We start from the raw sequence: 57,671 nt of genomic DNA on the forward strand, positions 1-57,671 counted from the left end.
GTCCGCAAGGTGTTCAGGGTGAAACTGGAGCTCAAGGTCCACAAGGAATTCAAGGAGAAAAAGGTGACCAGGGAGATCAAGGTCCGACTGGTGCAACCGGAGCTCAGGGTCCACAAGGAGAAGTAGGTCCACAAGGTCCTGCTGGTCCAACTGGTCCAACTGGTGCCGCGGGTGCGAATGGACTTGACGGAGCGACCGGTCCACAAGGTCCTAAAGGTGATCCGGGAGACCCGGCAACCGACGATCAAACATTATCTACAGACGGAACTGCTGGTAATCTTTCCATCTCTGGAGGGAATTCAGTTACACTTAATGTGAATGATGGAGATTCGGTAATCGGAAATGAGACAGTAACCGGAATGGTATTAAATGCTTCGACAGGTGTGTTAACACTTTCTGAAGGCGGTAATACAGATAAGACCGTTGATTTGAGCGGACTAAACACAGATGATCAAATTGCTTCTGAAGTAGATCTTGACGCAGAATTAGATGTGGATGGAGATGGGGTAAATGAGACCACCGTGCAGGAAGCGATTCAGGATGTAGTCAAAGTTACAGCAACTGCCGGAAGAATATTCTATCCACCATCAATTGCGATAAATGCGGCTACTACCGGTACCGGAAGAACACTGAATCTGTATACACAATATACCGCTGAATTCGGAAGCCCGATGGCAAGCAGTGCCGGAGCTCCGGGTGCGATACCAGTGTATGCTGCAAACGAATTATACTACTATGTGACCAATTATGATACTGACGTGTTCGCCAATGTATCCATTTCTGCAACCGGAGTAATGACCTATGATGTGATTGCTACTCCCAGAAATTACAATGCGATCATCAACGTAGTGTTCGTCGTAAAATAATTTTAAAGAAACATTGACTTGAAAGTCTTAAGATCACATATAAACCTTTTACTGACATTCGGACTCGTACTTTTTAGTGCGGGTCTGCATGCACAGTTTATTCTAACCGCTCCGGGAGATAGTGATGAAACAAACTATCGTTGGTATAATGCGGTGGAGCCCGATAATTTACTGGGGTCTGAACGAACTTTTGAGGTGAATGTTCCGGGTGTGTATTTTGCTACCTATGATGGAACATTATGTGGAAAAAATGCCACAAGCTATTTTATTGTAACCTTTTGTGGTAAACCGAATAATGAAGTGACACTCGATATTTCTTCCAGTGTGCCTTCAGGAGCAACAGTTAGCTGGACTCCGGCGGTGACCGGTGATAAACTTCGGCCGACTGTAACTGCTGATGGTAGTGTAACGAAATATACCCCTTATGTACATATCTTAGGGAATAAAAAAAAGTTGCCAAGCTTTACGGTGGTTTGCTTACAAGGACCATTTATGTTGGTAGATGACCTGGTAAGTATCGATCAGGATGAGCCGGTGGTCATACGAATGCTCGACAATGATGTAGATATTCCATCTATTGGGGTGATTAGTTATACGGATCCTTTACATGGTCTTGTTTCTCTTGATGATCATGGAACCCCATCGGATCCGCGTGACGATACTTTTGAGTACCTACCAGAACCTGGTTTTAGCGGAGAAGATACCTATACCTATACCTTGACACTTATTAACAGCGACGGTTCCACTATGACCGATACTGCTACTATCAAGGTGATGGTAAATAATATAAATGATCTGCCTATAGCAACTAACGATGTGTTAAGTGTTTACGAAGATAGTTCAGGCGGATCTGCAAATCAGATCAATGTAGCTCTAAACGATGACATTGGGTATGATGGGGGAGATGATGATAATTACGATTTGTTTACTCCTCCAAACAATGGAGTGGTGACAGAAATAAGTGATGGGGTATTCGAATATATTCCTAACCCGAATTTTAACGGAATGGATAGTTTCGTCTATTCACTGACTGATGTCGATGGTTCGCAAACCACAGCGGTAGTTACGGTTCATGTACTACCGGTTAATGACGATCCGGTTGCGGTGGATGACCATGAAGATATTACTTCAGGAACGTCATTTATTATTGTAGTGTTGGATAATGATTATGATATCGATGGTGATCTCTTAACCGTTGCAAGTTTTGATGGTGTTGATAAGGCAGAGGTTGTTTTAAATGACGATGGAACGTTTACTTATACTCCAAAACCCGGATTTACAGGTATGGATACCTTTACCTACACGATCAGTGATGGAAATGGTGGATCTTCGACGGCTACCGTTACGATCAATGTTCTTTCTGAAAATACAGTAACACTGGCTTTTGATGATGAATTTGAAATGGAGGAAGATTCAGAAGCGGTTCTCGACATATTGCAAAATGATGCAATAAATGCAGGGGCTACGGTGATTATTACCAATGTGCAGACGCCGATCAATGGAGAAGTAATCCTGAACGCAGATAATACGTTACGTTTTATTCCTGAACATGATTTTGTAGGTGTAAATCAATTTGAATACACCATTTCGGTTACTGATACCGATGGAATCGTTTACAGTGGTACAGCTACGGTGACCATAAAAGTTACTCCGGTGCAGGATATTGTCAATGATACTGCGAATGTCGATTCGTCAAATCCGGAATCCATTGTAATCAGCGTATTTGACAATGATACTTTCCATGATGATACTATCGTGACCATTATCAGTATTTCTACACCGATCCATGGCACGGCAACACTTAACCCGGATGGCACGGTAAGTTATTTAGTGGAGCAATCTTTTGAAGGTCTTGATGTGTTCACTTATACTGTTGCCGTTGTGCATTCTGATGGGAGCACTAATAACGAAACCGGAAATATTACCATAACCGCGATCAGAAGTACATCATTACCGGCACCATCTCCTGAGGAGGAAGAGGAAGAACTGTTGCTGGTACATCAATTGGTGACTCCAAACGGAGACGGACAGAATGATTGGCTACAAATAGATGGTATTGAATTGTATCCTGATAATTCAGTGCAAATATTTAACCGTTGGGGTGTCAGAGTGTTTGAGACATCCGGATACGGACAAGGAAGAAATTATTTCTATGGTATCTCTGAAGGTAGATTGACAATAAGTCAACAAAGTAAATTACCATCAGGAACCTACTATTACATCATCAATTTTAAAGATGAGAATGGATATAAGCATAATAAATCAGGCTATTTCTACATAAATAATTGATCAAATGAAGAAGGGAGCTTTGAAAATATTTAAACTTTCGTTACAGATCTGGCTGGGACTATTTGCATTGATCGTAAATGCACAGCAGGATTCTCAGTATACACAGTATATGTTCAATACGATGAGTGTGAATCCTGCTTATGCAGGAAGCAGAGGGATGTTCAGTTTTACCGGAATGTACAGAAATCAGTGGCTCGGACTGGACGGGGCACCGGAAACTCAAACCCTCAATTTCCATACGCCGGTTAGAAACAGCAAGTTTGGAGTAGGGGTTTCCGTCATTAATGATAAGATAGGTAATGGTGTTAATCAGGAAACGAATTTTGATATCGTAGCTTCCTACACGGTTGAAACCTCCTACCAGGGGAAGTTATCTTTTGGATTGAAAGCAGGTGCAAATCTACTGAATATTGATTTCACTAAATTAAATCAATATGATGATGTAGAGTTTACTGAAGATGAGAACATTGATAATAAGATATCTCCAAATATCGGAGCTGGTGTTTACTATCACACCGATAGTTGGTATGTGGGATTATCAGTGCCAAATTTAATTCAGACTCAGCATTTCCAGGAGTCAGCAAATGGCAATACATCCAGTTCAACCTATGTGGCTAAAGATCGCATCAATTACTATTTGATAGGGGGGTATGTTTTCGACCTGAATTATATGTGGCAATTCAAACCGACCGTTTTGACTAAGGTCGTTGCAGGAGCGCCGATGCAGTTCGATCTTTCGGCAAACTTTCTGTATGATGAAACCGTGACCATGGGAATCGGTTATCGCTTCGATGCTGCGATTACTGCTATGTTAGGATTTCAATTGAACAGATCGCTTAATGTTGGCCTGGCCTATGATCGGGAGATCACGGAACTTGGAGGCACCCAATTCAATAGTGGAACTATGGAATTCTTTCTCCGATTTGAACTTTTCAGAAATTACAGAAGAATCACAACCCCTCGATTCTTTTAAATGTTCATTAGCGATCATAAATTGTAAGTTTCCTTTTTAGATCACATTAGATTCTCCGTTTTCTATTGTCCTATGCTCTTTATTTTAATTTGTAAGTGCTATTTTTACCCCTATGAACGAAGAAGTAGTAATACTGGTAAACGAAAAGGACGAACCGATAGGAACCATGGAGAAGATAGAAGCCCATGAAAAGGCTTTACTGCATCGTGCCTTCTCTGTATTTGTCTTCAATGATAAAGGAGAAACCATGATCCAGCAACGAGCTTTGAGTAAATATCATTCACCTGGATTATGGACAAATACCTGCTGTAGTCATCAGAGAACCGGAGAGACCAATATTCAAGCCGGAAAGCGGAGGTTGATGGAAGAGATGGGTTTTGAAACAGAGTTGAAGGAGGTTTTTTCTTTTATATATAAAGCCGCCTTTGATAATGGTTTGACAGAACACGAATTCGATCACGTAATGGTGGGGCAGTTCAATGACCTTCCGGACATCAATCCTGATGAAGTAGCAGACTGGAAGTGGATGACACTGGAAGATATAAGGGAAGATATGAATTTCCATCCGGAGAATTATACAGCCTGGTTCCGAATCATTTTTGATAAATTCTATAAGTATATCCACAAACAATCTTAGCCATGAAACTTAAAGTAAGCAGAAGAGGTCATTTCAATGCAGCACATCGATTGTATAGAAAGGACTGGGATCATGAAAGGAATCAGGAGGTTTTTGGTAAGTGTAATAATCCTAATTATCATGGTCATAATTACGAAGTGATCGTAAGTGTATTTGGAGTTATCGATCCGGATACCGGATTTGTGATGGATATGAAGATTCTTAAAGATTTGTTGAGAGATGAGGTTGAAGAGTATCTGGATCATAAAAATCTCAATCTTGATATTGAGGAATTCAAGGATACAAATCCTACTGCAGAATATATAGCAGTTGTAATCTGGAATCGCCTGCGTCCTCATATTGATAAAAACCTGGCTCTTGAGGTTCAGCTGTTCGAAACACCAAGAAATTTTGTAACCTATTCTGGGGATTAAAACAATACAGTTATTTAAATGACAGAATTATATCCATTAAGATTTAAGCCGATTTTTAAAGATTATCTCTGGGGAGGTACTAAGTTGAGATCGGTTCTAAACAAAGATTTTGAAACAGATACTGCTGCTGAAAGCTGGGAAGTTTCTGCAGTTGAAGGAAATGTTTCTGTAGTGATGAATGGTCCTCTGGCCGGAAAAGAATTACAGGAATTGATCGATACTTACCAATCCGAATTGTTAGGGGAGGCAGTATTTAACAGGTTTGGTAATATGTTTCCTATTCTGATAAAGTTTATTGATGCTAATAAAGACCTTTCCGTTCAATTACACCCCAATGATTCCCTTGCGCGTGAAAGACATGATTCGTTCGGTAAAACGGAGATGTGGGTTGTTATGGAGGCTGATGAAGGGTCGGAATTGATCGTTGGATTCAATAAAGATCTTAGCAGGGAGGAATATACCGAAGCTTTAGAGAGTGGTAAACTGATGGATATCCTTAATCGTGAAAAAGTAGGATCCGGGGATACGTATTTTATAAAGGCAGGGAAGGTGCATGCGATAGGGGCAGGCATTTTACTGGCAGAGATTCAGCAAACCTCTAATATTACCTATCGAATCTATGATTATGACAGAAAGGACAAGGACGGAAATACCCGTGAATTACATACCGAACTTTCTGTTGAGGCGATCGACTATAAGAAGAAAGATGATTATAAGGTTCGCTATGAAGAAGAATATAATGTATCTAACCCTATGGTGAAGTGTGATTATTTCAACACTAATTTCCTCAATATATACGGTACACATACAGCGCAATTGGTCAACAGAGATTCCTTTACGATCTATATGTGTATCGAAGGTCAGGTACAGCTAACAGTGAACGGTAATTCGGAATCATTGACCATTGGTGAAACTATTTTGATCCCGGCGAATATCAATACGGTGAACTTTAGTGCCGCGAATGCAAAAATTTTAGAGGTACATCTCTAGAATTAAATTAATTTTGCAATATAAAAACACACGAATATGGGAAGTATACGAGATCTCAAAAAAGATATCAATTTTGTACTGGGAGACATCATCGAAGCGGTTTATCTGTGGGAACTGAGCACTGGACAAAAACAAACGAAAGAAGGTAATGCAATTATCGATGAAGCTATCGATACATTTGATGAACTAATCGCAAAGGTTAATGATCGTTCTGTGGAGAACAGACAATCTCATTTGAAGGAGGTAAATAAGGAGCTAGAGACCAAAGCAACTGCTTTGATCGAAAAAGTTAACAGCCTTTAAATTTTTATAAAAATTTATTTGGAAATTATTCCGACAAATTTATCTTTGCGGTCGAATTAAAAAGTTCGACGCCGATGTAGCTCAGCTGGCTAGAGCAGCTGATTTGTAATCAGCAGGTCGTGGGTTCGAGTCCCTCTATCGGCTCCTAATAAAAAAGGTCTTTCAAATGAAAGACCTTTTTTAATTTATGTAGGCAGAGGTTTGTTTATTCAGCGTTCTCTGCGGTATCTTTGGAATTTTCTCCTTCTTTGATCTTTTCGATATATTTCTTTAGCGCTGTACCGTATTTAGACTTAGCAACTGGTTCAGAAAGCATGTTGTTGATCGAGTCGAGATATTTAACCGTAAGGTTCGGTGCTTCGGTCAATACCAGATACGGCGTAACATAACTGTCTGAATTATTAAAGATGTAATTAACAGTATAAAGGAAAGAGCGTTGTTGATTTCTGTTTAGTTCTGTGATCAGTGAATCTGCGATCTCCGCGTCACCATTCTTTTCTGCTTCGAACTTAGATTTGATAAGTTCAAGGTTTTTATTGGAGAACTTAGAGCGCATTTTTCTATATTCATAAAGTTTATTATTCGTTGCTGAACCTTCCACAATCGCTTCCGGAGCAAAATAATCACGAGAAGTTTTAATAGTGATCGTTCCTTCTTCTCCGAAGAAATCAAGTCGGTCGTTTAATTGGTTTCCATCATTTTTATCGAGATACAGGTAAAAAATCTCCGGTCCTTCGATATCTGTTGAAAAAGTAAACTCAGGATTACCATTTATTTGAAGGGAATCGATGGTAATAAGTGTGGTATCTTTAACTCTCTGAAAGTAGAGTGTACCTTTTTTAAGTCCTTCAATTTTTCCATTTACAACCATATTCTTGCTTTCTTTAGCACAAGAGAATAGGGTAAGAGCAGTCAGCATTGCAATAAATCTTCTTCGCATTATTCTAATAATTTGATCGGCAAATATGCATATTTATGTTCTATTATACTAAATTTTTGAGGCTATTTCGAGTAGATATGCACAAAACAAAGCCCCGTAAGTACCCACTGCGTAACCGAAAACGGCTAATAGGACACCAACTGTAGCAAGGGAAGGATGGAAGGCTGCTGCGACAACAGGTGCAGATGCGGCACCTCCTACATTCGCCTGACTTCCCACTGCAAGGAAGAAATAGGGGGCCTTGATCAATTTGGCAACCCCGATGAGTAATAAGGCATGTATAGTGATCCATATAAGTCCAACAACCAGTAATCCTGGATTGTCAAGAATTTTACTTAGGTCCATTTTCATTCCAATGGTCGCAACGAGAATATAAATGCATATTGAGCCCAGCTTACTCGCTCCGGCACCTTCATAATTTCGAGCCTTGGTAAAGGAAAGAACTATGCCTATAACGGTTGCAATTGTGATCATCCAGAAGAACTGTGACCCGAAGGATGACAATGCATTGGTCTGATCCTGTATTGCGGCAACATTCTTCATAAGAAAATCTGAAATATTGTTGGCACCCCAATGAGCAAGTCCAACTGCGGCAAATGCCAAGGAAAGCATGACCATGTAATCTTGGAGACTTGGGTTTCGGGTTACTTTTTCAGTAAATGTCAATACTTTCTTCTTTAGGGTTTCTATCGCTGAACTGTCAGCTTGTAACCATTTGTCGATTCGGTCATTTTTGCCGATACCGATAAGAATCACAGCCATCCAGATATTGGCAACCACAATATCAACCAAAACCATTCCTCCATATTTTTCGGGATTGAATTTAAAGATCTCGAGCATTGCTGCCTGATTAGCACCCCCTCCGATCCAGCTACCTGCTATGGTTGCCAGACCACGCCACACAGCATCAAATTCAACGCCTCCAACGGTATCCGGTGAAATGGCAGATACGATCAATACTGCAATAGGACCACCGACAATGATACCCAGGGTTCCTGTGAGGAACATGATTAAAGCCTTTGGCCCCAAATTAAATACCGCTTTGAGGTCCATGCTAAGCGTCATCAGCACCAGAGATGCAGGAAGAAGATAGCGGCTGGAGACAAAATAAAGATTTGAAATTTCATCCGATATCACATTTAACGAGGTCAGAATAGCTGGTAGCATGTAACACATTAACAGTGCCGGTACAACTTTATAGAATTTACTCCAAAAACCTGATTTTTGTCCAGATGTTATGAAGACAAATCCAAGACAGAGCATTATCAGTCCGAATACGATAGTATCGTCAGTAATAAGGGGTCCTTCGTTCATAGTAAAGTTTTCAATTTGCGGCAAAATACGAAATCCAAATAAAAAAGCCACCTCGTAAATTGATTAAGAGGTGGCTTTATGATTGTTATCCGATTTTTACTATCCTTTTAACCAGGCTTCACGGAGTTTTAATTGTTCCGTAGTAACATCTTCGGTCGAATGTAATTTTTCAGATTCATAAGTAGCTTCACTTATTTTGCCACTAAGATTGATTTCTTCACCATTTCTGATCACGGTTACGGCAATGTCGTCACCATCTTTCCATGTCATCGACTGAACGAAAAGTTGTCTGGCGTTATCCAGATTATATTCAGTACCATTGACCGCTTTAATGATATCGTTACCTTTTATTCCAAGGTCGTTGAAGAAGCTGTTCAGTTTGATATCCCGAACAAAGATCTCCTTAGTATCAGGGTTTGCATCGATAAAGATCTCTTCACCCATGATTAAATAATTACTGCTCTCAATCACCGTGCTGAATTCAAGTCCTGCCTTTTTGAAGAAATCCATATAAGGTATGGTAATGTCTCCGATGACATAGGTGTCTATAAACTCACGTACTTCAGGATAGGTCAATTCAGTGATCACATCAAAAAGTTCATCATCTTTAAATGGTTTGTCTTCCCCATATTTGGCTGAAAGTTCTTTCATCAACCATAGAATACCTTTTTCACCACCACTTTGTTCTCTGATGATCATATCAATGCACATGCCGATGAGGGCTCCTTTCTCGTATACGTTGGCGTAATTATCCTTGTAAGGGTCAACAAGAATGTTCTGACTCATCTCCGTAAAAGACATGTTATCATCATACCTTTTGGAATTCTCTATTTTACCGATCATACGGTCATAGAATTCCTGCTCGTCAATAAGACCTTGATTGATCTGGAACAGATTAGCGAAATATTCGGTGACACCTTCGTACATCCATAGATGCTTTGACATTTTCGGATGGTTGTAATCGAAATAATGTACCTCTTCGGAGTGTACTGACAACGGAGTAACAATGTGAAAGAATTCATGGGATACCACATCGGTCATGGTTTGTACCATCATCTCCTTAGGCATTGCTTCCGGAAGTACTACTGTTGTGGATGTGTGATGTTCCAGCGCACCATAACCCGTCGGTGAAAACTCATCCATTTTACCGAGGAAAAGTAGAATATTATATTTCTTGGTGCTGTTCAGGTCTCCCAGAAAGCTCTTTTGAGCCTGCATCATTGTTTGCATTTCTTTCTTCAGACTTAAAGCTGAATACACTTTACTAGGAGAATAAACGGAAAGTGTAACTTCAATATCGTTGATCACGAAGGTTTCTGAATCGGGTCTTGCATACATAACCGGATTGTCGGTTACCTCGAAATATCGATTTGCATAGAACTGATCGGTATCAGGATTTGTAGTTTCGGCTTTGGTCATTGAGGTATATGCCTGAAATCCTTGTGGTTTCATAAAAGTTATCTGATAAGGTCTTTGCTTTAACCCATCGAAATAACCAACCAGCATATGCATGTTCAGAAAGAAATTATTTCCTGCATCGATATTCGTTCCCGCAGGAGAGAAAACAGGGTCTTCTGTCTGTTGCTCCGTATCGAAACTGTCATTCACATAGTATATAACCTTGTCTAGTTTTGTTGCATTGGAAATGGTCCAGGTATTTACATCCGCTTTAGTGACCGTTAATGGATTATTGTTGTAATCCAAAGCGGTGAGACTGTCGATAAATTGACCATAATCATTATCACTGTAGGTTCCGGGGACGGTTTTGGGAATATAGAAATTTATGGTTTCTTCGGTAAATCGGCCGGGATTTACCTCTACTTTCACCTTATCGTTCTTAACATTTACGAGATCGATACTGGCATTTACTGGAATATCGGTTGCCAGATCGTTTAATTTGGGTGTACAGGAGAATACTAGAAATGCTCCTGTAAGCACGAGCAGCTTTTTCATCATTGACTTAAATATTATTTAAAATTCCGGACCACGATTTTATCCGAAAGACACAAATGTACTATTTATAGAATAAAACGATCCAGATATTTAGCGACACCATCTTCTTTATGATGCAGGGTGATATCACGGGCAACAGCTTTTACCTCGTCACGTGCATTTGCTACGGCTACCCCACAACCTACACCTGCTATCATTTCCACATCGTTATAGTTGTCTCCAAAGGCCACGACATCTTCAAGGGTCGGGTTGCCTTCCATGAGTTCCAGTAATTTTTTGATCCCGGTAAGTTTTGATACTTCACGATTGGCGATCTCGATATAGGTGTCTTTAGCTCTGTATAAATGAAGGGAATCACCAAACATTTCCGTAAGATCCTGAAAGGCTTTTTCTATGATCTCTGCATCTCCCATGCAAAGGATCTTATGTGCACCTTTGCCGGCAAGCTTCCATTCGGAGATCACCTTTTCATTTGGTTTTAATCGCGGGGTTACTTTGGTATTATTTTCTTCTCTTTTTGCCCAGTAGTCCATTTTTTCCACATACCATTCATCATGGTTGTACAGGCTAATATGAAATCGCTCTGGCAGTGTGAGATTATATTCATGGATTCTCTGAAGAGTATCTGAATCGATCTCTACCGAATGAATAACCTGATTTTCCCGGAGTACCAAAGCACCGTTATAAGCGATGAGCGAAGATTCTGGTTTTTGAAGTTTTTCTCTGAAATGTTTCATCTGGTCGGGCATTCTCGCGGAAACCATGATAAATGGATGATTCTCGGAAATTGCATCGATTCTTGAAATGGTATATTCAGAAAGTTCTCTGTCTTTGTTCAATAGTGTACCGTCGATGTCGGTAAAAAAGATTTTTGGGTTCATTCCGTATCGGATTTTATAAAAAGCAGTTCCTGACCATTTTGCTTGAGGATCAGGCCAACAACATTGTCAAATTCATCGCGATCAATTATAATACTTGCATTGACCACCTTATAAAAAAAGGAATTTTCACCCCTGTAATAAATGGGGTAGGGTGGTTGCCCGGTCAATTTGGAGATCAAATGATTCTCTTCGGGAGAAAGTAGAAGTTGCATCCCATAGGCATCATTGATATAAGTTCCTGTGTACTCCTTTAATTCTTCGGCAGTGACAGGTGTTTCCTTACTGAGTAAAATTGGATTTATTTCGGGGTCGATAAGATGTAAGAACAGATCATTCAGGTCTCCGGTAGCAGTATTTGTAAGAATGGTTATAACCCGGCCGGTATTTTTGTCGATACATATATACGATCTGAATCCACCGGTACCTCCTTCGTGATAGAGACGCCCCTTTTGATCCAGAAACCATGCATATCCATGATTGTCCTTTCGTTGATCGGTAAATTGTATTGTGCCGGCAAGTTCCATAGCATCGGCTAGCGGACTGGATTTATCGAGATAGGCACATCCATATTTCAATAGATCTTCAATAGTACTCTTAAGAGCACCTGCACCTGCATAAGCTTTAAAGTGCCACGGAGAAACCTTAGTAGTGCCCTGATAGGGTGATGCCAGATTTTTAGCCGATTGTTCAGGTACCTGTATATAGGTGTGTTCCAGTTGTAAAGGAATGATCACCTTTTTGCGTAGTGTTGAGGTGTATGTGCCACCAGTGATACTACCCAGTATTTCACCTAAAAGTCCGAACCCTAAATTGGAATAGGAAAATCCTTTTGATTTAATTGACGGGCTATAGGTTTTAAGGTATTGTAGCATATTTTCCCATGAATAATTCTTATAAGGGTCTTCAGGGGTTGAAGGGTCTAAATTATCCGAGAGTCTTGGTAAGCCACTACTGTGGGTAGCGAGTTGTTTAAGATTAACGGGTTTGCCTTCAGGGTCTTTTAGCTCTATGTTGTCGGGAAGAAATTCTGAAACCGCTTCTTTTGGATCCAGAAGGCCCTCGATGGACATGGATGCAAGCAGCAATCCAGTAAACGTTTTGGTGATAGAACCAATTTCGTAAAGCGTGTTTTTATCAGCTTTTAAATGATGTTCGGTGTCTTTATATCCATAGACGAAGAAATGTTGCCCCAAACTATCAGAGATCCCAATGGCTATAGAGGGGTTTGTAGTGTTATCAACGCGGAGTTGCACCTCGGTCTTAACCGTTTCCGGGATCTGAGCCGGACTTGTTTTTATGAATAGCAGGAATAATGCCGGTAGCAGCCAATATTTCATATTGAAATTCCTATACGTTATCTTTTTGAATTTAAGGTCGTAAAGTTAGCAAAGTCGCATGAAATATGGGAGGGATGGGGCTATAATCTTTTATGAAGTAAAACAGGTCGGATTTTGAGCTTCTTTATTAAATTTGAGGACAAATAAAACGTTATGAGAATTTTCACCTTTATTTTATTGTTCACTGTAGTTAATGCCTTTGCTAATTCTGATGACTGGGGTAAAACAGGGCATCGCACTACCGCAGAAGTTGCAGCCCGTTACCTTGACCGAAGCGCACAAAGAGAAGTCGAGAGAATTCTCGGTGGAGCGTCTCTTGCTTTGGTTTCTAATTTTGGAGATGATATCAAATCTGATCCCGAAATGCGCAAATATTCACCCTGGCATTATGTGAATATGGATGCTGGAAGTAACTATGGTGATGTGCCTCCTGTAAAAGAAGGCGATATTGTCCAGGCAATTGAAAAATGTATTTCGGTTTTGAAGGATAAGAACGCTACAGATAAAGACAAGGCCTTCTACTTAAAACTATTGGTTCACTTCATGGGAGACCTTCATCAGCCGTTGCATGTTGGAAGAGCCGGTGATAAAGGGGGGAATGATATACAGGTCAGATGGTTTTCGGACGGTAGTAATCTTCATAGAGTTTGGGATAGTGAAATGATCGATTTTTACGGTATGAGCTATACAGAGCTCAGTAACAATCTACCTGTGATCGGTAAAGAGGAGACAAAACGTATAGCGCAGGGTAGTTTGCTGGATTGGGTGGCAGAAAGTCAGCAAATAGCAGATAAGGTATATGATTCAGCATCTTCCGGAGACAAACTCGGGTATGCCTATATGTATGATTATTTTGATGTGGTAAGGTCACAGCTTCTCAAAGGAGGTATTCGTCTGGCTGAAGTTCTCAACGATATCTTTTAGTTCTTTTCACTTTTATTCCTGAAAAGTTGAATATGTTTCTCCCGGTATTCCTTTGGCGTGATATTGTGTTTTTTTTTGAAGGTTTTCGTGAGATGACTCTCATCGGTAAAACCAAGGCCGTAGGCAATTTCTGAAATGGAACTGGAAGTATTTCGCAACCTGAATTCCGCGATAAGAATTTTATAGTTAAGTATATATTGGCGAATACTTTCACCGGTCTCTTTTTTAAAGAAATTATTGATATAGTTGGGAGACATGTTAAAATGTTCTGCCAGACTTTCAATCTTCATTAGCTCCGGATTGTATACATTACAGCGTATATAGGATAGGATCTCATCTGCTTTGTTGATATAGATGGTGGGTGTCGGTTCACCTTCTGATCTGTATTTTTCCACAATATTTCTTGCGATGATGCTTAGCATGGTGCTGACAATGTTAGTGAGTATGCTGAGGTAAAACTCCATTTCAGCCTTGTATTCTTTAATCAGCAATCGCTTCAGTAAAAAGATGGTAGTACGGTCGTCTTCATGAGTAATACTATCTCCTGGCAGAATATTGGGATGATGTAGTATGTGTTCAATTCGATGAAGCCAATCCGTTCTATCGGGTAACTGTGATTTAGCTGAAAAGAACAACTCTGTGAATCTTATATTCGTAAAGGAGGTGGGTTCCTCCATTTCGAAGCTGTGAATGTCTTCCGGAGCAAGGAGGAAGACCGCACCGGATTGGAATGGAATACGAACATCATTGATCACGTGAATTCCTGTTCCTTTATTGATGAAGACGATCTCGAAGTAATTTTGATTGTGGGGTAGAATGTCCCAGGTGTCTGATTCCCATTCGTTAATTATAAATGCATTATGAAGGTTGATTCTTACCATAGATGAGCAAATATGAATATTTATGATGTATCTGGTGATGTTTGATACTTATAATGTTGATGTTCAGTGAAGTTACAGATTTTAGTGCAAATAATTGGTCGAATTTTACAAGTTTGAATAATTACTATGGTTGTACTTTTGTGCCGCTGAAAATCAAAGGATTATGAAGATAGGTGACATAAGGTATATCGGAGTGGTTAAGGCGGTATTTATTACTGTTTTATTGGCTCATGGTATATTAAACACTATCGGTTTTCAGTCGTATCATGAAACGGTGAAATCATTGCATGGCAATGCCGAATTCTTTAATGCCGCTTTTTTTTACCACTTGATGTGCTATATTCCCTTTGCTGAGATCATGCTGGCCGTTCTGCTGGCTACAAGAAAAGCTAATCGATGGATTCTGAGTTTTGGATTCATCTTGTTTTTAATCGCTACTTATTTTTATATCGATACGGAACAAAGCGGTTCCCCCATCCTTTTTTTATCGCTTGCATTCGTAACGGCTTGGTTCATAAAGAATACTGGTAATTTATATCGTAATAAGATACAACTTACCTACTAGAAATGGTTGTATTGAATAGCGGTCAGCCCTAAACGACTGCTATGTCAACTATTATGTTCATTTGATTTTTTAAGTTGTTAGTGAAGGTCGCTTCATTGCGGCCTTCACATTTTGAAAAGAAAGCTTATAAGGTTCATTGATATTGTAGTAATATTGTAGGAATTATTTGATTATCAATTCGTTGCTATGTTAATTAATGTATAAAGTACATTTAAAACATGGTTTTTTTATGCTTGAATAATATATTTGCCGCCGGAAAACGATATTTGAAATGATGGTCCTTAAAGGATAAATGATATATGCTTGACCTGCACATATAATCGGTTTATCGTCCCCAAATGATAAATCGGTTATGTAATGCAAACCTAACTTAATCAAATTAAGTTACAATCCCCCCGGCTCCCGTTTCCCAGAAGAAACGGGGCCGTTTAAGAATAAATTTCCAGTTAAGTTTTTTGAAATATTACGATACACCCGAACAAAAGGTGTTTGCTTTAAATTGCATTCATATGAATTTTAAAGTACTGAAATACAGTAGTTTGGTTTTTTAATCATGTATTGTTATAGAAGTGTGAAATTGACATTTATTAATTGTTTTTTACCTATTATAGCAATAACCGTTACCTTACCTTTGTGCTGTTATTTAAATGAAGATGATGATGAAGGAGTTAATTGAAATTTTGGCTGTACAGATTGAATCGACATTGAAGATGTTGTTTGATAGAATGCCAGAGCCTTCTGTACAATTTATACACTTATCCTACTTTGGGACAAGTAGCGTTCTCAAGCCCAAGACAAGAAGAACCTATTAAGATCTCATATTTGATTATTTATATTTTAAGTTAGTTGGTTAGTTAGTTTAAAGCCATGCATATCGCATGGCTTTTTTTATTGGTAATTATACTATTCAAATAAATTATAAAAATTCTTTGAGTTATGAATCAAAGGGTATTATACTATAGTAATCAGCTGAGTTTTTTTAGGATATCCATCCTATATGTATTTGTTTTTGAGAAGGATATCTGGACCAAGATGTACTTATTGATACCATATTAACAAAGATTTAAGGCTAATACCCCCATAAGCAAGTTAATATATGCATAAAATGAAAAATTAAGCTGATTTTTTACAACTGCTAAAGTGCTGATTCACCGTATCTTTGTAGTGTTGAATTAGAGAAGGCAGGAGCAAGAAAATTGAAGATGATCCCTTCTCATTTTTCAACAGATTCAAACAGGAAGTAATTCATTTTTGATTATTTATATTTAAGTTGGTTGGTTATGTTAAAAGGGCTGTTTCAGCCCTTTTTTCTTTTATAGATTTTTTCAGGATTTGTGATGGATTACCCTGTAGGTGAGGTTTATTCTGGGATTCTTTATTCGTTTTGATTTGGGTAGCTGATGCTTCCAGTTATGTTGTGTGGCTCCTGCCATGAGTAACAAACTTCCGGGTTCCAGAGCTATCTTAAATGTTTGCTCTTTCTTTGCTCTGTGTTTGAATTGAAAACTCCTGATTTCGCCAAAGCTCAGCGAAGCAATGACAGGATTCACTCCTAATTCCTTTTCGTCATCGGCATGCCAGCCATTACTATCCATTCCGTCTCTGTAAAGGTTCAGTAAACAGCTGCTGAATCGGATACCTGTAAATGCAGCTACTTTTTGTGATATCTCATATAAAAGTTCGGTATAGGGGAGGGGTATCATGGTAAGGCCAGAATATGTATAAGGATGATTGTTTTCGGCATACAATGCTGTTAACCTTGGCTGTGGTATCATCTTTCCGAATAGTCTGATCGAATCCTGTTTCCAGGAAATATCCGATAGTAATGCTCTGAATATGGTTGCGGCTTCAGAAAGATTAAAGAAATCCGGAACATAATATATTTCTGCATCCTGCAAAGGAAGAAGGTAATTTTGCAGTTGCTTTTTGGTTTCCAATGATACTATTTTTTAATCGGTGATAACCTTCTTTAATTCATTTCTATATTCTGAAGGAGATTTTCCCGTAAATTTCTTGAAAGATTTATTGAAATAGGAGAAATTATTAAAACCACTTTCATAACAGATCTCAGTAATACTGACCGGTTTTTCCGCAAGCAACTTCGATGCATGAACCAAACGGTACTCATTGACGAAATTAGTAAAGGTCTTTCCGGACATCTTTTTAAAATATCTGCAAAAGGAAGGTACGGTCATTCCCGACATATCAGCCATTTTTTCGAGGGAAATCTGTTCCTGAAAATTTGTTTTTACATAATTGAATATAATATTGATACGGTCATTATCCTGAACATCTGCTTGTATCGAAAATCCACTGGCATTAAGAATCTGATATTCCTCAGATATTTGCAGATCATTTAGTATCGACATTATTCCCAGAAAGCGATCGAAATTCGGCAATCCAGCCAAATATTCGATCCGTTCTCCTATCTTTTCTTTGGTTGCACCAGTAAATGCCAAACCGCCTTTGCAGCGTTCGAGAATCAATCGAATGTTTTTCATTTCTGGTTTATTGATCAGATCACCCAGGAAGTCCGGAGGAAGCTGGATCACAAATTCATTCTTATTTCCTGTGAACTTATCGGTAAATCCGCAGTGTGGAAGGTTAGATCCTATAAGAATAAGATCTCCATTGGTATAATAAGATATGTGGCTGCCGATCTGCCGTTTTCCAGACCCTCCGTTAACATAGACCAACTCCAGTTCCGGATGATAATGCCAGTACGACGTATTCTGATTTTGGTTCACATCGTATTTGACCAGAGAAAAGGAACTTCCGAATGAAGGGTTAATAACTTCTAAAGCAGGTTTTTTGAGATTCATGATATTCCTTATTAATAGTATAAAATTACAACAATGAAAAAGGAGCGATATATATTATATTAACGCAAATATACACTATTTTATCATAAGTTGTATTTTAACCCATTGCAGGAGTTAAAATAGTGCATAAATTGGAAAATACAGCGGTAGTGTAGCCTGGATTACCGTACTACTTTTGACTCAAGTTAATGTTTAACCATTAAATTATTGCGAGATGAAAAAGTTAATTAGTAGAATTATGTTGGTTGCGTTGTTTACGATTGCAACGGTAACCATGGCCAGAGCTAGTGAGTTTTACCTGTCGGTAAAACAGGATGATTGCAGAACTATTGACCTGATACTCCCTAAGGCAGATCAGCCTTTGAAGATTTCATTTACAGATGAAGAAGGGGAGATCTTGTATTTTGATGAGAAATCTAATTTTTCTTCTAATATCAGAAGATACGATTTTAATAGTCTTCCTAACGGTGATTATTTCTTCGTAGTTGAGTCTGAAACCAAGATTGCTAAAGTTCCATTGACTTTCGTTGAAGGTAAGACCATTATCGCTGCTGATAAGGAAGAAACTATTTACAAACCTTATTTCAGAGTTGAGAATAAAGTGATCAGCATGAATATGTTGAGCATCGATGAAACTCCTGTAGAAGTTAAGGTTTATGACAGCTCAGATATCCTATTGTACGACGAAGTACTAACCGGAAATAAAAGTTTAGGTAAGCGTTTTGATTTTACAAAAGCTTCCAGAGGTGATTACAAGATCGTTGTTAAACACGATGGTAATACCTTCTACAAAATAGTTAGTTTGTAGTCTATTTTAAGTTTAAGTAGTGTTTATTGTTTAGGGGACTTCGGTCCCCTTACATTTTTTATAGACTTTAGATATGTACATAATTAACATCAATTATAACGTTGTAGTAGATTATATGTATATATAGGCCCAGGTGATAAGAATGAACTGAATGGGTATTCTTAATATCAACAGCCATTTGGGGAAGTACTTCTCAAAATGAGGATCTCGAACCATATGAATATGTACTGGCAAGAACAGGATCAACATTATGATAATTCCATAAAGTGCTATTCGGGATGTATTCGGGAAGAAAAGAAGGATTCCTAAAAGTATTTCTGCAATACCACTTAATAAAACTAAAGTCCCCGGATATGGAAGATATCCGGGGATAATTCTTTTATAGGTTTCTGGTTTGATGAAATGAAATATTCCCGCGACGATATATAAAACAGCCATGGTATAATAAGACCAGATAAACATGCTTTATCCTGCTTTATTTTCCGCCATAATCCAGCGATTGATCTTGTCTTCCAGTAACTCCAGGGGAAGACAGCCAGACTCAAGAACTCTGTTGTGAAATTCCTTGATGTCGAATTTGTCTCCGAAGGCCTTATGTGCTTTATTCCGTAGTTCGATGATCTTTAATTGTCCGATCTTGTATGATAAGGCTTGTCCGGGCCATGACATATAGCGTTCTATCTCAGCGATCACACTGGCTTCCGATTCAGCTTCATGGCTTAATGAATATTCTATTGCCTTTTCACGACTCCAGCCTTTTGCATGTATACCTGTATCCACAACAAGTCGTATGGCACGATGCATCTCAGCGCTTAACATACCAAAATATTGATAGGGGTCTGTATAGAGTCCGAGTTCTTTCCCTAAAGATTCTGAATACAGTGCCCAGCCTTCTCCATAGGCACTATACCAAATTGTTTTTCGGAATGCCGGAAGATCGGTGTTTTCCTGTTGTAATGAAATTTGATAATGATGACCCGGGATCGCTTCGTGAAGGAAAAGATCTTCATCGGATAAGATATTATAAGCCTTAACATCCGGGATCGGAACATAGAATATACCAGGTCTGGTTCCGTCAAGTGAGCCCTGGTTGTATTCAGCACTTGCCGATTCCTCCCTGAATGCTTCAGTTCTTCTTACTTCAAAACCGGTTCTGGGCGTAAGGTCAAACAATTTCTTGAGGTTAGGTTTCATTTTGTCATAGATGGCATAGAAATGTTCTATGACTTGTTCCGGTTTGTTATATGGCATGAGGTCTTTATTGTTTCTAATTGCGTCAAAGAACTCCGGTAATGTGCCCTTAAATCCGGCTTCATCCATCACCTTCTCCATTTCACTTTCCAGTCTTGCAACTTCAGCTAACCCAATCTCATGAATTTGTTCGGCAGTCAACTCCGTAGTTGTATAGATCTTGATCTGTTGCTGATAATAAGCAGCGCCATCAGGGATATCTCCAATTCCGGATGTTGTTCTGCCGGCAGGTAAATATTCGTCTCTGAAGAATTCAGTCAGCTTTTGGTATTGCGGAATCACTCTTTTATCGATCACTTCGGAATAAACAGCCCGTAGTGAATCTTTTTGTTTATCGGTGAAAATATCCGGAAATGTCTTTACTGGGCCAAAGAACAGGTGTTCAGAAGGAGGGCCCTTAGCAAGGGCCTCCATTTGCGGGATCACTTTTTCAATCAAAGATTTGGGAAGTATATATCCATCACCAATTCCTTTGCGCATATTTACGATTGCTGTATCACACCAGACGAGATAATCTCCTAATCTGGAGAGCCATTTCTCATGGTCCTGAAGGGTGTGGAAGGGTTGTGCACTCATTCCACTGGCAAACTGTCCGATGGTTTGTGGAAGGGAGCTGAACTGATTGATCGGAACCAATCGGTTATAGGGAAATTCAAGTTGTTTTAAACCCGTCTCACATTGCCATTTCAATACATTATAACTTAGATAATCTTCTTCAGACAGTTGGTCGGTATCATATTGTGCCAGTTTACTCAGGTAATTCCTGTAAAATTGCTTTTTGCGATCAATGAATACTAATGACAGGGTATTCGGTAGCATATCATTGTATTCCGTTTTACCGGAAAAGGTTGCATCTATAGGGTCGATCTTCAGGTTGTCTTCATAATATGCCTGGAAAACATCAGTTATAGGAGGGAGGTCTGTAGCTTCTTGAGATTTCTTGTTTGATTCTTCCTTACAAGAGAAGAGTAATAAGATGCAAAGGAAAGCATAGAGGGAGTTGTTCATAATAACTATTCGGATTGGTTTTCGGTTTTCTTTTTGTTTTTACTTTTCACATACTCCAGGCGTCTGAATCGAACTGCCTCCCAGTCGTCGTTTACCGTGATATGATTGGCAAGATGATAACATTTCCTGATCAAGGGGGTCCAGTCGTAGTCGTTGGTGATATCGGTATAAAGCGTTTTAGATACTTTTCGGGGATGAGCAATCCATAGGATAGCGTCTTCGTGTAATTTATGTAACACTGTAAGTAACTGATTTTCCAGTTCCTCTATGGTCGTGACAAAGATCAGTACAAACTCTACCTTTCCGGCTTTGATACTGGAATAAAGAATCTCCATATCGGAAAGCGCAGCGAGTTCCTTTCCAAATCCTTCCGGTTCATTCAGAATAAGAATCTGATTCTGATTTTCAAGTTTGAGTTTTTGTAACAGCGTCTTCATTTCCTAAAGTTATGAAAAATTGCACCTATCAACAAGAAGAGAATTGCTTAAGATGTCTGTGTGCCAAATCAGTAACAGGGAGATAAGAAGCCGTATGGAATAAAAAAAAGCCGGCTTTTGCCGGCTTTTAATTTAAGATGTAAAAATCTTATTATTTGATCATATTGTAACTTCTCTTGATGAAGTTCGTAAGTTCTTCACCTTTTAGGAGTCCTTGTGATAATCTGGCAAGGTCAACAGACTGATTGATCAGTCTCTCCTGTTTAGCCTTAGTCTTCGTATTCAGAATCTGTCCGATCAGTTCATGGTTTGTATTAACCACAAGGTTATACATTTCAGGCATATTCCCCATCCCGAACATTCCTCCACCGGTAGCGCTCATCTCTTTCATACGGCGCATAAATTCAGGTTGCGTAATCACAAATGGAGATGCATTGCTGTCAAGAGATTCAAGTTGTACACTGAATTTTTCCTTGGGAACTGCATTTTCCAGAACTCCTTTCAGAGTTTCTTTTTCCTCTTCTGAAAGCTTGGAGATTTTTTCTTCATCCTTTTTAATCAGGTTATCCAGAGAATCCGAATCAACTCGGGCAAACGAAATGTTCTCTTTTGAAGTTTCAAGTTTCTGCATCAGATGGGATACGATGGGAGAATCCAGAATTAGTACCTGGTATCCTCTATCTTTAGCTTCCGTGATGTAACTGTGTTGAGCATCCTGGTTCGAAGCATAAAGTAGTATGGTCTTACCGTCCTTATCGGTCTGATTCTCTTTAACCTTTTCAATAAGTTCTTCAAAAGTGAAGTATTCGTCATCTACGGTAGGGTATAATGCGAATTTATCAGCTTTTTCATAGAACTTATCTTCTGAAAGCATACCGTATTCGATAACCACTTTGATATCATTCCATTTTTTCTCGAAATCCTCACGGTTCTCATTGAAGAGCGATTTTAATTTATCAGCTACTTTTCGGGTGATATAGCTGGAGATCTTTTTTACGTTTCCATCAGCCTGAAGATAGGATCTGGATACGTTCAATGGTATGTCCGGCGAATCGATAACTCCGCGTAACATCGTGAGGAATTCAGGTACGATACCTTCTACATTGTCAGTGACGAATACCTGGTTCTGAAAGAGTTGAATTTTATCTTTTTGAAGATTGATCTCATTGCTCAACTTTGGGAAATAAAGAATCCCGGTCAGGTTGAACGGATAATCCACGTTCAGGTGGATATGAAAGAGAGGCTCTTCAAATTGCATCGGATAGAGCTCCCGATAAAAATTTAAATAATCTTCATCCTTGAGGTCTGCGGGTTGTTTTGTCCATGCAGGCTCCGGATTGTTGATGATATTGTCTACAGTAATCTGCTTATCGGTAGCATCATCACCTTCCCCTTCCTTGATAGTTTCTTCTCTGGTTCCGAATTTGATCGGTACCGGCATGAATTTATTATACTTTATTAATAGTTCACTGATTCTGTTTTCTTCAAGGAATTCTTCTGAATCTTTATTGATGTGAAGGATTATTTCCGTTCCTCGTTCCGATTTATCGGATTCATCAAGGGTGTAATTTGGCGATCCGTCACAAGTCCAGTGTGCTGCAGGCTCATCTTTATAAGATTTTGTGATGATCTCTACTTTATCAGCAACCATGAAGGCGGAATAGAACCCTAGTCCGAAGTGACCGATGATCCCACTGTCTTTTGCTGAGTCTTTATACTTTTCTAAGAATTCTTCGGCGCCGGAAAAGGCGATTTCATTGATATATTTCTGAACTTCTTCTGCGGTCATTCCCAGTCCCTGATCTATGATATGGAGTTTCTTACCTTCCTTATCGATCTTAACTTCGATCACAGGATTTCCATATTCCACGCCCTTCGCTTCACCTATATTGGTCAGGTGCTTCAGCTTTAAAGTGGCGTCAGTTGCATTTGAAATAAGTTCTCGCAGGAAAATTTCATGGTCGCTGTACAAGAACTTCTTGATCAGCGGAAAAATATTCTCTACAGATACATTAATATTTCCGGTAGTCATATGTATTTAATTTTGATTATGAACACTGCACCGATTTCAAAAAAAGTACCACTTATTTCGTTTCTGACAACATGTCAGCGCCTTTGTTCTTTACATATTTCTCCAGCCACTGGTCCTGCTCCCACAGCATGTGCATAATACTTTCCTTGGCATTGTAACCATGACTTTCTTTTGGAAGCATAACCAGGCGTACAACGGCTCCAAGTCCTTTTAAAGCATTGAAATATCGTTCACTTTGCATCGGATAGGTCCCTGAATTATTATCGGCTTGTCCGTGAATAAGTAATAGTGGTGTCTTCATCTTTTCGGCATGCATAAAAGGTGACATTGTGTAATAAACCTCCGGAGCTTCCCAGTAATTGCGTTCCTCACTCTGAAATCCAAAAGGAGTAAGTGTTCTGTTGTAGGCACCACTTCTTGCGATTCCTGCTGCAAAAAGATTGGAATGTGACAACAGGTTAGCAACCATGAAGGCTCCGTAACTGTGACCTCCCACCGCTACACGTTCTCTGTCGATATATCCCAGTTCATCAACGGCATCTATCGCTGCTTTGGCATTTGCCACCAGTTGTTCTCTAAATGTATCATTGGGCTCTTTATCGCCTTCTCCTATGATCGGGAATGCAGCATCGTCAAGTACCACATACCCACGGGTAACCCAGTACACGGGGGATGCCCAGTATGGATAGGTGAATTCATTCGGATTCTGTGTGTTTTGAGATGCGCTGTTCTTGTCCTTATATTCACGTGGATAAGCCCACATAAGCATTGGCATTTTTTCTTTTTTATCCATATCATAGCCGACAGGAAGATATAGGGTAGCCGATAATTCCAGGCCGTCAGCTCTTTTATAGGTGATCACTTCCTTATGTACACTTTGAAGACTTTTATAGGGGTTATCGAAGCTTGTTAGCTGAATCGGACTCCTTCTTCTTTTGATCGCTTTATAATAGTAGTTCGGGTATTCTGTTTGCGATTGAACCCTGACAAGCAACCTGTCTTCTTCCGGATCGTAGTCTAAAAGATCCTCTTTTTTGTTTTCGAGTTTTGAGGTGTATAAGCGGGCTTTATCAAAAGATTTCAGATTGATTTTATCGACAAATGGAAATTGTCCGTTTTCGGAAAACCCATCGCCCAGTAAATAGGCATTCTTATTTTTGTCAAGGGCCAGTACATAGCTTCCCAACTCATTTCTTTTGGATACGAAACTACCGGGATTGCTATATTGATCCTGATAATTCCTGTCAAAAAGTACTACGGGTTCCCGGGTGTTGTCTGATGGATCAAAAACATAGGTTTTGGTATTTCGTGTATTCCACCATCGGTCATAAGCGATCGCGATATCATCATCACCCCATTCAATTCCTGCGTATCGGTTTTTGGTTTTTAACAGCTCCCGGGGAGTGCCGGTAAAAGGGGCCTCAATTTCATAGATGACATCTCTGAAAGGAACCTCTACTTCCGGATCGCCCTGATCTAAAGCTTCTGCGTAATACAGGGTTGAAGGTTTGTCACTTCTCCATCGGATACTTCGCATTCCGGTCTGCACAGCCATAAATCCTTGCGGTAATTCTTCGATGAGTCCTTCTTCAAGGATCACCTTTATCACATTTCCATCCTTATCGTAAACTGTGGTCGTGGAAGGGAAGCGGCTATAAGGAACAAGGTAGGAAAAAGGTTTTCCTATGGTAGTGATCATGACATAGTTTCCATCCGGGGAGAAACTGATTCCCTGATACATTTCGGTCTCTTTCCATTTCTCAGTCTTTCCGTCTAACGAGATCTTCATCAGATCTGCTTTGGCAAGTTGTTCGAAATTGAACTCATCATTCGGATTTTTCAAAAGGTCCTGATAGGTTCTGTTTTGTGCCTTCTTCCCGTCGTTGGTGGAGATCGTCGGCCCGTCTGGAATGGCTTCGTCAGTATTGATCAGTGGTTTGCGATCGGAAGGTAATGTTTTTACCAGGATCGATTGACTATCCTTAAACCAATTGATTACATCATACAGGTTGGCGTTAAGGATGGGTTCAGAAAGTTTACTCATTTGGCCTTTCTGTAAATCCAGTACCCAAAGTTCCACACCCGCTTCCGTTGTATTTGTCAAAGCCATTTTTTCCTGATCCGGCGAAAGGGAAAAATTGGCAAGTCTCGGATTGTTGGGAATTCCCTTGATTTCTATAGCTTCCTTGTCTTTAGGAGATTTAATCATAAGGTTGTTTACATACGATACACGGCTACCGATATTGGTTTTTGGATTTATCCTTAATCCACCAAGTCGAAGTTCTTCTTCAGAAAGTTCAGCTATGGATTTATGTGGATCCCGATACATAAGGATCATATACTTTCCGTTTTCAGTGATGTTCACCATCGGGGCTGCTGGAGCTTCAAATAAATCGAGGATCTCACTTGGAGGCTTCTGATAGTTGAGTTTTTCCTGTCCGAATGCTGATAATGCAACAAACAGAAGGAGCAGGCAGGAAATTTTTTTCATGAAATGATGATTTAAAATTAATTTTTTGGAAACCATCCTGAGATGGTCGTTTTTTTGGCAGCTACAATTTACTAATAATTTTAAAGCTGCAATTCTGGTTTTAGAGTGCTTTCAGAGTAGTTCTAATTAACGTTACATTCTCTAATAATTCCTTAAATTGCGCGACCAAAATTTACTTTTTTCGTAGATTTAATAGAGTATATTGTAAATAAGATAATTAAAAGCGTATGTATAATTCAAGAATTACCGGATTAGGATATTATGTTCCGGATAATGTGGTAACCAATGACGATCTTTCCAAAATCATGGAGACCAATGACGCATGGATTCAGGAACGTACAGGTATTCGTGAAAGACGCCATGTGATTCCTGGTGGGGAAGATACCACTACCACCATGGGAGTGAAGGCTGCTGAAATCGCCATTGAAAGATCCGGCTTGACCAAGGAGGAGATCGACTTTGTGGTCTTCGCCACACTTAGTCCGGATTATTATTTTCCGGGCCCCGGAGTATTGGTACAAAAGGAGCTTGGTTTACGAACGGTAGGTGCACTTGATGTTCGTAATCAATGTTCCGGTTTTATATATGCGCTGTCTGTCGCTGATCAGTTTATCAAGACTGGGATGTATAAAAATGTACTCGTTATCGGTTCTGAACTGCATTCAAAGGGACTCGATATGACCACTCGTGGAAGAGGGGTGTCTGTAATCTTTGGTGATGGGGCAGGAGCTGCCGTGTTGAGCAGGGAAACCGATCCTGAAAGAGGGATTCTTTCAACGCATTTGCATTCCGAAGGTGAGCATGCTGAAGAACTTGCCCTGATTGCGCCGGGAATGGGGAAACGATGGGTGACCGACATTCTGGAAGATAAAGACGGTGAGGACCTTTCTTACTATCCATATATGAACGGACAATTCGTCTTTAAGAATGCTGTGGTGAGATTCAGTGAGGTAATTATGGAAGGACTAAAGAAGAACGATCTCACACCACAGGATATCGATATGCTCATCCCGCATCAGGCCAATCTGAGGATCTCTCAGTTCATTCAGCAAAAATTCGGACTTAGCGATGATCAGGTCTATAACAATATCATGCGTTATGGTAATACCACCGCTGCATCTGTCCCTATAGCATTAACAGAAGCCTGGGAGGAAGGAAAGATAAAAGAGGGAGATACGGTAGTCCTTGCTGCTTTTGGAAGTGGATTTACCTGGGGAAGTGCTATTATTAAATGGTAGTTTACCGTTAATGGTGATTAAAATATTTGGTCTGCTGGCGCACGAAGAAGCTTGAGTGACCTGTGGTGAAAGCGACAGAAGTCATCTTCGCAGGCTCAGTTTGCTTAGTAAGATCTATTTCTGATTGATATTAATTAATAGTATTTCTTTTTCCATTGATATAAAATCAAAAAGGCTGTTTCAAAAATCCGAAACAGCCTTTTCTAGATCAGTTAAGATCAACAAGCATCAGCTCTTATAAATGTTCTGCCAATGAGTGATGGGTATCGATCAGCGGTCCTCCGTTGATGATCTCGTCAGAAGCCTGATTGGCAAATTTTTCGAAGTTGATGTGGAAGGAATGCGCCAACTGAATTGATTTACTGATGTACGCACCTTTTTGCAGCCAGGTATTGATTGGATCCAGCATTTCTGTTGGTACTCCAGGGCAATATTCCGGCATATGCAATCCGAAGATCGGATGAGCCTTATAGGTTACTTTCTCCATTTCACCATTTAAGATCGCTGTGATCATGGCACGGGTATATTTCAATTTTATTCTGGAACCCACACCATAAGGTCCGCCACTCCATCCGGTATTCACCAGCCATACATTAACACCTGCATCCTGCATTTTCTGACTGAGCATTTCAGCATATACAGCTGGGTGTAGTGGCATGAAAGGTTCTCCGAAACATGCAGAGAATGATGGTACCGGTTCGGTGATTCCTGCTTCAGTTCCTGCTACCTTCGCGGTATATCCGGAAATAAAATGGTATGCGGCCTGTCCTGGAGTCAGTTTTGACAATGGAGGCAGCACACCGAACGCGTCACAGGTCAGGAAGAAGATATTCTTAGGGTTTGCCGCATAAGAGGGTCTTTGGATATTATCGATATGCTCAATTGGATAGCTCACACGGGTATTTTGAGTAATGCTGCTATCAAAGTAATCTACTTCTCTGGTTCCTGATTTGAAAACTATATTTTCCAGTAATGCACCTGGTCTGATAGCACGGTAGATATCCGGTTCTTTTTCCTCTGATAGATCGATCACTTTTGCATAACAGCCACCCTCGAAATTGAAGATTACATTATCAGCGGTCCACCCATGTTCGTCATCGCCGATCAGTTTTCTGGCCGGGTCGGCAGAGAGTGTGGTCTTACCGGTTCCTGATAAACCGAAGAAAATAGCAGTGTCACCATCTTCCCCGACGTTTGCTGAACAGTGCATTGGCAATACTTCCTTCTCTACAGGAAGGATAAGGTTTAATGCGGAAAAAATACCCTTCTTCATTTCGCCTGTATAGGCAGACCCTCCGACCAGAGCTATTTTTTTTGTAAAGTTCAGTATAGAGAAATTACCGCTTAACAATCCTACTTCTTCAGGATTCGGTGCGCTGTATCCGGGAACACAAAGTACCAGCCATTCTTCCTGAAAGTTTTCAAGTTCTTCATTATTTGCGAATCTCAGGAACATGTTCTTAACAAAGTAATTTGACCATGGGTATTCGGTGATCGTACGAACGTTCATCTGATATTCAGGGTAAGCACATACATATGCATCACGAACATAGGCATCTTTGCCAGCCATATATTCGATCATTCCATTGTAAAGTTTGTCGAAATTTTCGGGAGAGATTGGTTTATTGATGCGCCCCCACCAAACTTTATCTTTGGTATATTCGTCTTTTACAAGGAATCGGTCTTTTGGAGATCGTCCTGTAAATTTCCCGGTGTTTACCACCAGGGTTCCATTTTCGGTTTCCGTTCCCTGTCCTGAAGAAACAGTGATTTTCTGTAATTCTTCGGCTGGCAGGTTATAATGAACGTTAACATCCTTTAAGCCATATTTGCTTAGATCTACACTTTTTAATTCCATAGTTGCACTCATGACAATAATTTTATAGATGAATCATTTTATTTTTCTATTCACTGATCTCAAAGGGCCAGAAAAATGGTATCAGGACCAAAGACATCAAAAAGGTCAATATCAGTAATGGTGTACCTGTTTTCAGGTAATCCATGAATTTATAGCCACCTGCGCTCATGACCATTGCGTTGGTGGTGGTTCCCATAGGTGTCATATAGGCGGTTGAAGCACTGACTGCTACCGTCATCATAAAGGGTCTTGGAGAAACTCCTATTCCCAGGGCAGCCATATAGGCGATCGGAGCCATTAATACAGCTGTTGCCGTGTTATTGATAGTCTGACTCAACAGAGTGGTCAGGATGAAAATTCCTCCCATCAACATCACCGGTTGAGATTCTCCCAGTGTTTCGATCAACGAATCAGAGATCATTTGAGCCGCTCCCGTTTTTTGGAGGGCAACGCCCATGGGGATCATCGCTGCGATCATGATCACACTGGTCCAGCTTATGTTCTTATAAGCTTTCTCAATCGGCACACAACCGGTGAACATCATGATACCTGCACATAGCAAAACTGCTATGGATCCCGGCATCACGTTCAGCGATAATAACAGGATCATCAGAATCATTATCCCGAGTGAGATATAGCTCTTATAATCCAGTGTATCTACATTTTTAACCATCGCCTCAGGACTACCACAGATCACCAGATTTTCATAGATCGATTTAAGTCGGTCTATCTTTTCCCAGCTCCCTCTGATGATAAAGGAGTCACCGGCCTTTATCGAAATATTTACATCATTTATCGGTTCTCCGCCACGACTAACTCCGAGCAGTTGAATTCCCTGCTGACTCAGGTAGAGTCCTAATGGGATGGTTCTGCCAACGAAGTATGATTTTGGAGTGACGATCACTTCTACCATTCCAACCTCTGAATTGATGAATTCCCGCTTAAGTTCCTCTTCGTGCAGTTCGTCAGGTATTAAGCCTAGTTTGAATTCCTGCATGAACCTATCGATGTCGGAAGGTTGTCCTTTGACTGTGATGATATCATGATACCTCATTTCAGTCTTCCCATTCGGGAATTCTACAAAAGCCGATTTTGCTTTTATTTTATTAAAGTGTCTTCGACGTAAACGGATGACGGTTACGTTGAATTTCGACTCCATTTCCCAATCCTTGATCTGTGTGTCGATCAATGGAGACATCGAACGGATACGTAAACGGTAAACGTTGTCACCGATACTGAAATCTTCGATCCATTTTGAAAGTTCTGCATCAAGATTTATCGGCTTATTACTTGTTTTGATGTTCGGTAAAAGTTTATGACCGAAGAACCGGAAATATGCGATGGCAAGAATCAACATCGGAATACCGATAAGTCCGAATTCAAAGAACGAGAAACCCTCCATATGATTTTCCATCAGGTGATCGCTTACAATGATATTCGTCGGAGTACCTGTGAGGGTTAATAATCCACCTGCATTTGATCCGTAAGCTACGGGAAGCAGGATCTTCGAGGGCAGTGTTCCTGCTGTCCAGGCTGCCGATATAGATACTGGCATCAGTGTGGCTACTGTTCCCGTATTACTGACAAATCCTGAAAGTACTCCTGATCCAAGTGTTACGATCACCAGTAATTTAGGAACGCTCTTGCCGGCGAGTTCAACGAATTTCCTCCCGGCAAGTGCGGTCCATCCTGTTCTTGACAAACCCTCTCCGATAATGAATAACGCAGCCACCATAATAACCGTAGGATTGCTGAACCCGCTCAGGGTTTCCGGAACATCCAGTATTCCTGTCAGATACAGGGATAACATGGAAATCAATGCTACTACGTCCGGTGGGTATTTCCCCCAAATAAACAATGCGATAGTCACAACCAGAATGAGACACAGAGTCAAGATCATAATTCAGGATTTTAAAAATCTATAGCTAGTAACGGTACTTCAGTGGTCTGACTTAACTCACGGGTCAATTTACCTTCTGAGTGTACAGGACCTTCGGCATGATTTCGGGGCAGCATTGCTATCAGATCAACTTTGTTCTTATCTACATAGTTGAATATTCCATGAAGGATATCCGGATCCTCTATGAACGAATGATGTGAATAGAAGTTTTCCAGATAGTATTCAATATTATTTTCATTTTTTTCGTCTGTAGGAGTATATCCATAGTTGCCTTCGTCATTTTTAACGGTGATTACATCCACATGAGCATTAAAACGGCGTGCTACATCCAGTAACACTCCCAGTAATTTATAATTGTGGATCTCATCCTTTCCGATCACCAGGGAAATTCTTTCTAAATGGAATTCATGATAACCCTTGGGTATTACCAATACCGGGCATTTGGCTGCCAGTACGAATTCAGAGGTCTTTGTTTGAAGAAAACAATGATCCTTTAACGGGCAGGTGCCCATGATCACCAGGTCAACCGAAGTGGTACGCTGAATTTCCAGAAGTGATTCATTGATTCTCCCCTTAGTAATGACAGGAATAATCTCATTTCGGATTTTTCTGGAATACGTTTGTATGATTTTCTTCAATTCAGGAAGTTTCTCCTGATTCGCTGCGCCATCTTCAACATGTGCCAAAATGATCTTAACCTGCGGGTCATTTTCCAGGAATCTTATCGCATAGTTTAGTGCATTACTGGCAACATCTGAAAAATCAAAAGGTACTAAAACTGTTGATATTGCTTTCATGATACTTGATTTATATAACAAATTTACCTCCCTAATATTTGATAGGAAATGACCTTTGTCATGTTTTTTGTGTAAAATCTACGCTAACTTTGATTTTTATAGCTATAAAGCTGTTTAACAGGAGTTTATGAACGTGAAAAATAATAAAAATTACGTCATGGCCACTAACTTTTATAAAGAAGATCACCAAATCTTAACAATGAACACTTCGAAAACGTTTTCATTGAATCCATCGATTTTTAAACTGGTTTTTCTGATGTCATTTTTAATGATCGCTCCAATCCTCGTAGCTCAGGAAAAGAGTTCTGAGAAATCTGAGATCCCTTTGTCCTGGCATCTGACCAATAATCCCGAAATAGGATTCAAGATCAATGGTGCCATTCAATTCTGGTCAAGGTATACACAATGGAACCCTGATAGTATGGATGATAAAGGACATCTAAGATCTTCAGCGTATGATGTGTCAGTTCGTAGATTCAGGTTTAACGGAACTTTGAATGTCACTGAAAATTTTAAGTTCTACGCTCAGGTAGGAGAGAATAATTTTAATCAGTCAGGACAAGATATTCCTATTCCGAAAATTTTGGATCTCTATGCTGAAGCTAAGATCACTCCGTTTATGAAATTCGGATTCGGTAAATCAACATGGGACGGATTATCCCGTTATACCGCCCCTTCAACCTTAAGTATGCTTACTGCAGACTTACCGATCATCGCTCAACCAACCCTAAACATTACGGATGATGTGACCAGAAATTTCGGTATGTTCATACACGGGGATATCGGGAAGGCTAATTACAGGTTCGCATTTATAGATCCCTATGATTATGGTATTTCCGGGGCCACCCCAAAACAACCGGGTGAGAATAGAGCGGAGTTTACACAGGGTGAGTTGAATCCCCAGTTTACTGCCTATTTGAAATACGACCTGCTTGAAAAGGAAAATAACAATAGTCCTAACTTTGTAGGAACGTATCTCGGAAAACATAGGTATTTGTCGTTGGGGGCAGGAATGAAATATCAAAATAACGCTATGCAGTATCTGCAAGAGGGAGACCTCAGAGAAACAGATCTGAAGCTATGGGCTGCCGATATTTTTTGGGAGCAACCTGTAGATGTTGGGATCGGTCAGGCACTAACAGCCTATAGTGCTTGGTATCACTATGATATGGGTCCTAATTACCTTCGGATGGTGGGTGTAAATAATCCGGCATTCGGTATTGACTCCGGTTCTTCACAGATCAATGGGAAGGGTAATGCCTTTCCTATGATAGGAACCGGAAATGCCTATCATCTTCAACTTGGATTAATGCTTGGTTCCGCTTATTATGACTCTTTTTTTGATAATTTTCAGTTATATGCAAGTGGGCAATGGAGTAATTTTGAGGCCCTGGGTGAAACGGTTGACAGTTATAATGCAGGGATCAATTGGTATCTGAACGGTCAACGATCTAAGATCACAATCGATGTCCAGAATCGTCCGGTCTTTTCAGGGGTCGGTAGCAGTGCAGTACAGTCTGAAAGAAAATGGATGGTGGTACTGCAATATCAATTCAAATTGAATTAGAGCCTGCTGGTCTTCAGTAATTTTTCTGATCATCATATTCGTACGCAACCAAACCTGCATTTATTCATCTATCTGATAAACCAAAAGTTTGCCAAATGATAAAAATTTTCAAATACCCCCTGATGATATTTGCTATGATACTATGGTCCTGTACCGACAAGGATGATAATATTGATGATAATCTGGCATCGCTATGGGAATTAAATGAAGTATTGTCGGATCCTGGAGATGGGAGCGGAACATTTCATGAAGTGGATAGTGATAAGTACCTGAAATTCTTTGAAGATGGAACACTTCAATCCAATTATTCGCTTTGTGAGTTATACGAAATGGAAGCCGGAATTTTTACTACGACCTATGATGCCGATGCTTCTGTGATTAATTTGCCGGGTGATGAATGTGGAAATTTTTTACAATATGAAATCAAAGAAGGCGAACTTTATCTTTACTATCCGTGTTTTGAGGCATGTGCTGAAAAGTATGAACGGGTACGGTAAGCTTTTGAAGTGATGATTCTGCCTTCCGGTGAGGCAGGCTTTATCAATGCTATTTAAGTTGATTTAGAGATTTTAATGAGCGCTGGATGTGATTTTAGCGAGATAGCTTTCTAAAGCCTGCTCAATTTTAACTCGATTAATTTTGATATAAAAAAGAAGAAACCCGGAGCTATGCCCCGGGTTTCTGTAAATGGTCGTTGCTAAAATACTAACCATCAATATCTAAGAAAAACGACCATTTTGTAGATTATAAAATTCCTTCACTGCTTTTTGTATTGTCGTCACGCTGTTTTCTTTGGCGGGATTTAACTTTTCCACTGGAGAATCTGTATTGCAGTCCAAGGTATACGGTACGACTCTCCCAATTGAATTGCCCCCTTTGAGGGTAAGGACGGTCTGTTTTAAAGGCCCATTGTGCCGTGTTGAAGATGTCATTGAAATTCAGGCTGATCGTGCCATTACCATCTGCAAAAGCATAACGCGCTCCCGTATTGATGAAATACATCGAGAATGATTGCACCTGAAGGTCTTCACTTTGGCCGCGATAGAAACCGAAGACCGATAGTGTGAGTTTTTTGGTAACGGTGAAGTTGTTGTTCATTCTGAAATTGAAGATTCCATTATTTACCTCAATTTCCTGAGTGATGATGTCATCAACTCCCGGATCAGATACTTCAGGATCCAGCCTTTCGGTTAATCCGCGTTGGGTCTGTGCAAAGAATTCAGTGCTGGCATTGATGCTCCACCATTCGGTAGGTTTGATATTAGCAGATAATTCCACCCCGTATGCTTCAGTATCATCAAAATTCCTGAAGGTCAGAATCTGTTTGGTGATATCCAATCGGTCAACATACACCGCACGGTTGATCTCATCTTTGATATTTCTGTAAAAGGCTCCCAGAGTTAAACTTCCGAGTTTTTCAAATCGATGGGTATAATTGGTCTCGAATGAATTGGTGAACTGTGGTTTCAATTCTTCATTTCCAAAAGAGGAAAGCAATGGCGTACTCCATTCCCGAATTGGATTTACCTGGCCCAGTCCGGGTCTGTCAACCCGCTTACTATAGCTGATCTGGTATTGGTTCTTTTCGGAAGGAGTATAATTGATGAAGGCAGATGGGTAAATCTGGTTGTAATCATCAGTGAAGCTTCTCACTTGGTTGGTATCTGCTGCTACCGAAACTGTTTCGAAACGCGCACCTACCTGATAGCTCCATTTCTCATAATTCTGTCCGAAGGTTGCGTAAGCAGAATAAATATCCATACCGTATACAAATTCTGTATCAGGAGTTGGTACCAGATCTCCACTGGAATTAAAGGTGAAACCGGTAGAACGGTAACCTACATTGGTCTCGAAATTTCTCGATTCAAGTCCGAGTTCCAGCTTAGATTTTTCTCCTATCGGATTAACATAATCCAGGTTGACGATAACCTGATCTCTGGCAGTGTTCACATAATCATTGTAGCTTGAAATATTTTCAAAGCCGGAATAATTGAATCTTGCATCCTGATTGCTGTGGAATAGGCTCCAGTCAGCTTCGAGTTCCAGATTGTGGCCTTCTTTATCGAAGTCCAGTTTGTAATTGAAATTGTATTGTTCGTTGAGATTCTCATCGTCCATCAGGAAGCTCTGTGTACCGTGAATACCTGAAGGTTCTGCGGCATCTACATCGGTATTTCCAGTTCCTTTTCCATTGAATGAATTCTGATTAGTGAATAACGAGATGGTATTCTTGTCGTTCAGATAAAAGTCGAAACCGAGTTTATACAGGTGAGACTTGTTGTTATTATTGAAGCCAAATTTCTGTACCTGATATTCATTGTAATCCGGGCTTGAAGCAAGATCAAGACGTTCTATCTGCCCATCATTGACTTGTTTCCCGATATTATTTCCATAGCTACCGTAAAAATTGAATTTACCGTTTCTATAGTTCAGGTCGGCTGAGCTGTTGAATTTGGCTTCTACTTCATAACCCAGTCCTATATTCACATTTCCGTTAAATCCTATATTCGCATTTTTATGAAGCACGATATTGATGATACCACTCATTCCTTCCGGGTTATACTTAGCGGATGGATTGGTGATGAGTTCGATGCTTTTGATAGAGGTGGAAGGGATTTGTTTCAATAACTGGGCTACAGGTACGTTTGAGAGCTTTCCGTCTACCATTACACGTACATTCGAATTTCCTCGGAGCGATAGGGCTCCGGATTGCTGATCCACATTTACGGAAGGAATGTTGTTCATAATGTCTGCTGCAGTAGCACCTTGTGTGGTAAGATCTTTTCCGACATTGATAACCTTTCGGTCAATTTTCTGCTCGATGGTCGATCGTTCAGCTACAACATCAACTCCTTCCAGTTCGGTGACATTTTCTTTGAGTTCGATAACTCCCAGATCTATGTTACGTGACTGCCGGCTGATTTCTATGGCTTTGGTGTAGTTTTCATATCCGATGAATTGTACTTCAAACATAAAGGCACCTTCCCCTATATCAACAAGTCGGAATGAGCCGTCCTCGCCGGTGATTGCGCCGACCACGGTCGATCCGTCTTCTTTGTTTTTAATCACTACAGTAGCATAAGGAACAGGTTGTTTTAGGGTGGCATCAATGACCTTTCCGGTAACAGTACCGATCTTCAGAGGGTCATGAGAGGCTGCGGAAGTCTGTGCGCCTGAATAGATTGAAAATAACAGGACGCACAGAAACAGATTGAGTTTCATGAGTTCGTTTTTTGATTGATTTATAATTGATTGATGATTATATAAATGACGACTGTTACAGGGAGTTGTTACACTGATTTTGTTATTTTAACATAAATTAACTAAAGAGACGTTTGGAAGGAGGTGCTTGAAAGTTAGATCCTAAGGGTTCTGATCCTTAGTTTTTTAAGGGCTTGGTGAAAAAGTAATTTTGTATTTTCGTCTGGTTAAAAAGAATTGATATCCATGAAGAAGACACTAGTTATCGGAGCCTCAGATAACCCGTCCCGTTATAGTTATCTGGCAGTACAGCGTTTATCGTCTAAAGGTTTTCCGGTTTACGCATTGGGGAGACATCCGGGAAAGATAAACGGTATTGAGATCGATACAGGAACACCATCTTATCCGGATGTTCATACCGTGACATTGTATATAAATCCTTCGAATCAAAAGGAACTATATGAATATTTAACGGGTCTGAATCCGACTCGGGTAATTTTCAACCCGGGAACAGAAAATCCTGACCTGGCTGCATTACTTCAGAGCAAGGGAGTGGAAACGATCGCTGCCTGTACTCTTGTTATGCTGGGTACTGGGCAGTATTGAGTGATTTTCGGTCAAATTTGCCATTTGTGTTGAGCAGTAGTAGCAGAAACGTTATTGTACCGTTGAGTATCAGAATAAAGAAGCCGAGGTCGATATCAAAGTCAGATTTTAACCATGAACTTATGAAATAGGCGAGTACCGGGGAAGCCAGAGCGATCACTGGAACTAATACATCCCGGGTTTTCAAATTTGTAAATAGGCCGAAGGAGAACATGCCTAACAACGGACCATAGGTGTATCCTGCGAAAGTGAATAATTTAGAAATGACACTTTCATTTTTGATGAGGTATTTGAAGGTGATGATTACCAGTATAAGTATAACAGATAGGATCACATGAATTCTCTTTCGTACTCTGATCTGTTTTTTCGAATCATATTTTTTTTCGATATCCAGTATGTCAACACTCACCGAAGTGGTTAGTGAGGTCAGGGCACTATCGGCACTACTATATGCAGCTGCGATCAAACCGATGAGAAAGAAGACGAAAACCGCAGTCCCCAGATGCTCAGATGCAAGGGTAGGAAAGAGATCATCCTTCATCGCGGTCACTCCTTTTTGTCTGGCGAAATCCGTTAGCAATAATCCCATAACCATAAAGAAAAAGTTCACAAAAGTGAGTACGATGGTAAACCAGAACATATTCTTTTGTGCGTCCTTCAAAGAACGGCAGGTAAGATTCTTTTGCATCATGTCCTGATCGAGACCGGTCATAACTATAGCGATAAAGGCTCCGGAAAAGAATTGATTCCAGAAGTAATCGGCACTTCTGGGGTCGTCAAAGAAAAATATCTGTGACATCGGACTTGCCTTTACATAATTGAGGAGTCCTGTGGCGCCGATGTTCATTTCGTCGTAGATGGAAACCAGCGTAACACCCACAGCGATCAGCATGAACAGGGTTTGCAAGGTGTCTGTCCATACGATGGTTTTGATACCGCTCTTAAAGGTATAGAGCCAGATGAGGATGATAGTGATTGTTACGGTCACCCAAAATGGAATCCCCATCTGATCGAAAAGAATGATCTGTAAAACATTGGCAACCAGGAAAAGGCGGAAACTTGCTCCTACAATTCGTGAGAGAATAAAGAAGGAAGCCCCGGTCTTGTAGCTGGCGGTGCCGAATCGTTGTTCGAGATAAGTATAGATCGAAGTAAGATTCAATCGGTAATACAAAGGCAATAGTACAGTTCCTATGACCAAATACCCCAGTATATATCCCAATACGACCTGCATGTAGCTGAATTTCGAAGCTTCTACCCATCCTGGAACCGAGATGAAGGTAACTCCGCTTAATGAAGCCCCGATCATTCCAAAAGCAACCACATACCATGGAGATTGACGATTGGCTTTAAAAAAACTTTCATTGCTTTCTTCCTTACCTGTGAAGTACGATATCAGGATCAACATCAGAAAGTAGGCGGCTATAATGGAAATGATAAAAATTGGTTGCATAGGGAAAATTTACGGCATGCAAAATACAAAACTCGCTTCTAAAATTCATTTATGACTCTTAAAATCGTATTTTCGCAGCAATGGACTTCTCATCAAAATTATTGACCAATGCGGTAAGTGAGGTGTCACAATTACCGGGAATTGGGAAGCGAACGGCTCTTAGGCTGGTTTTGCATCTCCTGAGGCAACCTGCCTCCAGAACAGAAGAACTGGCAGCAGCGCTTTTAACGCTGAAATCTGAAATTCGTTTTTGTAAAAGCTGTCATAATATTTCTGATAATGAGCTTTGTGAGATCTGCTCCAATCCAAAAAGAGACGAATCCCTTATTTGTGTAGTTGAAGATATCCGTGATGTCATGGCTATAGAGAATACAGGGCAATTTAACGGAATATATCACGTTCTCGGAGGGAAGATATCTCCTATGGATGGTGTAGGTCCGCAGGATCTTACTATCGGTTCACTGGTGCAAAAAGTAAAGGATGGCAAGGTCGCTGAGATCATTTTCGCATTGAGTTCCACCATGGAAGGAGATACTACCAATTTTTATATCTTCAAACAGCTGGAGCCTTATGAAATAAATACTTCCACTATAGCGAGAGGCATCGCAGTGGGAGATGAACTGGAATATGCAGATGAAGTCACCTTGGGAAGAAGTATCATCAACAGGATACCTTTTGAACGATCTTTGAAGACTTAAAGTTTGAAGTTGGAATAAAATTTATAGTAAAAACAAAATACAGTTTAGTTTTTAATTAATTTCGCAAAGCGAAAACTTAAAACGAGGCTTAAATTATTAATATGGCAAAAATTGAACTAAAGCTCCCGCAGATGGGGGAAAGTGTTGCAGAAGCTACGGTAACCGCATGGCTAAAAGAGGTGGGTGATTCCATTGAGGCTGATGAGCCTGTTGTGGAAATCGCTACTGATAAGGTGGATTCAGAAGTTCCCAGTGAAGTGGAAGGAATTCTGGTCGAGCGGTTTTTTGAGGTGGATGATGTGGTAAAGGTTGGCGAAGTCATTGCAATAATTGAAACAGAGGGAGAGGTCAATGTTAGTTCTTCAACTCCGGATGCTGAGGTGATCGAAGAAGAAACGGCAGTTGAACCCGAGCCAGTAGCTATACTTGAGAATGAAATGCGGGATATACAACTCTCAGCATCGGCTCCTGTGTCGTTTAAAGAAGCAGAGCGTTTTTATTCGCCGCTGGTGAAAAATATAGCAAGAGAAGAGAATATAAGTCTTCAGGAGCTGGAGAATATAGAAGGAAGTGGTAAGGATGGAAGGGTTACCAAAGATGATGTGCTTGCCTATTTGGGTAACCGCGGAAAAGAAACTACAGCGCCTACGCCTTCATCACAGCCGAAGCAACAGGAAGTACTTAAGGAGGAAACTGTTAAAGAGCAGCCTGTGAAACCATCTCCGAAACCTATGCCGGTTTCCGTAAACGGACAGGATGAGATCATCGAAATGTCAAGAATGGGTAAGCTCATTGCGCATCATATGATTGAAAGCGTTCAAACCTCTGCGCATGTTCAGAGTTTTATAGAAGTTGATGTTACCGGTATCGTTAAATGGCGCGAAAAAGTTAAAAAATCATTTGAGCAGCGCGAAGGTGAAAAGCTAACCTTTACCCCGATCTTTATGGAGGCAGTGGCGAAGGCGATCAAAGATTATCCGATGATCAACATTTCGGTTGACGGAGATCGTATCATAAAGCGTAAAGATATAAATCTGGGAATGGCAGCAGCGCTTCCGGATGGGAACCTTATCGTTCCCGTGATCAGGAATGCTGATCAGCTGAATCTGGTAGGCATGGCTAAAAAGGTTAATGATCTGGCTTCTCGTGCAAGAGAAAACAAGCTGAAACCGGATGAGATTCAGGGTGGGACTTATACGGTAACAAATGTCGGAACTTTTGGTAGTGTTTTTGGTACACCGATCATCAATCAGCCACAGGTAGCGATTCTTGCTCTGGGGGCGATACGTAAAGTTCCTGCTGTAATTGAAACACCGGAAGGAGATCTTATCGGAATTCGTCATAAGATGTTTCTCTCACATAGCTATGATCATCGCGTCGTGAATGGAGCTCTGGGGGGGCAATTCGTGAAACGGGTTGCCGAATATCTGGAGTCATGGGATTCTGATCGCGAAGTCTAGTATTAAAGACCGAAATTATATAAGAAGACCCTGATTCCATCAGGGTTTTCGTTTTTCAATAGTTATCTTTACAATTATAAAAAGTACAAGAATTATGGAATTGAATCTTACCAGGCCCATATGTTTCTTCGACCTGGAAACGACAGGAATCGATGTTGCCAAAGACAGGATCGTTGAAATATCAGTATTGAAGGTGATGCCAAACGGTAATAGGGAAAGCAGAACCTGGCTGGTTAATCCCGGTATACCTATTCCGGCGGAATCATCGGCAATTCATGGGATAACCGATGAAAAAGTAGCAGGGGAGCCCACCTTCAAGGAATTGTCAAAGACCATCTATGCGATGATTAAGGATAGTGATCTGGCAGGATACAATTCCGATCGGTTCGATATTCCATTGCTGGCTGAAGAAATGCTTAGAGCAGGGATAGATTTCGATCTGGGGAACAGGGTTACCGTAGATGTTCAGACCATTTTTCATAAAATGGAGCAACGCACACTTTCTGCTGCCTATAAGTTCTATTGTGGCAAAACTCTGGAAGATGCTCACAGTGCTGAAGCAGATACGAATGCTACCTATGAAATTCTCAAATCGCAACTCGACCGGTATGAGGAACTTGAAAATGATATGAGATTCCTCGGATCTTTCACTACCCGTAAGTTAAATGCCGATCTTGCCGGTTTCATCCATTTTGATGAAGACGGCGATGAGATCTTTGGATTTGGAAAACATAAAGGGAAAAAAGTTGAGGCGGTAATGGAGGAGGAGCCTGGCTATTTTGGCTGGATGCTTAATGCAGACTTTCCTTTATATACCAAAAAAGTACTTACTGCGGTTAAATTGAGAAAACTGAATAATAAATTCTGATATTCGTAGCCTTGAAATTTTAGCGCCTTTCCATCTGTTTGCGCCGGACCAATAAGCCATTGGGAATAGAAATATACAGATGAGGTGTAAAAGGTTGCTTATAAGACCAGATTCATATGAAAATTATTTGTGTTGGAAGAAATTATACAGCTCATATTGCGGAGCTGAATAATGAAAGGCCTGATGAGCCTGTTATATTCATCAAACCGGATTCTGCAGTATTGCCTAAACAACAGGATTTTTATTTACCAGAATTTTCAAATGATGTGCATTATGAAGCAGAGGTGATTGTTAAGATCAAGAAAGTGGGTAAGCATATCAGTGAACGTTTTGCCGGTAATTATTATGATGAGGTGAGTCTTGGGATCGATTTTACAGCGAGAGACTTGCAGAGCAAATTAAAAGCAAAGGGTTTGCCGTGGGAAAAGTCTAAAGGATTCGATGGTTCCGCTATAATAGGTAAGTGGATGCCCAAATCAGAATTGGGCGATCTGGATAATCTGGATTTCTCGCTATACCGTAATGGAGAGCAAGTGCAAAATGGGAATACTTCATTGATGTTATGGAAGATTGATGCATTAATTTCGTATATTTCGACCTATTTCACGCTCAAAAAAGGAGACGTGATTTTTACCGGAACCCCCGAAGGAGTAGGCAAGGTCAATGCCGAAGATCTGCTGGAAGGGTATATCGGTAAAAAGAATGCTTTTACCCTAAAAATCAAATGAACATGACTTACGATCTTTCAAAATTGAATGAGCTTTCAGGTGGGGATGAGGATTTTAATAAATCCATAGTAGAAGTTTTTATGGCAGAGACACCAGATGATGCCGTTGCTTTGGAATCTTCTGTTGCTGCTGTCGATTTTGATAAAATTTACCAACATGCCCATAAGATCAAACCCAATGCCGATCTTTTGGGAATTACAGAGGCCAGAGATGCCCTTCTTGCTATAGAAGGACATGCCAGAGGGGATCAGGATATTGCCAAAATCAAATCGCTTCTGAAGATTGTTCTGGATGAATTGAATAGTGCTTATCCATATTTCAAGAATTATATCGCATAACTAATGCAAGCTGAGATCATCACAATAGGCGATGAGATCCTGATCGGGCAGATCGTGGATACGAATTCTGCTTTTATTGCCCGTTCTCTGAACGCTATCGGGATTGGAGTATATCAGATAACATCGATACAGGATGAAAAGGATCAGCTTTTAAAAACCTTTGAGGAGGCAGAAGGAAGGGCAGATGTGATCATTATCACTGGTGGACTTGGTCCGACCAAGGATGATATTACCAAAAAGACCCTGTGTGAATATTTCGATGATGATCTGATTCGCGATCCTGACGTTTTGAAAAACATCGAACTCCTTTTTAAAAAATATATAGAGACTCCGATTTCAGATTTGAACCGGGATCAGGCGTTGGTGCCTTCAAAGGCTCAGGTGTTGATGAACAGGTTCGGCACAGCGCCGGGAATGTGGTTGGAGAAGAATGGTAAGGTCTTTATTTCCTTACCGGGAGTGCCTTACGAAATGAAGGCTTTGATCGATCATAAGGTTATTCCTTTATTAAAAGAGAAATTTCATAAATCTCATATCGTACACCGAACGCTCCTCACCTATGGTCTCGGAGAAAGTGCATTGGCTGAGCGTATCGAAGCCTGGGAAGACACGCTTCCTGCCGGAATAAAACTGGCTTATTTGCCAAATCTTGGAAAAGTTCGTCTCCGACTTACCGGAAAAGGTGATGACAAAGAGGCGATCGAAAATGAAATTAACCGGAGGTTTGAAATGCTTCATCCACTGATCGGAGAATATATTGTAGGTTTTGAGGATGAAGGAGAGTTGGAAGAGATCATAGGTGATTTGTTGCTAAAAGCAGGAATGACCATTGCAACTGCGGAAAGTTGTACCGGAGGTAAACTTGCCGGACTGATCACTTCTGTCCCTGGAGCATCCTCCTGGTTTAAGGGTAGTGTGGTTAGTTATGCCACTGAGGTTAAAGAGAATGTTCTTGGGATCCCTCATGAAATGATAGAAGAACATTCCGTAGTAAGCGCTGCAGTAGCTGAGGCGATGGCGGTGAATGTACGGAAACTGATGAATACAGATTTCGCCTTATCAACTACCGGTAATGCCGGTCCGTCTAAAGGAGAATCGGATGAAGATGTAGGAACCGTGTTCATCGCGCTGGCTACAAAAGGGGAGGTGATCGTTGAGAAATTCAATTTTGGCAATCATCGATCGAAAGTGGTGAACAGAGCGATTCATAAAGCGCTGGAAATGCTTAAAAAAGAAATTTTAAAAAAATAATGTTGGGGTTTGGCTGAACGATAAAAAATTCGTTAATTTGCACCCTGTTTTGAAATAACACTAAAGTTTAGAAAGATGTCAAGAGTTTGTGAACTTACTGGAAAGAAGGCGATGGTGGGAAACAATGTTTCTCATGCAATGAATAAAACCAAGCGTAAATTTGATGCTAATCTCATCAAAAAACGTTTTTATATTCCTGAGGAAGATCGTTGGGTAACACTGAAAATTTCCACTGCTGCCCTTAAAACTATCAACAAAAAAGGAATCGCTGCAGTATTAAAAGAAGCAAAGGCACAAGGATTTATTAAATAATCCGAAATAATATATTAAGATGGCAAAGAAAGGTAATAGAATTCAGGTTATTATGGAATGTACCGAGCATAAAGAGTCTGGACAACCAGGAACTTCTCGTTACATCACGACTAAGAATAAGAAGAATACTCCGGATAGAATGGAACTTAAGAAGTTCAACCCTATTCTGAAGAGAATGACTGTTCATAAAGAAATTAAATAATAAAGAGCCATGGCAAAGAAGACAGTAGCAACGTTACAGACTAGTTCTAAGAGATTGACCAAAGCTATTAAAATGGTTAAGTCTCAGAAATCGGGAGCTTATACTTTTGTAGAAGCTGTTATGGCTCCTGAAATGGTTAACGATTGGTTAAACCAGAAATAAGAGTTCACAAATTTTAGTATATAGAGCTACTTTCTCGCCGAAAGTAGCTTTTTCTTTTTTTATATTTGATATAGCGTTCGCAGATCAGAGTCAATTACGCTGATGCAACCTCCGACAGGTACTGGATTTATCCCGTTCCTTTTTCGTTTATTAAGATCTCAAGCCTGGATATATGAGCTTTTTTAAAAAAATATTTTCATCAGAGAAAAAAGAAACCCTAGATAAAGGACTTGAAAAGTCCAAAACCAGTTTTTTCTCGAAACTTGGAAAGGCAGTTGCCGGAAAATCCAAAGTTGATGATGAGGTTTTGGATAATCTTGAAGAGATACTCGTAAGCAGTGATGTAGGCGTTGATACCACCTTGAAGATTATTGAAAGGATCGAAGAGAGGGTTTCCCGCGACAAATATCTCGGTACTGATGAGCTGAATCAAATCTTAAGGGAAGAGATCGCCAGTTTGTTGTCGGAGACTAATTCCGGTGAGGAAACCGATTTTGTGATCCCCGCAGATAAAAAGCCATATGTGCTTATGGTCGTTGGCGTAAACGGTGTAGGGAAGACCACAACCATCGGGAAGCTTGCTTATCAGTTTAAAAAACAAGGTAAGAAAGTGGTTCTTGGCGCAGCCGATACCTTCAGAGCTGCTGCAATCGATCAATTACAAGTTTGGGCAGATCGTGTAGATGTACCGATTGTTCGTCAGAATATGGGGAGTGACCCCGCTTCTGTTGCTTTCGATACCCTTAAATCTGCAGTATCTCAGGATGCAGATGTGGTGATTATAGATACTGCCGGAAGACTTCATAATAAGGTGAATCTGATGAATGAGCTAACCAAGGTGAAACGGGTGATGCAAAAAGTAGTGGGTGATGCTCCGCATGATGTTCTGCTCGTTCTGGATGGGTCTACCGGCCAAAATGCATTTGAACAAGCGAAACAATTTACTAAGGCTACTGAAGTAACTTCGCTTGCTGTTACCAAACTCGATGGTACTGCCAAAGGAGGTGTCGTGATCGGTATTTCTGATCAGTTCAAGATTCCGGTGAAATATATCGGGGTAGGTGAAGGGATTGAAGATCTTCAGGTATTCAACAAATATGAATTTGTAGACTCTTTCTTCAAATAGGCCTTATCGTATTTAATCTTCCGGATTTTCATGTCTTCCTATTGGAATATTAGCATAAATAGCCCATTGGTTATGATGCTGTTTGTTTTCGATATTTTTCATTACATCTGTAAAGCCTCCATAATAGCGGAATCCAATCGAAGTGGTTTTTGCTTTGCCAATATAGTACCCGATACCTGCAAGCCAACCCAGGTCAAAATTTGTAGTTTCATCTTTAATATCTCGGATGTACCTTAATTCTTCATCATTGATATCAGCGTTGAAGATATCTTTTGCTTTAAACCTAAGTGAAATCTGAGGTCCGATCTCTGCGTAGATACCGGGTTTTGTGACATACTGAATAGATATCGGAAGACTTAAATAATTGATTTCCCTGTCTATATTTCCATACATGAATTGGGTGTCGAGCAAGGAATCTCCGGTAGGATAGACTGGAAGGTCAGAGGCCCCCCGTTGGTATTTGGCGAGCATTTCCAAATTACCCCTCCAATGTTCATCGATCATGTAGTTGAAGAATAATCCAAGATTGAAGGAGGTGAGGGATGATGAACTTTCAGTATTACTCATAGTATTCCAGGATTGGTCGAGATGAATACCGAAGGAGAGCTCCTTTGAGTTCAGTTTGTCGCCAAAGATCAAACTCATAAGAATCTGGCTTCTCATAGTGATGAAGTTAAACAGGGCAAGCAGGATTAGAATTCGTGTTTTCATTTTTATCAGTATCTCTTTTTAAATCCCATAAAACGATAATTCAGGTTTAGTAGGAATTGGCTTCTTTTGCCGAAAACACCTAGTTCTGTTCTCAGTATCCAACGCTTGTTAAATTGGTACTGGGCACCAAAGATCAGGTTAAAAGGTGCGGCTACTTCCTTATCAAGAAGGTACTCTATTATTATATTGCCGGGGTCACTTCCTTCTACGAGACGCTCGATCCCATCAATGATTTGATTTGCAATTATTCGCTGGCCCGGAGGGAGATCCTCTGCCCAGTTTCTTAAAACCGATATCGTCTCCCCTGAGCCTGCGTTCGGAAAAACATCGGTCAGCGGAATGCTGCCTCTGGTGTTATTTTGTATGCTTTGGTAAAAGACACCTCCCCAAATGGCCAGGCTTCTTTGTGGGTTGTACGGGGAGGCCAGCGTATGACCAACCCTCAAGCTTGCATTGTAAGCTGGAATAGGCTCTACGACAACTTCCACATCTGCCCAATTGTAATTGTTGTCCAGGGCTATCCAAACCGGTCCAATAGCTCCGGTAAGTGTTAAACCTATGCCGTAAGAATCTGCTCCAAAATGTTGCTTCGTATTCAGGCTCACCGGACTGCTTAGACTTACTTCGGTTTTGGTAGTACCCCCTCCCAGAATGGCATAGATGTTCAGAAATGGAAGAATCCATATATCTGGTCTTACGGTATAGGCATTGGTCGTGGCAATCGTCGGATTGAAACTGATGTAATTGCTGAAATCGGCAAGCGCTCCCCCATTTATGCCGAGCATGGTTCGAGTGATATTAATGTCTTGTCGCTGGGTAAAATAAACCGCGCTTATCCCTAAAGGAAAAGGGATGTCGTATCCCTTCTTGTAGGCCTTCTTACCCAGAATGGGTAAGGCATACCGGTACTCCATCTGTTTTAAACTGTCGCCATATTTTTTGTAAACCGGGTTGTCGAACTTTAGTGCTCCCTGGGCATGCGTTTTTGAGTGGGGAATAAAAATTACGATCACCAATAATAAAAAAAGTACTATGTTTATTCGATTTCGCATAATTTCCCATTGATCCCTGTAATTCGAATATGTTTTGTAAATATATCAAAATCAGGCAATTAAATGTGTGTATTGTTAAGAAGTCTGTAATTGGTTACTACATTCTGTGCAAATACAGAGAGTGGGTGATAAGTGGAAAGTAATGTGTTGTAAGTGGTGAGTGTCCCGTGAATATTTTGAATAATACTCAGATTTAATTCAATCATTCATACTTAACATCTGATCCATAATTCTTCGGGTCCATTGAAATTAAAAATCCTTTTTCGAAAGCAATGATTATATTTATTCAAAATTCCAACCGATGAAAAGATTTTTACTTGTCCTGGGAGTACTCACTACAATTGCTGCCTGTAAGGAGAAAAAAGAAGTTCCTGTTATTGTTTATGATGAAACCGCAGAGATCTTGAAACAACAGGATCATGAAAATCCCAGAATGCGATATAAACTTCTCAGTTCTAAATTGGATAGCGAACCTATCTTTGACGAACTGGAGAGCGAACTTGATGATTTTTCTATAACTGATTATGATCGAGTCTATCCAATGGTATTCGAGAAAACCATCCCTGAGATTCAGACGGCAATTGAAACAGGAAAGCTTACTTATAAAGAGCTCACATTGTTTTATCTCTATCGAATTCACGAATATGAATTGGACCCTTCAACTTCCTTACATGCTATTATCAAATTGAATGGGAATGTAGTTAAGGAAGCTGAGGAAAGGGATGAACAAAGACTTAAAAACCCGAATCATCATCCGATCTTTGGAATGCCGGTGCTTTTAAAGGATAATATTGGGACCGATGGCATGATGACAACGGCAGGTGCAGGAGTTCTGAGGCATAATAATGCCGGAGATGCTTTTATTACGGAGCGATTGAAAGAAAATGGCGCACTGATATTAGGTAAGTTGAATCTTAGTGAATGGGCATACTATTTCTGTGATGGCTGTCCTGTGGGGTATTCGGCAGTTGGCGGGCAGACACTCAATCCTTATGGGAGGAAAATATTTGAATCCGGAGGATCCAGCTCCGGGAGTGGTGTGGCTACTGCTGCTAATTATGCAGTTGCGACTGTAGGTTCTGAGACTTCAGGTTCCATTCTGATGCCTTCCAGTATCAATTCGATCGTGGGTTTAAAACCTACTATCGGACTGCTTAGCAGAACAGGTATCGTACCGATCTCTAGCACCCTGGATACTCCGGGGCCAATGACACGAAACGTTACCGACAATGCTATTTTGCTGGATGCTATGAAAGGTGAAGATCTTAACGATGCAGCTTCGGTTGCTACGAGTGTAGATTTTCTGAACGTGCTGAATTCGGCAGATATCAGTGAGAAAAAATTTGGATACTTTAATAACCTGTATGAATCTGATTCGGTTTATGCAGCTACCATCGATGAATTGAAGGAGGCGGGAGTACGTGTGTCCGGGTTTGACGTTCCTTCCAATGTGAGCCTGAAAGGATTCTTAACGCTTCTGAATATGGACATGAAATATGATCTTCCTGAATACCTGGAAACTGAGGCAGGAAAGGATGTAACGGTTAGATCGGTAGCAGATATTATCGCGTATAACAATCAGGATTCACTGAATCTGGCACCTTATGGCCAGGGAAGATTTGATGCAATCATTGCCGATACCACAAAACTGGTGGAACTCGAAGTTATCAAACGCCAACTCAAAGAGAATGGAAAGCGATTCTTTGATGTAGAACTGGACTCTCTTGGGTTCGATGCCGTATTATCGATGAATAATTATCATGCAGCTCAAGCTGCGGTGGCTCAGTATCCGGCGATCACGCTGCCTATGGGGTACGACGTTAACGGTCAGCCGCATGGACTGACTCTAATTGCTAAACCATTTGAAGAAGCATCCTTGTTACAGTATGCTTATGTGGTTGAACAATTATTACAAGCGAGAAAACCTCCTGTGGATTATAAATAACTGAAATGAATAATCTGGTCATCATATCGAGAATCATAGCCTATTACTGTATGTTTTATACGGCGGTGAAGTTGTATGCGGTCGTATTTGCCAATGCTGCTGTATGGCCAAATCTGATCCTGTCGCTGCCTTTAATCCTCTTTGCAGTTATCGGGTTTATTCAGATGAAGCGTAGCAGGTATAGTTGGTCTTATGTGATCGCCGGAGTGATCGGGATTACTTTATTAAGGTATTTCGAATCTGATCTGATGGAATTACTTGCACAATATTTTTAATCGATGTATAAGTTCATCGTTTTCCTCATAAAATTATGTTAAAACATTGAATATAAGCCCTCAAGAGTGTTTTTCTCCGAGTGTTGTTTAGTAATTTGGTTGCATTAAATAATTCAATGCAATTCAAATATGACTAATTTACGATGTATGCTGGTGCTGTGCTTTTCCGTATGGATGGCCACAGCCCAGGAAAATGCAAAATGGTTGCGCTATCCTTCTGTGTCTCCGGATGGATCGACCATAGTTTTCGGGTATATGGGAAACCTGTACCGGGTAGCTTCTCAGGGGGGGAATGCTACTGCGATTACCAGTGGGGATGCTTATGATTCACGACCGGTTTGGAGTCATGATGGAAAGACTCTTGCTTTTGCGAGTGACCGATACGGTAATTTCGATGTTTACTCGATGCCGGCTACCGGTGGTATGCCGATCAGGCTCACATTTAACAGTGTTGCCGATTACCCTTATGATTTTACTGCAGATAATAAGCATGTGCTTTTCGGAAGTTCACGATATGCGCCTGCAGAAAGTGTTCGTTTTCCTTCGTCTTTATTCCGAAATCTATATACGGTTCCCGTTGAAGGTGGACGTCCAATACTTCTGACTGCGGCTGGAGCAGATCTTGCCAGGTATGATTCGAAAGGTGATCGTATCGTCTTTCAGGATCGTAAGGGATATGAAGATGAGTTCAGAAAGCATCATACCTCGGCAGTCACACGTGATATATGGATCTATGATATCAAAGGCGATTCCTATCGTCAGGTAAGTACCTTCGCAGGAGAGAACCGTGAACCGGTATTCAATCATGCAGGAACAGCGGTTTATTATCTCAATGAAAAGGATGGAACCCAAAACCTGTATAAACTCGACTTGTCATCAGGCAGTGAATCTCAACTGACCACATTTTCGGATTTCCCAGTTAGAAATCTAAGTGTTTCTGATGGTGATAAACTGGTCTTTACCTGGAAAGGAGAGATCTATTCACTCACGGAAGGGAGCCAGCCGGTAAAATTAGATATCCAGGTTTTTGATGATGCCGCTTTTCAGGTATTGAAAAATCGAGATATCAATAGTGTTACCGAATTTGAACTGAGTCCGAATGGAAAGGAGATAGCATTCGTGAACAGGGGTGAGGTATTCGTAACCGGTGTTGAAGATGCCAGAACAAAAAGGCTAACCAATACTCCGGAACAGGAAAGAATGATTTCTTGGGCACCTGATGGAAAAACCTTACTGTTCTCCACAGAGCGAGGAAATAGCTGGGATGTTTATAAAGCTACACTGGAACGTCCGGATGAAAAGTATTTCTACGCCTCCACTTTAGTGAAAACCGAACCTGTTCTGGATTCTCCGGCTGAGGAATTTCAGGCTGCTTATTCTCCTGATGGTAAAAAGATCGCATATGTTGAGGAACGAAATATTTTGAAAGTGATGGATGTGGCTTCAGGTAACAAGGTTACATTATTGCCGGAAGGACATAATCATTCCTATAGCGACGGAGATTGGGGCTATCGCTGGAGCCCTGACAGCAAATGGCTGATTCTCGATGATCAGAAAGGTTATTTCTTTATCAATAACGTAGCTTTAATCAGTGCCGATGGCAAAGGAGAGATCCGCTATCCGGTCAACAGTGGATTTGGAGAAGGAAATGCTCAGTGGGGTATGGAAGGTAAGATGATGACCTATGAAACCTCTCGTAACGGCCGTAAGTCTCTGGCGATTCAGGGTAGTACCGAAACAGATATCTATGCGGTATTCTTCGATAAAGAAGCCTATGATAAATACATCCTTAGTGAAGAGGATTTCAAATTGATGGAAGAACTCGAAAAGGATAAGGAGAACGATAAAAAAGAAGCGGAAAAAGATTCGGGTAAAAATAAAGGGAAGGACAAAGATAAGAAGGAGGAAGATGTGAAACCTTTACAGATCGACCTTGAAAATATCGATTACCGCAAAGTGAAACTTACGATCAACAGTTCCAGTATCAGTGGTTACGTACTTAGTAAGGATGGTAGTAAACTGTATTACCTGACCTCATTTGAAAAAGGTTACGATCTCTGGGAAACAGAGCCGAGAACCAAGAAGACCAAGATCCTTGCAAAACTTGGAGGATCTCCAAGCGGTATAGAGATCAGTAAGGATGGGAAGTATCTGTTGCTTTCCAATCGTGGCAGATTGGTTAAGGTAGATGTGAATAGTGGTAAAATGGAGAGTATCGGTATCAACGGAGATATGGTGGTGGATGCTGCATCTGAGCGTGCATACATGCTGGATCATGCATGGCGACAAGTAGCCAAGAAATTCTATGATCCTACGATTCATGGAATCGATTGGGATATGTATCATGCAGAGTATTCGAAATTCTTGCCGTATATCAATAACAACTATGATTTTCAGGAATTATTAAGTGAGTTTCTCGGCGAGCTGAATGCCTCTCATACCGGAGGAAGATATTATGCTTCCTCAGAAGGTGGTGATAGCTCGGCATCCTTAGGACTCCTTTTCGATGAAAAATATAAAGGAGCAGGAATTAAGGTGACCGAAGTACTTGCCGGTGGTCCGCTGGATACTGCTGAGGAGAAGGTTAAGGCCGGAGACCTTATCGTGAATATCGATGGTAAGGATATCGAAGCAGGGGATAACTGGAACAAGTATCTGAATAATATCACTGGTAAGAATGTTTACCTGAAGATCAGGAGAGGAAAGGATTATATCGAGACCGTAGTGAAGCCGGAACCTTATGGCAGTGCCAATGAGCTGTTATATCGTCGATGGGTAAAGATTATGGAAGATAAAGTGGATGCACTTAGTGGAGGAAAACTGGGTTATGTACATGTTCGTGGTATGAACGATGGAAGCTTCAGAGAAGTTTACGATAAAGCCATGGGTAGAAACAGAGGTAAAGAAGCTCTGGTGGTTGATACAAGATTCAATGGTGGAGGTTGGCTTCACGATGATTTGAATACATTCCTGACCGGAAAAGAGTATCTCAAGTTCGCTCCGCAAGGCAATGTGCTTAAAGGAGGAGAATCAATGGCAAGATGGACGAAGCCCAGTATCGTGATCATGAGTGAAAGTAACTATAGTGATGCGCATATCTTCCCGTATATCTACAAACAGAACGGCATCGGGAAGCTCGTAGGTACTCCGGTTGCAGGAACCGGAACTGCGGTTTGGTGGGAACGCCAGATCGATCCGTCTATAATTTTTGGAATTCCAATGGTGGCTACCATCGGTAAGGAAGGAAGGCCGACGGAGAATCTTGACCTTGTACCGGATATTCTGGTACCACTTGATTTCAGTTCCTTCTTAAAAGGAGAAGATCCACAGCTTAAGGCAGCTGTAGAGGAATTGATGAAGTGATCAAAATAGGGTAAAGCATAAACGAGCCCCTCCAACACTGATGTGTTGGAGGGGCTCATTTGTTTTACTGGAGGTAAAAATCTTTTCGTCTGCTTGCGTACTGCGAAATGACAATCCCGCTCCCGAACTCTCGGAACAACTGTGAAGAAGGGGAGTGTCGTCGCTATTTGTGGCCTTTAGCCACAAATGCCAGAGTGACTTATATTGGAAGTGGCTTCGCTGGCTCAGATTTTGGAGCTGTCACAGCAAAACTATTTTTATGATTAAGCCGGCTTACCGTAAAGATCGAAATCACCTGCATCCTCGATAAGAATATCTGCGTATTCCCCTATCTTTAGGTAATACTGTGATGCGTCGATCAGTACCTCATTGTCCACATCAGGGGAGTCGAATTCAGAGCGACCTACAAAATAGTTGCCTTCCTTTCTGTCGATGATGCAACGATAGGTGTTTCCGATCTTCTCCTGATTGAGTTCCCAGGAGATCTGAGACTGGATATCCATGACTTCTGTTGCTCTTTGCTGCTTCACATCATCAGGAACATCGTCTACAAGATTATAGGCATGCGTATTTTCTTCATGACTGTATGTAAAACATCCAAGACGTTCAAATCTCATTTCCTTAACCCAATTCTTAAGAGTTTCAAAATCATCTTCGGTCTCCCCGGGATATCCTACGATTAGTGTTGTTCTGATCGCCATATCGGGTACCGCATTTCTGAACTCTTTCAAAAGTTTGGTAGTCTTTTCCTTAGTGGTTCCGCGTCTCATTGATTTCAGGATCGGATCAGCGATATGCTGTAAGGGAATATCCAAATAATTACAAACTTTGGGTTCTTCCTTCATTACATCCAGAACATCCATTGGAAAGCCTGTAGGAAAAGCATAGTGTAAACGGATCCATTCGATTCCTTCAACTTTTACCAATTCCTTCAACAGGTCAGCAAGTCGTCTTTTCTTATAAAGATCGAGACCGTAATAGGTTAGGTCCTGAGCGATCAGAATGAGTTCTTTGACTCCATTCGCAGCCAGTTTACTTGCTTCGGTCACCAGATCTTCGATCGGTGTACTGCGGTGTTTACCGCGCATTAAGGGTATCGCGCAAAAACTACAGGGACGATCACATCCCTCTGCGATTTTCAGATATGCATAGTTTTTTGGAGTCGTAGTTAAACGCTCTCCGATAAGTTCATGTTTATAATCTGCTCCTAAAGCTTTCAGGAGAAGCGGAAGATCAGAAGTTCCGAAGTATTGATCTACATCGGGTATTTCCTTTTCGAGATCCGGTTTATAACGTTCACTCAAACATCCTGTTACAAAAACCTTATCCACATCACCATTCTCCTTCTTATTGACAAAATCAAGAATCGTATTTACGCTTTCTTCCTTAGCATTATCGATAAATCCACAAGTATTGATCACCACGATATTCCCCTCTTGCTCATGTACAACATCCTTACCACTAGCCTTGAGTTGCCCCATCAATACCTCACTGTCATATACATTCTTAGAACAGCCAAGAGTCACAACATTAATCTTATTCTTTTTCAGGGATTTAGTACGCATATCTGATTTTTTACGGAGCGCAAAATTACAACAACATCAGGGATTTAGCTAATCATTGAACCAAATAATGTGGTTCTGCTGCACTTGCTCATCAAACTGAGCCTGCGACAACATTCTCCTTTGCCACAGTTGTCTCGTGAATTCGGGAGTGGGATCGTCACCTGTCAGTGCACAAGCAGACGAAAGGATTTTTACCTAATCGCTGAAATTCATTAACCGCGTCCGCGTCTAGGCATGTTTCTGGAAGGCATCTGCATAGGTTGGGTTCTTCTGTTGTTCATCGATGGGTAAGACGTTGAAGGTCTTGTTGATGGTCGGGTAGAAGGCATGGTGGTTTGCGGCCTTGTGGACGGTCTTGTCTGATGACTGGTGGAGGGCAATGTTGATGGGCGGGTAGAAGAACCTCTACCCGGTGTGGTAACAGTAGCCCTGTTATTTCTCACATTCGACCCCGATGATCTGGGTTGCCAGTCAGGATTGACGTTTCTATTGGTGTTCGGGATATCCCTGCGGTTGGCTGTATTCGTGTTCTCACGGGTTCTGGTGAGATCTCTTCGGTTCGTTACCCCTTCATTTCTGCGATTGAAGGATTGTTGCGGATTTCTGCTGGCATAATCATTTCTACTGAGGTCTCTCCGCATATTTACATTGGTATTCCTTCTTACATTGGTATAATGATAGGTGTGATTAACATTGATGTGCACGTGTACGTTTTGTCGGTATACATAGGGAGGGAACGGACGCCATGGATGAAAAAATGGAGGATAATAACCCCAGTACCACGGAGAATACCATGGACGGAACAACGGTCCCCAAAACCATGTAAAAATAATGGGAGGCCTAACATAAACCGGTTCTATGATATAATTTGGTCCGTACATATAAACATCACCCACGACTTGTACTTTGGTTGTGCCTGAAGTATCTTTCTCAACTTCGATAGTAGCAACATCCTGAAACTCATCTTTCCCAATAACTGCCTGTATCATCACAACCCGGGAACTTTTATCACTATCACTAACAACCCTGAGATAATCTACCTGTCCGTCATTGTTCAGATCGAGATTGGATAACTGAAGATCCGGATCATTCAGCTTCTTTTCAAAATCTTCCAGATCCTTCGATTCTCCAAACGCAGAAGCCACTGCTTCCAGATCAAGATTGTCACTGATGTCAGAACTTTTTGCCTCTATCGTGGTTTTATCCTGTGCAACGGAAATCGCTGAAATCAGCAGGGTGAAAACCAGTATGAAAATATGTTTCATCATGTATCTTTTTACAGGTAGAAAAGGGCTTATTCAGAGAAGAATTTGGGAACTGACATATATCATTTTGATTTTTTTTGTCAGTATTTAAATTTAAATCTAAAGATAATTAAAATTTTGTATTATATTAAAAATCAATAAATAACGGGTTGGTAAATGCAGATTGACACGTAGGTTCGGCGTGTTTGAATATTCTTGAATTTAGAAAGCGGGATTTTTCTATTAAAACATTTCAATGTAATTAACAGAATGTCTGAATTTTATTCATTTTTGTCGGGTTATTTATTGAATTAATTTAAGAAAAAATTAACTTTGACTAAATGAGTTTAGCATCCTTGCCATATCAACCCCATCCACTACTGTCTTACATCCGGGTAGGAAAATTATTGTATTATTCGATGTTCCTGTTTATTTTGGAATCATGGGTTTTTTATCGTTTGCTAATGCGCTCATTGGAAAAGGAACAAGCTTGGTGGATCGTTACCATCTGGACCATCTGTTTTCTATTTTCTTTTGTGCATATATTTTTGGTGCTCGCCGATGGTTGGTCGAGATACCAGAACTACAAACGGGCAAAGGATCTATTCTTTGAACATGGCTATCGTGACAAGATTGCAAGATTATACATTACCTCGAAATGTCAGCGTAGTGCTGCAATTGTGGCTGCCGACGAATTAGGAATCGCAGATCAGGTAAAGGAATACTATAAGTCTCAGGGCGTGAAATGGTTTCATTATGTACCTTATTTCATGCTCAATGATCCGTTGTTCTTCTTCAAAAATCACTTCTGGTCAAGAACCTTCCTCGAAGGAAATTACCAGGCTAAATACAACTATCGAAAGCTGCAAACTTCCGTTCATTTATGATCCTTGAAGGCCTTAATCTTTCCAAATCCTATGGTGACTTCAAAGTACTGCAGGATGTGAGTATTCATTGCAAACCCGGCGAGGTATGCGGTTTGGTAGGCGCAAATGGTGCCGGTAAAACCACCTTGTTTAAAATATTACTCGGACTTATAACCCCGGATTCGGGAACCGTTCATATCGAAAAAACCGGGAATAAGACTATAGGAGGGATCATTGAAAAACCGGCACTCTACGAATACCTGAATGCTTATGATAATCTTAAAGTATTCTGCAGAATTCAGGGGATACGTCCTGACCAGGCTTTTATGGAAGAATGTCTGGAAAGAGTAGGGCTCCCACTCGATAGAAAGGATGCAGTAAAGAATTTTTCTCTTGGGATGAAACAGCGACTGGGGATTGCCATAGCGTTACTTAATGATCCAAAATGTCTGATACTCGACGAGCCATTTTCCGGTCTGGATCCGATGGGCACCGAGAGGCTTCGGGATCTTATTCTCGGTTTGGCGCGGGAGCATGGTCTGGCCATCATCATATCGTCGCATATTCTCGATGAATTAAGTCGCACCTGCCAGCGGCTGTATGTGATCAGTAAAGGAAAGATCGTGAAGGAAGGCATGAGCAACGAATTGATAGCAAAGCATACGGAACATTTTAAACTATGCGGGGAAGGACTGGATAGTTCCGTTACGCTCAAAAACTATAGCGTTCAGTTTATCGGGAATTGTGTACGTGTCAAAATTGATTATTCC

At 40.6% G+C, this 57,671-nt stretch carries 51 protein-coding genes and 1 tRNA gene (1 of these 52 running past the window's edge); 30 read left to right on the forward strand and 22 right to left on the reverse strand.

Going from position 1 to position 57,671, the window contains the following annotated elements:
* The 8 genes from DMZ48_RS18860 to DMZ48_RS15515 all read left to right on the forward strand — a co-directional run.
* Positions 1 to 866: collagen-like protein (locus DMZ48_RS18860; RefSeq protein WP_143956078.1), on the forward strand; the 866-nt coding region annotated here is incomplete at its 5' end.
* Between the two features lie 18 nt (positions 867 to 884).
* The gene (locus tag DMZ48_RS15485) at positions 885 to 3,155 is read left to right on the forward strand and encodes an Ig-like domain-containing protein (RefSeq protein WP_143956079.1); all 2,271 of its coding nucleotides are present in this window, start codon (positions 885 to 887) and stop codon (positions 3,153 to 3,155) included.
* 4 nt (positions 3,156 to 3,159) lie between these two features.
* Positions 3,160 to 4,128: a PorP/SprF family type IX secretion system membrane protein gene (locus DMZ48_RS15490; protein ID WP_143956080.1), complete on the forward strand. Its 969-nt coding sequence runs from the start codon at positions 3,160 to 3,162 to the stop codon at positions 4,126 to 4,128.
* Positions 4,129 to 4,240: 112 nt separating this feature from the next.
* Positions 4,241 to 4,765 (forward strand): isopentenyl-diphosphate Delta-isomerase, encoded by a 525-nt coding sequence (gene idi / locus DMZ48_RS15495; protein WP_143956081.1) that lies wholly within the window; start codon positions 4,241 to 4,243, stop codon positions 4,763 to 4,765.
* Between the two features lie 2 nt (positions 4,766 to 4,767).
* Positions 4,768 to 5,178: a 6-pyruvoyl trahydropterin synthase family protein gene (locus tag DMZ48_RS15500; protein WP_143956082.1), complete on the forward strand. Its 411-nt coding sequence runs from the start codon at positions 4,768 to 4,770 to the stop codon at positions 5,176 to 5,178.
* Between the two features lie 18 nt (positions 5,179 to 5,196).
* Complete coding sequence (locus DMZ48_RS15505; protein ID WP_143956083.1) at positions 5,197 to 6,168, forward strand: type I phosphomannose isomerase catalytic subunit; 972 nt, start codon at positions 5,197 to 5,199, stop codon at positions 6,166 to 6,168.
* Between the two features lie 36 nt (positions 6,169 to 6,204).
* Positions 6,205 to 6,471 carry a hypothetical protein gene (locus DMZ48_RS15510; RefSeq protein WP_143956084.1) on the forward strand — a complete coding sequence of 89 codons (267 nt, stop codon included), beginning with the start codon at positions 6,205 to 6,207 and terminating at the stop codon, positions 6,469 to 6,471.
* A 70-nt stretch (positions 6,472 to 6,541) separates the two neighbouring features.
* A tRNA-Thr gene (locus DMZ48_RS15515) sits at positions 6,542 to 6,615 on the forward strand.
* A gap of 61 nt (positions 6,616 to 6,676) precedes the next feature.
* Here the strand turns inward: DMZ48_RS15515 and DMZ48_RS15520 are convergent.
* The 5 genes from DMZ48_RS15520 to DMZ48_RS15540 form a co-directional block, all read right to left on the reverse strand.
* Positions 6,677 to 7,411 (reverse strand): DUF4369 domain-containing protein, encoded by a 735-nt coding sequence (locus DMZ48_RS15520; protein WP_143956085.1) that lies wholly within the window; start codon positions 7,409 to 7,411, stop codon positions 6,677 to 6,679.
* Positions 7,412 to 7,459: 48 nt separating this feature from the next.
* Complete coding sequence (locus DMZ48_RS15525; protein ID WP_143956086.1) at positions 7,460 to 8,725, reverse strand: DUF819 family protein; 1,266 nt, start codon at positions 8,723 to 8,725, stop codon at positions 7,460 to 7,462.
* 99 nt (positions 8,726 to 8,824) lie between these two features.
* Complete coding sequence (locus DMZ48_RS15530) at positions 8,825 to 10,678, reverse strand: M61 family metallopeptidase (RefSeq protein WP_143956202.1); 1,854 nt, start codon at positions 10,676 to 10,678, stop codon at positions 8,825 to 8,827.
* A 65-nt stretch (positions 10,679 to 10,743) separates the two neighbouring features.
* A complete protein-coding gene (locus DMZ48_RS15535) occupies positions 10,744 to 11,559 on the reverse strand; it encodes an HAD family hydrolase (RefSeq protein ID WP_143956087.1) in 816 nt (271 codons plus the stop codon).
* Complete coding sequence (locus tag DMZ48_RS15540) at positions 11,556 to 12,896, reverse strand: serine hydrolase domain-containing protein (protein WP_143956088.1); 1,341 nt, start codon at positions 12,894 to 12,896, stop codon at positions 11,556 to 11,558. Before DMZ48_RS15540 ends, DMZ48_RS15535 begins: the two co-directional genes overlap by 4 nt.
* Before the next feature lie 153 nt (positions 12,897 to 13,049).
* On the opposite strand from DMZ48_RS15540, the gene DMZ48_RS15545 reads away from it, so the two are divergent.
* Positions 13,050 to 13,820: a S1/P1 nuclease gene (locus DMZ48_RS15545; protein ID WP_143956089.1), complete on the forward strand. Its 771-nt coding sequence runs from the start codon at positions 13,050 to 13,052 to the stop codon at positions 13,818 to 13,820.
* Here the strand turns inward: DMZ48_RS15545 and DMZ48_RS15550 are convergent.
* Positions 13,817 to 14,701 (reverse strand): AraC family transcriptional regulator, encoded by an 885-nt coding sequence (locus tag DMZ48_RS15550; RefSeq protein ID WP_143956090.1) that lies wholly within the window; start codon positions 14,699 to 14,701, stop codon positions 13,817 to 13,819. The genes DMZ48_RS15545 and DMZ48_RS15550 overlap by 4 nt on opposite strands.
* Positions 14,702 to 14,864: 163 nt before the next feature.
* On the opposite strand from DMZ48_RS15550, the gene DMZ48_RS15555 reads away from it, so the two are divergent.
* Positions 14,865 to 15,266 carry a hypothetical protein gene (locus tag DMZ48_RS15555; RefSeq protein ID WP_143956091.1) on the forward strand — a complete coding sequence of 134 codons (402 nt, stop codon included), beginning with the start codon at positions 14,865 to 14,867 and terminating at the stop codon, positions 15,264 to 15,266.
* Between the two features lie 1,325 nt (positions 15,267 to 16,591).
* Here the strand turns inward: DMZ48_RS15555 and DMZ48_RS15560 are convergent.
* A complete protein-coding gene (locus tag DMZ48_RS15560; RefSeq protein ID WP_143956092.1) occupies positions 16,592 to 17,203 on the reverse strand; it encodes an alpha-ketoglutarate-dependent dioxygenase AlkB family protein in 612 nt (203 codons plus the stop codon).
* Positions 17,204 to 17,215: 12 nt separating this feature from the next.
* Positions 17,216 to 18,088: an AraC family transcriptional regulator gene (locus DMZ48_RS15565; protein ID WP_143956093.1), complete on the reverse strand. Its 873-nt coding sequence runs from the start codon at positions 18,086 to 18,088 to the stop codon at positions 17,216 to 17,218.
* Between the two features lie 214 nt (positions 18,089 to 18,302).
* On the opposite strand from DMZ48_RS15565, the gene DMZ48_RS15570 reads away from it, so the two are divergent.
* A complete protein-coding gene (locus DMZ48_RS15570; protein ID WP_143956094.1) occupies positions 18,303 to 18,896 on the forward strand; it encodes a DUF3244 domain-containing protein in 594 nt (197 codons plus the stop codon).
* A gap of 111 nt (positions 18,897 to 19,007) precedes the next feature.
* Here the strand turns inward: DMZ48_RS15570 and DMZ48_RS15575 are convergent, their stop codons facing one another.
* The 5 genes from DMZ48_RS15575 to DMZ48_RS15595 form a co-directional block, all read right to left on the reverse strand.
* The gene (locus tag DMZ48_RS15575; protein ID WP_143956095.1) at positions 19,008 to 19,358 is read right to left on the reverse strand and encodes a DoxX family protein; all 351 of its coding nucleotides are present in this window, start codon (positions 19,356 to 19,358) and stop codon (positions 19,008 to 19,010) included.
* Positions 19,359 to 19,361: 3 nt separating this feature from the next.
* Positions 19,362 to 21,155: a DUF885 domain-containing protein gene (locus DMZ48_RS15580; protein WP_143956096.1), complete on the reverse strand. Its 1,794-nt coding sequence runs from the start codon at positions 21,153 to 21,155 to the stop codon at positions 19,362 to 19,364.
* Positions 21,156 to 21,160: 5 nt separating this feature from the next.
* Complete coding sequence (locus tag DMZ48_RS15585; protein WP_143956097.1) at positions 21,161 to 21,592, reverse strand: hypothetical protein; 432 nt, start codon at positions 21,590 to 21,592, stop codon at positions 21,161 to 21,163.
* Positions 21,593 to 21,743: 151 nt separating this feature from the next.
* Positions 21,744 to 23,624 (reverse strand): molecular chaperone HtpG, encoded by a 1,881-nt coding sequence (htpG, locus tag DMZ48_RS15590; RefSeq protein ID WP_143956098.1) that lies wholly within the window; start codon positions 23,622 to 23,624, stop codon positions 21,744 to 21,746.
* Positions 23,625 to 23,676: 52 nt separating this feature from the next.
* Entirely contained in the window at positions 23,677 to 26,115 is a 2,439-nt protein-coding gene (locus DMZ48_RS15595) for an alpha/beta hydrolase family protein (protein ID WP_143956099.1), read from the reverse strand.
* A 227-nt stretch (positions 26,116 to 26,342) separates the two neighbouring features.
* Between DMZ48_RS15595 and DMZ48_RS15600 the strand changes: the two genes are divergently transcribed.
* Positions 26,343 to 27,353 (forward strand): 3-oxoacyl-ACP synthase III family protein, encoded by a 1,011-nt coding sequence (locus DMZ48_RS15600; RefSeq protein WP_143956100.1) that lies wholly within the window; start codon positions 26,343 to 26,345, stop codon positions 27,351 to 27,353.
* 235 nt (positions 27,354 to 27,588) lie between these two features.
* Here the strand turns inward: DMZ48_RS15600 and pckA are convergent, their stop codons facing one another.
* From pckA to DMZ48_RS15615, 3 genes are read right to left on the reverse strand one after another with little or no spacing between them, the layout of a single operon-like run.
* Entirely contained in the window at positions 27,589 to 29,223 is a 1,635-nt protein-coding gene (pckA, locus tag DMZ48_RS15605; protein ID WP_143956101.1) for a phosphoenolpyruvate carboxykinase (ATP), read from the reverse strand.
* Positions 29,224 to 29,257: 34 nt separating this feature from the next.
* Positions 29,258 to 31,111, reverse strand: coding sequence for an SLC13 family permease (locus DMZ48_RS15610; RefSeq protein ID WP_143956102.1), 1,854 nt, complete (start codon positions 31,109 to 31,111; stop codon positions 29,258 to 29,260).
* An 11-nt stretch (positions 31,112 to 31,122) separates the two neighbouring features.
* On the reverse strand, positions 31,123 to 31,908 hold the full coding sequence (locus tag DMZ48_RS15615) for a universal stress protein (protein WP_143956103.1): 786 nt from the start codon (positions 31,906 to 31,908) through the stop codon (positions 31,123 to 31,125).
* A 199-nt stretch (positions 31,909 to 32,107) separates the two neighbouring features.
* Between DMZ48_RS15615 and DMZ48_RS15620 the strand changes: the two genes are divergently transcribed.
* The gene (locus DMZ48_RS15620) at positions 32,108 to 33,475 is read left to right on the forward strand and encodes a hypothetical protein (protein ID WP_143956104.1); all 1,368 of its coding nucleotides are present in this window, start codon (positions 32,108 to 32,110) and stop codon (positions 33,473 to 33,475) included.
* Positions 33,476 to 33,570: 95 nt separating this feature from the next.
* Positions 33,571 to 33,972, forward strand: coding sequence for a hypothetical protein (locus tag DMZ48_RS15625; RefSeq protein WP_143956105.1), 402 nt, complete (start codon positions 33,571 to 33,573; stop codon positions 33,970 to 33,972).
* Between the two features lie 247 nt (positions 33,973 to 34,219).
* On the opposite strand, the gene DMZ48_RS15630 is transcribed toward DMZ48_RS15625, so the two are convergent.
* A complete protein-coding gene (locus tag DMZ48_RS15630; RefSeq protein WP_143956106.1) occupies positions 34,220 to 36,697 on the reverse strand; it encodes a TonB-dependent receptor in 2,478 nt (825 codons plus the stop codon).
* Positions 36,698 to 36,922: 225 nt separating this feature from the next.
* On the opposite strand from DMZ48_RS15630, the gene DMZ48_RS15635 reads away from it, so the two are divergent.
* Complete coding sequence (locus DMZ48_RS15635) at positions 36,923 to 37,282, forward strand: CoA-binding protein (protein ID WP_143956107.1); 360 nt, start codon at positions 36,923 to 36,925, stop codon at positions 37,280 to 37,282.
* On the opposite strand, the gene DMZ48_RS15640 is transcribed toward DMZ48_RS15635, so the two are convergent.
* Positions 37,257 to 38,735, reverse strand: a complete 1,479-nt coding sequence (locus tag DMZ48_RS15640) for a sodium:solute symporter (protein WP_143956108.1) — start codon at positions 38,733 to 38,735, stop codon at positions 37,257 to 37,259. The genes DMZ48_RS15635 and DMZ48_RS15640 overlap by 26 nt on opposite strands.
* A gap of 80 nt (positions 38,736 to 38,815) precedes the next feature.
* Between DMZ48_RS15640 and recR the strand changes: the two genes are divergently transcribed.
* The 10 genes from recR to ftsY all read left to right on the forward strand — a co-directional run bounded on the left by recR (position 38,816) and on the right by ftsY (position 45,880).
* Positions 38,816 to 39,433: a recombination mediator RecR gene (recR, locus tag DMZ48_RS15645; RefSeq protein WP_143956109.1), complete on the forward strand. Its 618-nt coding sequence runs from the start codon at positions 38,816 to 38,818 to the stop codon at positions 39,431 to 39,433.
* Positions 39,434 to 39,534: 101 nt separating this feature from the next.
* The gene (locus DMZ48_RS15650; protein WP_143956110.1) at positions 39,535 to 40,893 is read left to right on the forward strand and encodes a dihydrolipoamide acetyltransferase family protein; all 1,359 of its coding nucleotides are present in this window, start codon (positions 39,535 to 39,537) and stop codon (positions 40,891 to 40,893) included.
* Between the two features lie 94 nt (positions 40,894 to 40,987).
* Complete coding sequence (locus DMZ48_RS15655; RefSeq protein WP_143956111.1) at positions 40,988 to 41,761, forward strand: 3'-5' exonuclease; 774 nt, start codon at positions 40,988 to 40,990, stop codon at positions 41,759 to 41,761.
* A 116-nt stretch (positions 41,762 to 41,877) separates the two neighbouring features.
* On the forward strand, positions 41,878 to 42,489 hold the full coding sequence (locus DMZ48_RS15660; RefSeq protein WP_143956112.1) for a fumarylacetoacetate hydrolase family protein: 612 nt from the start codon (positions 41,878 to 41,880) through the stop codon (positions 42,487 to 42,489).
* 2 nt (positions 42,490 to 42,491) lie between these two features.
* Entirely contained in the window at positions 42,492 to 42,827 is a 336-nt protein-coding gene (locus tag DMZ48_RS15665; protein WP_143956113.1) for an Hpt domain-containing protein, read from the forward strand.
* A gap of 3 nt (positions 42,828 to 42,830) precedes the next feature.
* Positions 42,831 to 44,078: a competence/damage-inducible protein A gene (locus DMZ48_RS15670; RefSeq protein ID WP_143956114.1), complete on the forward strand. Its 1,248-nt coding sequence runs from the start codon at positions 42,831 to 42,833 to the stop codon at positions 44,076 to 44,078.
* A gap of 75 nt (positions 44,079 to 44,153) precedes the next feature.
* The gene (gene rpmB / locus DMZ48_RS15675; protein WP_143956115.1) at positions 44,154 to 44,390 is read left to right on the forward strand and encodes a 50S ribosomal protein L28; all 237 of its coding nucleotides are present in this window, start codon (positions 44,154 to 44,156) and stop codon (positions 44,388 to 44,390) included.
* 19 nt (positions 44,391 to 44,409) lie between these two features.
* Positions 44,410 to 44,592: a 50S ribosomal protein L33 gene (gene rpmG / locus DMZ48_RS15680; protein ID WP_143956116.1), complete on the forward strand. Its 183-nt coding sequence runs from the start codon at positions 44,410 to 44,412 to the stop codon at positions 44,590 to 44,592.
* Between the two features lie 9 nt (positions 44,593 to 44,601).
* Positions 44,602 to 44,754, forward strand: coding sequence for a DUF4295 domain-containing protein (locus tag DMZ48_RS15685; RefSeq protein WP_143956117.1), 153 nt, complete (start codon positions 44,602 to 44,604; stop codon positions 44,752 to 44,754).
* Positions 44,755 to 44,926: 172 nt separating this feature from the next.
* Positions 44,927 to 45,880: a signal recognition particle-docking protein FtsY gene (ftsY, locus tag DMZ48_RS15690; RefSeq protein WP_143956118.1), complete on the forward strand. Its 954-nt coding sequence runs from the start codon at positions 44,927 to 44,929 to the stop codon at positions 45,878 to 45,880.
* Positions 45,881 to 45,892: 12 nt separating this feature from the next.
* Here the strand turns inward: ftsY and DMZ48_RS15695 are convergent, their stop codons facing one another.
* A complete protein-coding gene (locus tag DMZ48_RS15695) occupies positions 45,893 to 46,591 on the reverse strand; it encodes an outer membrane beta-barrel protein (protein WP_143956119.1) in 699 nt (232 codons plus the stop codon).
* Between the two features lie 5 nt (positions 46,592 to 46,596).
* The gene (locus DMZ48_RS15700; protein ID WP_199288013.1) at positions 46,597 to 47,643 is read right to left on the reverse strand and encodes a hypothetical protein; all 1,047 of its coding nucleotides are present in this window, start codon (positions 47,641 to 47,643) and stop codon (positions 46,597 to 46,599) included.
* A 301-nt stretch (positions 47,644 to 47,944) separates the two neighbouring features.
* Here DMZ48_RS15700 and DMZ48_RS15705 point away from each other — a divergent pair, with 301 nt between their 5' ends.
* The 3 genes from DMZ48_RS15705 to DMZ48_RS15715 all read left to right on the forward strand — a co-directional run bounded on the left by DMZ48_RS15705 (position 47,945) and on the right by DMZ48_RS15715 (position 53,226).
* Positions 47,945 to 49,588 carry an amidase family protein gene (locus DMZ48_RS15705; RefSeq protein WP_143956121.1) on the forward strand — a complete coding sequence of 548 codons (1,644 nt, stop codon included), beginning with the start codon at positions 47,945 to 47,947 and terminating at the stop codon, positions 49,586 to 49,588.
* A 5-nt stretch (positions 49,589 to 49,593) separates the two neighbouring features.
* Positions 49,594 to 49,863 carry a hypothetical protein gene (locus tag DMZ48_RS15710; protein WP_143956122.1) on the forward strand — a complete coding sequence of 90 codons (270 nt, stop codon included), beginning with the start codon at positions 49,594 to 49,596 and terminating at the stop codon, positions 49,861 to 49,863.
* 129 nt (positions 49,864 to 49,992) lie between these two features.
* The gene (locus DMZ48_RS15715) at positions 49,993 to 53,226 is read left to right on the forward strand and encodes a S41 family peptidase (RefSeq protein ID WP_143956123.1); all 3,234 of its coding nucleotides are present in this window, start codon (positions 49,993 to 49,995) and stop codon (positions 53,224 to 53,226) included.
* Between the two features lie 263 nt (positions 53,227 to 53,489).
* Here the strand turns inward: DMZ48_RS15715 and rimO are convergent, their stop codons facing one another.
* Both rimO and DMZ48_RS15725 read right to left on the reverse strand, forming a co-directional pair.
* Complete coding sequence (rimO, locus tag DMZ48_RS15720) at positions 53,490 to 54,791, reverse strand: 30S ribosomal protein S12 methylthiotransferase RimO (protein ID WP_143956124.1); 1,302 nt, start codon at positions 54,789 to 54,791, stop codon at positions 53,490 to 53,492.
* A gap of 212 nt (positions 54,792 to 55,003) precedes the next feature.
* Complete coding sequence (locus DMZ48_RS15725; protein WP_162558739.1) at positions 55,004 to 56,056, reverse strand: hypothetical protein; 1,053 nt, start codon at positions 56,054 to 56,056, stop codon at positions 55,004 to 55,006.
* A gap of 320 nt (positions 56,057 to 56,376) precedes the next feature.
* Between DMZ48_RS15725 and DMZ48_RS15730 the strand changes: the two genes are divergently transcribed.
* Both DMZ48_RS15730 and DMZ48_RS15735 read left to right on the forward strand, forming a co-directional pair.
* The gene (locus tag DMZ48_RS15730; protein ID WP_143956126.1) at positions 56,377 to 56,922 is read left to right on the forward strand and encodes a hypothetical protein; all 546 of its coding nucleotides are present in this window, start codon (positions 56,377 to 56,379) and stop codon (positions 56,920 to 56,922) included.
* Positions 56,919 to 57,671, forward strand: partial view of an ABC transporter ATP-binding protein gene (locus DMZ48_RS15735; RefSeq protein ID WP_143956127.1) — the 5' portion only. It continues 105 nt past the right edge of the window; 753 of the gene's 858 nt are visible here — the first part of the coding sequence; it begins with the start codon at positions 56,919 to 56,921; its stop codon lies off the right edge, out of view. The genes DMZ48_RS15730 and DMZ48_RS15735 overlap by 4 nt, the downstream gene beginning before the upstream one ends.

Source organism: Robertkochia solimangrovi, assembly GCF_007279655.1.
Lineage (GTDB): Bacteria > Bacteroidota > Bacteroidia > Flavobacteriales > Flavobacteriaceae > Robertkochia > Robertkochia solimangrovi.

Excerpts from the sequence above, each read along its gene's own strand:
- DMZ48_RS15490 (WP_143956080.1), top strand. The coding sequence starts at position 3,160 with ATGAAGAAGGGAGCTTTGAAAATATTTAAACTTTCGTTACAGATCTGG.
- idi (WP_143956081.1), top strand. The coding sequence starts at position 4,241 with ATGAACGAAGAAGTAGTAATACTGGTAAACGAAAAGGACGAACCGATA.
- DMZ48_RS15500 (WP_143956082.1), top strand. The coding sequence starts at position 4,768 with ATGAAACTTAAAGTAAGCAGAAGAGGTCATTTCAATGCAGCACATCGA.
- DMZ48_RS15505 (WP_143956083.1), top strand. The coding sequence starts at position 5,197 with ATGACAGAATTATATCCATTAAGATTTAAGCCGATTTTTAAAGATTAT.
- DMZ48_RS15510 (WP_143956084.1), top strand. The coding sequence starts at position 6,205 with ATGGGAAGTATACGAGATCTCAAAAAAGATATCAATTTTGTACTGGGA.
- DMZ48_RS15520 (WP_143956085.1), bottom strand. The coding sequence starts at position 7,411 with ATGCGAAGAAGATTTATTGCAATGCTGACTGCTCTTACCCTATTCTCT.
- DMZ48_RS15525 (WP_143956086.1), bottom strand. The coding sequence starts at position 8,725 with ATGAACGAAGGACCCCTTATTACTGACGATACTATCGTATTCGGACTG.
- DMZ48_RS15530 (WP_143956202.1), bottom strand. The coding sequence starts at position 10,678 with ATGAAAAAGCTGCTCGTGCTTACAGGAGCATTTCTAGTATTCTCCTGT.
- DMZ48_RS15535 (WP_143956087.1), bottom strand. The coding sequence starts at position 11,559 with ATGAACCCAAAAATCTTTTTTACCGACATCGACGGTACACTATTGAAC.
- DMZ48_RS15540 (WP_143956088.1), bottom strand. The coding sequence starts at position 12,896 with ATGAAATATTGGCTGCTACCGGCATTATTCCTGCTATTCATAAAAACA.
- DMZ48_RS15545 (WP_143956089.1), top strand. The coding sequence starts at position 13,050 with ATGAGAATTTTCACCTTTATTTTATTGTTCACTGTAGTTAATGCCTTT.
- DMZ48_RS15550 (WP_143956090.1), bottom strand. The coding sequence starts at position 14,701 with ATGGTAAGAATCAACCTTCATAATGCATTTATAATTAACGAATGGGAA.
- DMZ48_RS15555 (WP_143956091.1), top strand. The coding sequence starts at position 14,865 with ATGAAGATAGGTGACATAAGGTATATCGGAGTGGTTAAGGCGGTATTT.
- DMZ48_RS15565 (WP_143956093.1), bottom strand. The coding sequence starts at position 18,088 with ATGAATCTCAAAAAACCTGCTTTAGAAGTTATTAACCCTTCATTCGGA.
- DMZ48_RS15570 (WP_143956094.1), top strand. The coding sequence starts at position 18,303 with ATGAAAAAGTTAATTAGTAGAATTATGTTGGTTGCGTTGTTTACGATT.
- DMZ48_RS15575 (WP_143956095.1), bottom strand. The coding sequence starts at position 19,358 with ATGTTTATCTGGTCTTATTATACCATGGCTGTTTTATATATCGTCGCG.
- DMZ48_RS15580 (WP_143956096.1), bottom strand. The coding sequence starts at position 21,155 with ATGAACAACTCCCTCTATGCTTTCCTTTGCATCTTATTACTCTTCTCT.
- DMZ48_RS15585 (WP_143956097.1), bottom strand. The coding sequence starts at position 21,592 with ATGAAGACGCTGTTACAAAAACTCAAACTTGAAAATCAGAATCAGATT.
- htpG (WP_143956098.1), bottom strand. The coding sequence starts at position 23,624 with ATGACTACCGGAAATATTAATGTATCTGTAGAGAATATTTTTCCGCTG.
- DMZ48_RS15595 (WP_143956099.1), bottom strand. The coding sequence starts at position 26,115 with ATGAAAAAAATTTCCTGCCTGCTCCTTCTGTTTGTTGCATTATCAGCA.
- DMZ48_RS15600 (WP_143956100.1), top strand. The coding sequence starts at position 26,343 with ATGTATAATTCAAGAATTACCGGATTAGGATATTATGTTCCGGATAAT.
- pckA (WP_143956101.1), bottom strand. The coding sequence starts at position 29,223 with ATGAGTGCAACTATGGAATTAAAAAGTGTAGATCTAAGCAAATATGGC.
- DMZ48_RS15610 (WP_143956102.1), bottom strand. The coding sequence starts at position 31,111 with ATGATCTTGACTCTGTGTCTCATTCTGGTTGTGACTATCGCATTGTTT.
- DMZ48_RS15615 (WP_143956103.1), bottom strand. The coding sequence starts at position 31,908 with ATGAAAGCAATATCAACAGTTTTAGTACCTTTTGATTTTTCAGATGTT.
- DMZ48_RS15620 (WP_143956104.1), top strand. The coding sequence starts at position 32,108 with ATGAACACTTCGAAAACGTTTTCATTGAATCCATCGATTTTTAAACTG.
- DMZ48_RS15625 (WP_143956105.1), top strand. The coding sequence starts at position 33,571 with ATGATAAAAATTTTCAAATACCCCCTGATGATATTTGCTATGATACTA.
- DMZ48_RS15630 (WP_143956106.1), bottom strand. The coding sequence starts at position 36,697 with ATGAAACTCAATCTGTTTCTGTGCGTCCTGTTATTTTCAATCTATTCA.
- DMZ48_RS15635 (WP_143956107.1), top strand. The coding sequence starts at position 36,923 with ATGAAGAAGACACTAGTTATCGGAGCCTCAGATAACCCGTCCCGTTAT.
- DMZ48_RS15640 (WP_143956108.1), bottom strand. The coding sequence starts at position 38,735 with ATGCAACCAATTTTTATCATTTCCATTATAGCCGCCTACTTTCTGATG.
- recR (WP_143956109.1), top strand. The coding sequence starts at position 38,816 with ATGGACTTCTCATCAAAATTATTGACCAATGCGGTAAGTGAGGTGTCA.
- DMZ48_RS15650 (WP_143956110.1), top strand. The coding sequence starts at position 39,535 with ATGGCAAAAATTGAACTAAAGCTCCCGCAGATGGGGGAAAGTGTTGCA.
- DMZ48_RS15655 (WP_143956111.1), top strand. The coding sequence starts at position 40,988 with ATGGAATTGAATCTTACCAGGCCCATATGTTTCTTCGACCTGGAAACG.
- DMZ48_RS15660 (WP_143956112.1), top strand. The coding sequence starts at position 41,878 with ATGAAAATTATTTGTGTTGGAAGAAATTATACAGCTCATATTGCGGAG.
- DMZ48_RS15665 (WP_143956113.1), top strand. The coding sequence starts at position 42,492 with ATGACTTACGATCTTTCAAAATTGAATGAGCTTTCAGGTGGGGATGAG.
- DMZ48_RS15670 (WP_143956114.1), top strand. The coding sequence starts at position 42,831 with ATGCAAGCTGAGATCATCACAATAGGCGATGAGATCCTGATCGGGCAG.
- rpmB (WP_143956115.1), top strand. The coding sequence starts at position 44,154 with ATGTCAAGAGTTTGTGAACTTACTGGAAAGAAGGCGATGGTGGGAAAC.
- rpmG (WP_143956116.1), top strand. The coding sequence starts at position 44,410 with ATGGCAAAGAAAGGTAATAGAATTCAGGTTATTATGGAATGTACCGAG.
- DMZ48_RS15685 (WP_143956117.1), top strand. The coding sequence starts at position 44,602 with ATGGCAAAGAAGACAGTAGCAACGTTACAGACTAGTTCTAAGAGATTG.
- ftsY (WP_143956118.1), top strand. The coding sequence starts at position 44,927 with ATGAGCTTTTTTAAAAAAATATTTTCATCAGAGAAAAAAGAAACCCTA.
- DMZ48_RS15695 (WP_143956119.1), bottom strand. The coding sequence starts at position 46,591 with ATGAAAACACGAATTCTAATCCTGCTTGCCCTGTTTAACTTCATCACT.
- DMZ48_RS15700 (WP_199288013.1), bottom strand. The coding sequence starts at position 47,643 with ATGCGAAATCGAATAAACATAGTACTTTTTTTATTATTGGTGATCGTA.
- DMZ48_RS15705 (WP_143956121.1), top strand. The coding sequence starts at position 47,945 with ATGAAAAGATTTTTACTTGTCCTGGGAGTACTCACTACAATTGCTGCC.
- DMZ48_RS15710 (WP_143956122.1), top strand. The coding sequence starts at position 49,594 with ATGAATAATCTGGTCATCATATCGAGAATCATAGCCTATTACTGTATG.
- DMZ48_RS15715 (WP_143956123.1), top strand. The coding sequence starts at position 49,993 with ATGACTAATTTACGATGTATGCTGGTGCTGTGCTTTTCCGTATGGATG.
- rimO (WP_143956124.1), bottom strand. The coding sequence starts at position 54,791 with ATGCGTACTAAATCCCTGAAAAAGAATAAGATTAATGTTGTGACTCTT.
- DMZ48_RS15725 (WP_162558739.1), bottom strand. The coding sequence starts at position 56,056 with ATGAAACATATTTTCATACTGGTTTTCACCCTGCTGATTTCAGCGATT.
- DMZ48_RS15730 (WP_143956126.1), top strand. The coding sequence starts at position 56,377 with ATGAGTTTAGCATCCTTGCCATATCAACCCCATCCACTACTGTCTTAC.